At 72.5% G+C, this 54,830-nt stretch carries 55 protein-coding genes and 2 pseudogenes (1 of these 57 running past the window's edge); 29 read left to right on the forward strand and 28 right to left on the reverse strand.

Annotated features, from left to right (window positions below; all coding sequences use genetic code 11):
- On the reverse strand, positions 1 to 1,523 hold a 1,523-nt coding region (locus AB0K34_RS20675; protein ID WP_364550314.1), incomplete at its 3' end, for a DUF222 domain-containing protein.
- Positions 1,524 to 2,308: 785 nt separating this feature from the next.
- Between AB0K34_RS20675 and AB0K34_RS20680 the strand changes: the two genes are divergently transcribed.
- Positions 2,309 to 2,605, forward strand: coding sequence for a DUF1905 domain-containing protein (locus AB0K34_RS20680; RefSeq protein ID WP_205719391.1), 297 nt, complete (start codon positions 2,309 to 2,311; stop codon positions 2,603 to 2,605).
- A gap of 14 nt (positions 2,606 to 2,619) precedes the next feature.
- Here the strand turns inward: AB0K34_RS20680 and AB0K34_RS20685 are convergent, their stop codons facing one another.
- Positions 2,620 to 4,194 (reverse strand): carboxylesterase family protein, encoded by a 1,575-nt coding sequence (locus tag AB0K34_RS20685; RefSeq protein WP_364550316.1) that lies wholly within the window; start codon positions 4,192 to 4,194, stop codon positions 2,620 to 2,622.
- Between the two features lie 151 nt (positions 4,195 to 4,345).
- On the opposite strand from AB0K34_RS20685, the gene AB0K34_RS20690 reads away from it, so the two are divergent.
- Together AB0K34_RS20690 and AB0K34_RS20695 are read left to right on the forward strand one after the other, a co-directional pair.
- Positions 4,346 to 5,656 carry an MFS transporter gene (locus AB0K34_RS20690; protein ID WP_364550318.1) on the forward strand — a complete coding sequence of 437 codons (1,311 nt, stop codon included), beginning with the start codon at positions 4,346 to 4,348 and terminating at the stop codon, positions 5,654 to 5,656.
- Complete coding sequence (locus AB0K34_RS20695) at positions 5,653 to 7,461, forward strand: sugar-binding domain-containing protein (RefSeq protein ID WP_364550320.1); 1,809 nt, start codon at positions 5,653 to 5,655, stop codon at positions 7,459 to 7,461. The genes AB0K34_RS20690 and AB0K34_RS20695 overlap by 4 nt, the downstream gene beginning before the upstream one ends.
- Here AB0K34_RS20695 and AB0K34_RS20700 read toward each other — a convergent pair.
- On the reverse strand, positions 7,424 to 8,407 hold the full coding sequence (locus tag AB0K34_RS20700; RefSeq protein ID WP_364550322.1) for a DUF2804 domain-containing protein: 984 nt from the start codon (positions 8,405 to 8,407) through the stop codon (positions 7,424 to 7,426). The two genes, AB0K34_RS20695 and AB0K34_RS20700, sit on opposite strands and share 38 nt — an antisense overlap.
- 167 nt (positions 8,408 to 8,574) lie before the next feature.
- Between AB0K34_RS20700 and hpnC the strand changes: the two genes are divergently transcribed.
- Genes hpnC through hpnH form a run of 6 tightly spaced genes read left to right on the forward strand, consistent with a single transcriptional unit; the run spans position 8,575 to position 15,783 of the window.
- Entirely contained in the window at positions 8,575 to 9,438 is an 864-nt protein-coding gene (gene hpnC / locus AB0K34_RS20705) for a squalene synthase HpnC (RefSeq protein WP_364550324.1), read from the forward strand.
- Positions 9,435 to 10,352: a squalene/phytoene synthase family protein gene (locus AB0K34_RS20710; protein ID WP_138638358.1), complete on the forward strand. Its 918-nt coding sequence runs from the start codon at positions 9,435 to 9,437 to the stop codon at positions 10,350 to 10,352. Before hpnC ends, AB0K34_RS20710 begins: the two co-directional genes overlap by 4 nt.
- On the forward strand, positions 10,349 to 11,755 hold the full coding sequence (hpnE, locus tag AB0K34_RS20715; protein WP_364550326.1) for a hydroxysqualene dehydroxylase HpnE: 1,407 nt from the start codon (positions 10,349 to 10,351) through the stop codon (positions 11,753 to 11,755). The genes AB0K34_RS20710 and hpnE overlap by 4 nt, the downstream gene beginning before the upstream one ends.
- Positions 11,752 to 12,777, forward strand: coding sequence for a polyprenyl synthetase family protein (locus tag AB0K34_RS20720; protein ID WP_364550328.1), 1,026 nt, complete (start codon positions 11,752 to 11,754; stop codon positions 12,775 to 12,777). The genes hpnE and AB0K34_RS20720 overlap by 4 nt, the downstream gene beginning before the upstream one ends.
- A 22-nt stretch (positions 12,778 to 12,799) precedes the next feature.
- Positions 12,800 to 14,779 (forward strand): squalene--hopene cyclase, encoded by a 1,980-nt coding sequence (shc, locus tag AB0K34_RS20725; protein ID WP_364550330.1) that lies wholly within the window; start codon positions 12,800 to 12,802, stop codon positions 14,777 to 14,779.
- Positions 14,779 to 15,783: an adenosyl-hopene transferase HpnH gene (hpnH, locus tag AB0K34_RS20730; RefSeq protein ID WP_364550332.1), complete on the forward strand. Its 1,005-nt coding sequence runs from the start codon at positions 14,779 to 14,781 to the stop codon at positions 15,781 to 15,783. Before shc ends, hpnH begins: the two co-directional genes overlap by 1 nt.
- 46 nt (positions 15,784 to 15,829) lie before the next feature.
- Here the strand turns inward: hpnH and AB0K34_RS20735 are convergent, their stop codons facing one another.
- Entirely contained in the window at positions 15,830 to 17,818 is a 1,989-nt protein-coding gene (locus AB0K34_RS20735) for a phosphatase PAP2 family protein (RefSeq protein WP_364550334.1), read from the reverse strand.
- A gap of 214 nt (positions 17,819 to 18,032) precedes the next feature.
- Between AB0K34_RS20735 and AB0K34_RS20740 the strand changes: the two genes are divergently transcribed.
- Positions 18,033 to 18,701 (forward strand): PadR family transcriptional regulator, encoded by a 669-nt coding sequence (locus AB0K34_RS20740; protein WP_364550336.1) that lies wholly within the window; start codon positions 18,033 to 18,035, stop codon positions 18,699 to 18,701.
- A gap of 2 nt (positions 18,702 to 18,703) precedes the next feature.
- Positions 18,704 to 19,198 (forward strand): DUF1707 domain-containing protein, encoded by a 495-nt coding sequence (locus tag AB0K34_RS20745; RefSeq protein WP_364550338.1) that lies wholly within the window; start codon positions 18,704 to 18,706, stop codon positions 19,196 to 19,198.
- Between the two features lie 27 nt (positions 19,199 to 19,225).
- On the opposite strand, the gene AB0K34_RS20750 is transcribed toward AB0K34_RS20745, so the two are convergent.
- Positions 19,226 to 20,158 carry a LysR substrate-binding domain-containing protein gene (locus tag AB0K34_RS20750; RefSeq protein WP_364550340.1) on the reverse strand — a complete coding sequence of 311 codons (933 nt, stop codon included), beginning with the start codon at positions 20,156 to 20,158 and terminating at the stop codon, positions 19,226 to 19,228.
- Between the two features lie 73 nt (positions 20,159 to 20,231).
- On the opposite strand from AB0K34_RS20750, the gene AB0K34_RS20755 reads away from it, so the two are divergent.
- Positions 20,232 to 20,396 (forward strand): hypothetical protein, encoded by a 165-nt coding sequence (locus AB0K34_RS20755; protein WP_301174307.1) that lies wholly within the window; start codon positions 20,232 to 20,234, stop codon positions 20,394 to 20,396.
- Here the strand turns inward: AB0K34_RS20755 and AB0K34_RS20760 are convergent.
- Genes AB0K34_RS20760 through edd form a run of 4 tightly spaced genes read right to left on the reverse strand, consistent with a single transcriptional unit; the run spans position 20,393 to position 24,212 of the window.
- Complete coding sequence (locus AB0K34_RS20760; protein ID WP_364550342.1) at positions 20,393 to 20,776, reverse strand: PPOX class F420-dependent oxidoreductase; 384 nt, start codon at positions 20,774 to 20,776, stop codon at positions 20,393 to 20,395. The genes AB0K34_RS20755 and AB0K34_RS20760 overlap by 4 nt on opposite strands.
- Positions 20,777 to 20,812: 36 nt before the next feature.
- Positions 20,813 to 21,433 carry a bifunctional 4-hydroxy-2-oxoglutarate aldolase/2-dehydro-3-deoxy-phosphogluconate aldolase gene (gene eda, locus AB0K34_RS20765; RefSeq protein ID WP_364550344.1) on the reverse strand — a complete coding sequence of 207 codons (621 nt, stop codon included), beginning with the start codon at positions 21,431 to 21,433 and terminating at the stop codon, positions 20,813 to 20,815.
- Positions 21,430 to 22,404, reverse strand: coding sequence for a glucokinase (gene glk / locus AB0K34_RS20770; protein WP_364550346.1), 975 nt, complete (start codon positions 22,402 to 22,404; stop codon positions 21,430 to 21,432). Before glk ends, eda begins: the two co-directional genes overlap by 4 nt.
- Positions 22,401 to 24,212, reverse strand: a complete 1,812-nt coding sequence (edd, locus tag AB0K34_RS20775; protein WP_364550348.1) for a phosphogluconate dehydratase — start codon at positions 24,210 to 24,212, stop codon at positions 22,401 to 22,403. Before edd ends, glk begins: the two co-directional genes overlap by 4 nt.
- Before the next feature lie 148 nt (positions 24,213 to 24,360).
- Between edd and AB0K34_RS20780 the strand changes: the two genes are divergently transcribed.
- The 6 genes from AB0K34_RS20780 (at position 24,361) to AB0K34_RS20805 (ending at position 28,295) form a co-directional block, all read left to right on the forward strand.
- Complete coding sequence (locus AB0K34_RS20780; protein WP_364550350.1) at positions 24,361 to 25,485, forward strand: ROK family transcriptional regulator; 1,125 nt, start codon at positions 24,361 to 24,363, stop codon at positions 25,483 to 25,485.
- A 276-nt stretch (positions 25,486 to 25,761) separates the two neighbouring features.
- On the forward strand, positions 25,762 to 26,343 hold the full coding sequence (locus AB0K34_RS20785; RefSeq protein ID WP_138641714.1) for a YbaB/EbfC family nucleoid-associated protein: 582 nt from the start codon (positions 25,762 to 25,764) through the stop codon (positions 26,341 to 26,343).
- Between the two features lie 18 nt (positions 26,344 to 26,361).
- Complete coding sequence (locus AB0K34_RS20790; protein ID WP_138641715.1) at positions 26,362 to 26,667, forward strand: hypothetical protein; 306 nt, start codon at positions 26,362 to 26,364, stop codon at positions 26,665 to 26,667.
- A 19-nt stretch (positions 26,668 to 26,686) separates the two neighbouring features.
- On the forward strand, positions 26,687 to 27,340 hold the full coding sequence (locus tag AB0K34_RS20795; RefSeq protein WP_138641716.1) for a WXG100 family type VII secretion target: 654 nt from the start codon (positions 26,687 to 26,689) through the stop codon (positions 27,338 to 27,340).
- Positions 27,337 to 27,756, forward strand: a complete 420-nt coding sequence (locus AB0K34_RS20800; RefSeq protein WP_138641717.1) for a YbaB/EbfC family nucleoid-associated protein — start codon at positions 27,337 to 27,339, stop codon at positions 27,754 to 27,756. Before AB0K34_RS20795 ends, AB0K34_RS20800 begins: the two co-directional genes overlap by 4 nt.
- 77 nt (positions 27,757 to 27,833) lie before the next feature.
- Entirely contained in the window at positions 27,834 to 28,295 is a 462-nt protein-coding gene (locus tag AB0K34_RS20805) for a DUF4352 domain-containing protein (protein WP_171069472.1), read from the forward strand.
- A 53-nt stretch (positions 28,296 to 28,348) separates the two neighbouring features.
- Here AB0K34_RS20805 and AB0K34_RS20810 read toward each other — a convergent pair whose 3' ends face one another.
- Positions 28,349 to 29,785, reverse strand: a complete 1,437-nt coding sequence (locus AB0K34_RS20810; protein WP_138641719.1) for a hypothetical protein — start codon at positions 29,783 to 29,785, stop codon at positions 28,349 to 28,351.
- Positions 29,786 to 29,912: 127 nt separating this feature from the next.
- Here AB0K34_RS20810 and AB0K34_RS20815 point away from each other — a divergent pair, with 127 nt between their 5' ends.
- Positions 29,913 to 30,629, forward strand: a complete 717-nt coding sequence (locus AB0K34_RS20815) for a hypothetical protein (protein ID WP_138641720.1) — start codon at positions 29,913 to 29,915, stop codon at positions 30,627 to 30,629.
- Positions 30,630 to 30,632: 3 nt separating this feature from the next.
- Positions 30,633 to 31,496, forward strand: a complete 864-nt coding sequence (locus tag AB0K34_RS20820) for a J domain-containing protein (RefSeq protein WP_301174301.1) — start codon at positions 30,633 to 30,635, stop codon at positions 31,494 to 31,496.
- Positions 31,497 to 31,514: 18 nt separating this feature from the next.
- Here the strand turns inward: AB0K34_RS20820 and AB0K34_RS20825 are convergent, their stop codons facing one another.
- The 6 genes from AB0K34_RS20825 to AB0K34_RS20850 form a co-directional block, all read right to left on the reverse strand.
- Positions 31,515 to 33,797, reverse strand: a complete 2,283-nt coding sequence (locus AB0K34_RS20825; RefSeq protein WP_301174300.1) for a M20/M25/M40 family metallo-hydrolase — start codon at positions 33,795 to 33,797, stop codon at positions 31,515 to 31,517.
- Positions 33,798 to 33,952: 155 nt separating this feature from the next.
- Complete coding sequence (locus AB0K34_RS20830) at positions 33,953 to 34,588, reverse strand: response regulator transcription factor (RefSeq protein WP_301174299.1); 636 nt, start codon at positions 34,586 to 34,588, stop codon at positions 33,953 to 33,955.
- Positions 34,585 to 35,670: a histidine kinase gene (locus AB0K34_RS20835; protein ID WP_138641938.1), complete on the reverse strand. Its 1,086-nt coding sequence runs from the start codon at positions 35,668 to 35,670 to the stop codon at positions 34,585 to 34,587. Before AB0K34_RS20835 ends, AB0K34_RS20830 begins: the two co-directional genes overlap by 4 nt.
- Before the next feature lie 16 nt (positions 35,671 to 35,686).
- A complete protein-coding gene (locus tag AB0K34_RS20840; protein ID WP_364550354.1) occupies positions 35,687 to 36,487 on the reverse strand; it encodes a hypothetical protein in 801 nt (266 codons plus the stop codon).
- A gap of 142 nt (positions 36,488 to 36,629) precedes the next feature.
- Positions 36,630 to 36,830, reverse strand: coding sequence for a DUF397 domain-containing protein (locus tag AB0K34_RS20845; protein ID WP_138641936.1), 201 nt, complete (start codon positions 36,828 to 36,830; stop codon positions 36,630 to 36,632).
- Entirely contained in the window at positions 36,827 to 37,639 is an 813-nt protein-coding gene (locus AB0K34_RS20850; RefSeq protein ID WP_138641935.1) for a helix-turn-helix transcriptional regulator, read from the reverse strand. Before AB0K34_RS20850 ends, AB0K34_RS20845 begins: the two co-directional genes overlap by 4 nt.
- 150 nt (positions 37,640 to 37,789) lie before the next feature.
- On the opposite strand from AB0K34_RS20850, the gene AB0K34_RS20855 reads away from it, so the two are divergent.
- Positions 37,790 to 38,176 carry an ATP-binding protein gene (locus AB0K34_RS20855; RefSeq protein ID WP_171069493.1) on the forward strand — a complete coding sequence of 129 codons (387 nt, stop codon included), beginning with the start codon at positions 37,790 to 37,792 and terminating at the stop codon, positions 38,174 to 38,176.
- Positions 38,177 to 38,387: 211 nt separating this feature from the next.
- Positions 38,388 to 39,014 carry a hypothetical protein gene (locus AB0K34_RS20860; protein ID WP_138641933.1) on the forward strand — a complete coding sequence of 209 codons (627 nt, stop codon included), beginning with the start codon at positions 38,388 to 38,390 and terminating at the stop codon, positions 39,012 to 39,014.
- 20 nt (positions 39,015 to 39,034) lie between these two features.
- On the opposite strand, the gene AB0K34_RS20865 is transcribed toward AB0K34_RS20860, so the two are convergent.
- On the reverse strand, positions 39,035 to 39,538 hold the full coding sequence (locus tag AB0K34_RS20865; RefSeq protein WP_301174297.1) for a hypothetical protein: 504 nt from the start codon (positions 39,536 to 39,538) through the stop codon (positions 39,035 to 39,037).
- Positions 39,539 to 39,672: 134 nt separating this feature from the next.
- Here AB0K34_RS20865 and AB0K34_RS20870 point away from each other — a divergent pair, with 134 nt between their 5' ends.
- On the forward strand, positions 39,673 to 40,551 hold the full coding sequence (locus AB0K34_RS20870; protein WP_301174296.1) for an NAD(P)-binding domain-containing protein: 879 nt from the start codon (positions 39,673 to 39,675) through the stop codon (positions 40,549 to 40,551).
- 2 nt (positions 40,552 to 40,553) lie between these two features.
- Here AB0K34_RS20870 and AB0K34_RS20875 read toward each other — a convergent pair whose 3' ends face one another.
- Both AB0K34_RS20875 and AB0K34_RS20880 read right to left on the reverse strand, forming a co-directional pair.
- Entirely contained in the window at positions 40,554 to 41,516 is a 963-nt protein-coding gene (locus AB0K34_RS20875; protein ID WP_301174295.1) for an alpha/beta hydrolase, read from the reverse strand.
- Between the two features lie 56 nt (positions 41,517 to 41,572).
- Entirely contained in the window at positions 41,573 to 42,136 is a 564-nt protein-coding gene (locus tag AB0K34_RS20880) for a DUF1349 domain-containing protein (RefSeq protein WP_301174294.1), read from the reverse strand.
- Between the two features lie 283 nt (positions 42,137 to 42,419).
- Between AB0K34_RS20880 and AB0K34_RS20885 the strand changes: the two are divergent.
- Together AB0K34_RS20885 and AB0K34_RS20890 are read left to right on the forward strand one after the other, a co-directional pair.
- Positions 42,420 to 42,956 (forward strand): annotated as a pseudogene (locus AB0K34_RS20885) (phosphatase PAP2 family protein); the annotation flags it as partial.
- 49 nt (positions 42,957 to 43,005) lie between these two features.
- Complete coding sequence (locus AB0K34_RS20890) at positions 43,006 to 43,770, forward strand: creatininase family protein (protein ID WP_301174293.1); 765 nt, start codon at positions 43,006 to 43,008, stop codon at positions 43,768 to 43,770.
- A gap of 3 nt (positions 43,771 to 43,773) precedes the next feature.
- On the opposite strand, the pseudogene AB0K34_RS20895 reads toward AB0K34_RS20890, so the two are convergent.
- The 9 genes and pseudogenes from AB0K34_RS20895 to AB0K34_RS20935 all read right to left on the reverse strand — a co-directional run.
- Positions 43,774 to 44,538: pseudogene (locus AB0K34_RS20895) on the reverse strand (lysylphosphatidylglycerol synthase domain-containing protein); the annotation flags it as partial.
- Positions 44,535 to 45,368 carry an SAM-dependent methyltransferase gene (locus AB0K34_RS20900; RefSeq protein WP_301174292.1) on the reverse strand — a complete coding sequence of 278 codons (834 nt, stop codon included), beginning with the start codon at positions 45,366 to 45,368 and terminating at the stop codon, positions 44,535 to 44,537. The pseudogene AB0K34_RS20895 and the gene AB0K34_RS20900, both read right to left, overlap by 4 nt.
- The gene (locus AB0K34_RS20905) at positions 45,361 to 46,440 is read right to left on the reverse strand and encodes a glycosyltransferase family 4 protein (RefSeq protein WP_301174291.1); all 1,080 of its coding nucleotides are present in this window, start codon (positions 46,438 to 46,440) and stop codon (positions 45,361 to 45,363) included. The genes AB0K34_RS20900 and AB0K34_RS20905 overlap by 8 nt, the downstream gene beginning before the upstream one ends.
- A complete protein-coding gene (locus tag AB0K34_RS20910) occupies positions 46,437 to 46,835 on the reverse strand; it encodes a 6-carboxytetrahydropterin synthase (RefSeq protein ID WP_301174290.1) in 399 nt (132 codons plus the stop codon). The genes AB0K34_RS20905 and AB0K34_RS20910 overlap by 4 nt, the downstream gene beginning before the upstream one ends.
- Before the next feature lie 10 nt (positions 46,836 to 46,845).
- On the reverse strand, positions 46,846 to 47,817 hold the full coding sequence (locus AB0K34_RS20915; protein ID WP_138640248.1) for a zinc-binding alcohol dehydrogenase: 972 nt from the start codon (positions 47,815 to 47,817) through the stop codon (positions 46,846 to 46,848).
- The gene (locus tag AB0K34_RS20920; protein WP_301174289.1) at positions 47,774 to 48,637 is read right to left on the reverse strand and encodes a CDP-alcohol phosphatidyltransferase family protein; all 864 of its coding nucleotides are present in this window, start codon (positions 48,635 to 48,637) and stop codon (positions 47,774 to 47,776) included. Before AB0K34_RS20920 ends, AB0K34_RS20915 begins: the two co-directional genes overlap by 44 nt.
- Positions 48,637 to 49,296 carry a GTP cyclohydrolase II gene (gene ribA / locus AB0K34_RS20925; protein ID WP_301174288.1) on the reverse strand — a complete coding sequence of 220 codons (660 nt, stop codon included), beginning with the start codon at positions 49,294 to 49,296 and terminating at the stop codon, positions 48,637 to 48,639. The genes AB0K34_RS20920 and ribA overlap by 1 nt, the downstream gene beginning before the upstream one ends.
- 114 nt (positions 49,297 to 49,410) lie before the next feature.
- Positions 49,411 to 49,734 (reverse strand): hypothetical protein, encoded by a 324-nt coding sequence (locus AB0K34_RS20930; protein ID WP_301174287.1) that lies wholly within the window; start codon positions 49,732 to 49,734, stop codon positions 49,411 to 49,413.
- Positions 49,731 to 50,432 (reverse strand): nucleotidyltransferase domain-containing protein, encoded by a 702-nt coding sequence (locus AB0K34_RS20935; protein WP_240808375.1) that lies wholly within the window; start codon positions 50,430 to 50,432, stop codon positions 49,731 to 49,733. Before AB0K34_RS20935 ends, AB0K34_RS20930 begins: the two co-directional genes overlap by 4 nt.
- Before the next feature lie 206 nt (positions 50,433 to 50,638).
- Here AB0K34_RS20935 and AB0K34_RS20940 point away from each other — a divergent pair, with 206 nt between their 5' ends.
- The 4 genes in view from AB0K34_RS20940 to AB0K34_RS20955 are tightly spaced (at most 52 nt apart) and all read left to right on the forward strand, a layout consistent with a single transcriptional unit that may run on beyond the window.
- Positions 50,639 to 51,949 carry an ABC transporter substrate-binding protein gene (locus tag AB0K34_RS20940; protein ID WP_364550360.1) on the forward strand — a complete coding sequence of 437 codons (1,311 nt, stop codon included), beginning with the start codon at positions 50,639 to 50,641 and terminating at the stop codon, positions 51,947 to 51,949.
- On the forward strand, positions 51,946 to 52,941 hold the full coding sequence (locus AB0K34_RS20945) for a sugar ABC transporter permease (protein WP_301174285.1): 996 nt from the start codon (positions 51,946 to 51,948) through the stop codon (positions 52,939 to 52,941). The genes AB0K34_RS20940 and AB0K34_RS20945 overlap by 4 nt, the downstream gene beginning before the upstream one ends.
- Positions 52,938 to 53,762 (forward strand): carbohydrate ABC transporter permease, encoded by an 825-nt coding sequence (locus AB0K34_RS20950; protein ID WP_301174284.1) that lies wholly within the window; start codon positions 52,938 to 52,940, stop codon positions 53,760 to 53,762. Before AB0K34_RS20945 ends, AB0K34_RS20950 begins: the two co-directional genes overlap by 4 nt.
- Positions 53,763 to 53,814: 52 nt before the next feature.
- A protein-coding gene (locus tag AB0K34_RS20955; protein ID WP_364550362.1) for a glycoside hydrolase family 13 protein crosses the window boundary here: on the forward strand, positions 53,815 to 54,830 show its 5' portion. 610 nt of this gene lie beyond the right edge of the window; only the first 1,016 of its 1,626 coding nucleotides appear in the window; its start codon is at positions 53,815 to 53,817; the stop codon falls past the right edge of the window.

A 54,830-nucleotide genomic window follows, 5' to 3' on the forward strand; every position in this document is an offset into this window, starting at 1 on the left:
GTGGTCCCGGGCCGCCACGGGACCGTGTGGTCGAGGTCGCAGCGGTGGGTTGGCTGGTTGCAGCTCGGGAACACGCAGGTCTCGTGCCGGGCCTCGACCTCCCGGCGCATCGCCGCTGACGGCCGGTAGCCGGGCCGACCGTGCTCCTCCTCGTCCCCTCGGCAGGCCGCCTCCCGGGCTCCGGCAAGTTCATGCCGGATGCGCTGTACCGCTCGTCGCACAGCATCCGGCAGCTCCCGTGAGGGAACGCGGCCGCTCACGTGGGCCAACCGCTGACCGATGACGTCAGCCAGCATCGCAACCTCGGCGTCACCGCCGGAGGACCCGTCCGAGCCCGAGGCTCGACGATCATCGGGCGGCCCGTCGCTTCCACGCTCACGGGACGGGTCACCGCGGCTCCCGACTGGGTCGGGTCCACTGGCCGCATCGGCGATGTCAGCGTGGTCGAGCCGGGCCGGCGTCGGCTGGGGCTCGCCATGTGCCCACGATGCACCGTCCGCCATGGACGCCTCCGCAGAAGGAAAGCCGCCGTCTGCGCTGGCGGAGGCGGGAGGCAAGTCGCGGGTCACCGAGGCACGGCGACTCTGCGCGGACGCCGGGACGCCGACCACGTCAGGCGACGTTGTGGCCGTAGTAGTCCCTTGCGCCGTCACGGTCGCGAGGGCGGGGGCGGGGGCTGGGCGGGGGTCGGTGCAGCTCTGGGTCATGAGTGCGCGGATGGCATCGGGAAGTTCGACCCCTTGCAGGAGTTGGGTGGCCAGGTCGGCACGAATGTTCTGGAGGGGGCGGGGGTCGCCGTCGGTCTTGATGCCGCGCGCGGCGGCGGTGATCTTGTTGTAGATGGCGTGGGCGTCCTCAACGGCAAGGTCGCACAGTGCCAGGTCGGCGGTGCCGGACGGGGTGTCCCACAGTTCCAGGCGCCTTTGCCGGACGGCTTCCCGCTTGCGTTCCTCGACGGCCTCCGGCGCGAGACGCTGGACGATCCTCCTGATGCGGCGGCGGAGTTGCCCGGTGGTCTGGGTGGACGCCTTCTCCAGCGCCGCGTCTTGGACCCGTTGCGCGACCTGCTCGGGAAGGCTGTCGGTCAGGTCGCTGATGACGCGGGCCTTGGCCAGGTCGACCCGTCCGGCCTCCAGTGCGGCACCGGTGTCGGCGAGCGGGCCGGTGAGCTGTTCGGCGAGGTGGACGAGGGTGGCCGAGGCGTTGCTGGTGATCGTGAGGGCGGCGGCGACTTCTTCGGTCACCGAATCGCGGGCCGGCAGGATCCGGTAGTCGGGGTCTTCGTCGGCCTCGGCACGTGCGCGGCGCTGGGTGAGTTCAGCGATGGCGGCCAATTCCCGGGCTTGCGCCCAGGAGGTCTGGCGGCGGGCCGCGGCCGCGACCTGGAGAAGTTCATCGTCGGTCAGATCGGCCAGGCGCTCTTTTCCACCGGACAGGCAGATGGCCAGTTGCGGGCCCGGAGGAAACCACTCCCGGCCTTCCCATTCACACTGAACACCAACCACTACCGAGGGCGCTGACAACGCGGTTCACCTCCAATCCAAATTCACTCCCCAATTGTAACGCAACCCCGTATTGACATTGACGACATTCTGGACATGCCACCTTGCCATCATTCTTCATTTTCTGCCCCCCGAATCGGAAGGACGCTCCTTGCGGTCGGCGCTCATCCAACGGTCGGCCGCAGGCCGAGCACGGCTTTATCGGAGTGAGGGTGGTTGCTGCGGGTGGACGACTGAGGTGCCCCCTGCGGCCTGGCGCCACAGCTCAGGCAGTCACCGGCTGAAGTCACGTTGGTTGCGCTGGTGGGGTTGGTCCGCCCGACAAGGACGTCCTAGCCGCCTGCCCTTCTTTCAGGTGCCGCGCGCAGCGCGGCACGGGACAGCAACCACGCACCAAACAGAACGATGAACACCTCTCCCCCAGCCACCGACAGCAACCAACGTGACAGCAAGCGGCGGCGACCGAAAGGGGAGCGCCCGCCTTCGGAAGGCCACCGCAACCGCCCACCTACAGCAACCACACAAAAACCGGCAAAAAGAAGACCCCGGCCCTGCGCACATCCGGCAGGAAAACGACAGAGGAAAACCGGCAACAGGAGCCTTATCCGCCGCCTCAGCCCCCGCACAAGATCGATAGAGAATCGCTAAGGGAAGCGACAGGGGCGAACTGGCGACATCGGGCGTGACCGCTCCCGCGTCCGGCGAACGTGGCAGCAGGGCTTCGAGCAGCGATGAGTTCCGCCGCCCGGGAAGGTCTCCCCTAGGTAGGAGAGAGCCACAGCTCGAACACCCAGAGGAGACGTCCGATGACCACTGCTCAGCCCAAGAGCATGAAGCTCGACAAGGAGTTCACGGCCCGCCTGCAGAAGAGTCCGGCGGAGGGCGGGTGGACGTACGTCGTCTGGCCCGAGTCGGCGGAGTTCTTCCAGACGCGCGGGCTGGTGAAGGTCAAGGGCACCATCGACGGGCACCCGTTCCGGGGTTCGTTCATGGCCCTCGGTGACGGCAACCACAAGCTGGCCGTGAAGGCGGAGATCCGCCGGGCGCTCGGTAAGGACGTCGGTGACGACGTCACCGTCCACCTCACCGAGCGCCTCGGCTAGTCAGCGGGTCGGAGTCAGAGGGAGTTCCAGAAGGAGCAGTTGCCGTTCTGGGCAGTGTCGGTCGGGTGGATGCCGCCGTTGCCGGGCGCCAGGGACAGGACGTCGTCCGGCGAGCGGTAGCGCGGCCACTGCGGGGCTTGGCGCGCCTGCGGCCTGCCGTCGTGCGCGAAGGACGTCCAGTAGCCGACCATCGCGTCGGAGAGCCCGGCCTGTTCGGGGTTCAGCTCGCCGAACAGACCCGGGAACAGGTACGTCAGCTCGCTGGCGTGCGCGGCGCCCTCCTCGAAGCCGGGGACGTCGAGCAGCGGAGGAGCCGTGCGGTCGGCGAACTGGTACGCGTACACGGGCACGCCGGCGCGCTTGAGCTGCCGGAACGCGTCCTGGTGCGCGCAGGGCGAGAGGATCTCGTTGGAGTCCGTCTGCACCGCGGCCAGCGCGAGCCTGGGGTCGGAGTAGGCCGACGCCGGGTAGCGCGCCAATACCGCGTCGGCGGCGGCGCCGTAGGTGGAGCGGACGATGTCCTCGTACTCCGCGGCGGTGATGGGGTTCGGGTAGCCCAGCGAGACGAACAGGCGCCATTCGTCCAGGGTGTTGCCGTGCATGACGGGCATCCGGTTGAAGCGGCCCTGGGCGATCGCCTGCTCGGGCTGCAGCGGCAGGACGCGGTCGCCGCCCGCGACGGGCCCGACGTTCAGGGCCTTGGCCTCGAAGGTCTCCAGCAGCGTCTTGACATCCGTCGCGCGCAGGCACGCGGCGTCGGCGGCGGGCGAGCCCTTGTCGCAGCCCACGGCCTCCGCGAGCGTCGCCCCCTCGTCCTCGGCCGAGGCTTCGGTGCGCGCGGGCGCGATGCAGGTGTAGCTCTGCGCGATGACCTTGTGGAACAGGCCCGCCGCGGTGGGCGAGGCGAGGTTGGCGCAGGCGTCCTGCGCGCCGGCGGACTCGCCGAACACCGTCACGTTCCGGGGGTCGCCGCCAAAGGCCCCGGCGTTGCGCTGCACCCAGCGCAGGGCCGCCTGCTGGTCGAGCAGGCCGTAGTTGCCGGCCTGGGAGCGGCGGTCGGCGCCGGTCTCCAGGCCCTGGTGCGCGAGCCAGCCGAACGGGCCGAGCCGGTAGTTGACGGTGACCACGACGACGTCGCCGTCCGTGGCGAGCTTGGCGGCGTCGTAGATGCTCCCGGCGCCGGTCACGTTGCCGCCGCCGTGCACCCACACCATGACGGGCAGGCGCCGGTTCTTGCGCGCGCTGTCCGGTGTGGTGACGTTCAGGTAGAGGCAGTCCTCGGCGTAGGACGTCGGGCCGCCGTAGGGCGCGGGGAGTTGCGCGCACTGGTCGCGCGGCGTGGTCGCGTCGTAGACGCCCTGCCACGCGCGCGCCGGCTGCGGCGGCCTCCAGCGCAGGCTCCCGGTCGGCGGCGCGGCGAACGGGATGCCCTGGAAGAGCCGGTACCCGTCCGCTAACTGACCCCGCACCGGTCCGAGGTCGGTGCGGACGACGGCGGACGGATCCCGCCCGCCCTGCTGGGCCGCGGCCGGAACCGCCCCGGTCAGGGCGAGGCCGGCAGCGAGCAGTGGGATGGCGATGAGCCTCAAAGGGTCCCCTTTCAGTGCGGCGTTCGTCGAACGCCCCCGATCCCCCGATCCCGATCTTGTGCTTGAGATCACATGAGAACCCGGTTCGCGGGCGGATGCAAGAGGTCCCGGGCGACGAACGTCCAGTAAGTGAGCCTTGTACTGTTCGGGCGTGACAACGGGTGACAACGCACCGCTCGGGCGGCGGCTCTGGACGATGCTGGTCCTGCTCGGCTTCGTCGGGCAGCTCGCCTGGACCGTCGAGAACATGTACCTCAACGTGTTCGTCTACGACACGATCAGCGGGAACCCCGACGTGATCGCGGCGATGGTGGCGGCGAGCGCGGTGGCGGCCACGGTCGCGACGCTGGCGATCGGCGCGCTGTCGGACCGGCTCGGCCGCAGGCGCGCCTTCATCGCCGCCGGGTACGTGGTGTGGGGGCTGTCCACGGCGGCGTTCGGACTGGTCAGCGTGGACACGGTCGCGGAGGTCGCGCCGTTCGCGGACGCGGTCGTGGTCGCGGTGGTCACCGTCGTCGTCCTCGACTGCGTCATGTCGTTCCTCGGGTCGGGCGCCAACGACGCTAGCTTCCAGGCGTGGGTGACGGACGTGACCCGGACGGAGAACCGGGGCCGCGTCGAGTCCGTCCTGGCCGTGATGCCGCTGATGTCGATGCTGGTGGTCTTCGGCGGGTTCGACTGGATGACGCGGGACGGCCGGTGGTCGCTGTTCTTCCTCGTCATCGGGCTGATGATCGCGGCGGCCGGCGTGCTGGCGTGGGTGTTCGTCCGGGACCGCCCGGTGGAGCGGCAGGAGGGCGGCTACCTCGGCGCGCTCGTGCACGGGCTGCGGCCGTCGGCGATGCGCGCGAACCCCGGGCTGTACCTGGCGCTGTCCGCGTGGTGCGTGTGGGGGATCTCCACGCAGGTGTTCCTGCCCTACCTGATCATCTACCTGGAGCGGTACCTGGACATCGACGGCTACGCGCTGGTGCTCGCCGTCGTGCTGACCGGCGCGTCGGCGGTCAGCGTGCTGGCCGGGCGGTTCATCGACCGGATCGGGAAGGCGCGGTTCCTCGCTCCCGCGGTCGCGGTGTACGCGGCGGGGCTGCTGCTGATGCCGCTCGCGCGCGGCATGGTCCCGGTGATCGGCGCGGGGCTGGTGCTGATGTCGGGGTTCATGCTGGTGCTGGCCCCGGTCGGCGCGCTCGTGCGGGACTACACGCCGCCGGGGCGGGCCGGGCACGTGCAGGGCCTGCGGATGGTGTTCGCCATCCTCATCCCTATGATCATCGGGCCGGCCCTCGGCGCCGCCGTCATCAAGGGCGCGGACGAGCGCTACGAGGACCTGGGCGTGCTCAAGCACGTCCCGACGCCCGCCGTCTTCCTGGCGGCGGCAGCGGTCCTGGTGCTGATCGTCCCGCCGGTGCTGGCGCTGCGCCGCCGGGACGCGCGCACGCCGGACGAGGAGGCCGTGGGATGACGCTGCTCACCAGGTGGGGCAGGACGCTGGATCCGGACGCGGTGCTGCCGGAGTACCCCCGGCCGCAACTCGTCCGAAAGAGCCACCTCAACCTCAACGGGCGCTGGGAGTACTCGTTCGACGACACGTCCCCGGAGGGGCCGGAGGGGCCGGAGGGGCCGGAGGAGTACGACGGCGAGATCCTCGTCCCGTTCTCGCCGGAGTCGCCGCTGTCGGGGGTCGGCCGGCAACTGCTCCCGCACGAGACGCTCTGGTACCGGCGGGACGTCCGGCTGCCGGAGGGGTTCCGGCCCGACGGGCACCGGGTCCTGCTGCACTTCGGCGCCGTCGACCAGACCTGCCGGGTGACGGTCAACGGCCGGGAAGCGGGCCGGCACGAGGGCGGCTACCTCCCGTTCTTCTTCGACATCACCGACCTCCTGGAGGACGGCGCCGGAACCCTCGTGGTGGAGGTCCAGGACCCGTCCGACGCCGGGGACCGGGGCTGGGGCAAGCAGAGCCTCAAGCGGGGCGGCATCTGGTACACGGCCCAATCCGGCATCTGGCAGACGGTGTGGATCGAGTGCGTACCGGAGGTGCACGTCGAGCGGCTGACGCTCGTCCCGCATCTGGACGAGGCGTGCGTCGAGGTCACGGTGCACGCGAGCACCGGCGACACGGCCCGGATCGAGGTCAGCGCGGACGGCGAGGTCGTCGCACGCGCCGAGGCGCCGGCCGGGGAGCCGGTGCGGATCGACATTCCGAACGTCCGCCCCTGGAGCCCCGAAGACCCCTTCCTCTACGACATCACCGTCGAACTCGGCACGGACCGTGTCGAGAGCTATGTCGGGATGCGGTCGTTCGGCGTCGGCCCGGACGAGGCGGGCGTCCCCCGGCTGCTGCTGAACGGGCGCCCGTACTTCCACGCGGGCGTCCTGGACCAGGGCTACTGGCCGGACGGCATGTACACGGCGCCGTCCGACGAGGCGCTGGTGCACGACATCGCGACGATGAAGCGGCTCGGCTTCACCATGCTCCGCAAGCACATCAAGGTGGAGCCGCTGCGCTGGTACTACCACTGCGACCGGCTCGGCATCCTCGTGTGGCAGGACATGGTGAACGGCGGCGGCCCGTACCACCGCGAGGTCGTGACGGCGCCGGCCGTGCTGCCGCTGCGCCTCGACGACCGCAGGCACAAGCGTTTCGGACGCGCCGACGCCGGTTCCCGCGCGCGCTTCCGCGAGGAGACGCGGGAGACGATCGAGCACCTGCGCAATGTGGTGAGCATCGCCGTCTGGGTGCCGTTCAATGAGGGCTGGGGGCAGTTCGACGCGGCGGACGTCGCCGCCGAGGTTCGGGCGCTCGACCCGACGCGGACCATCGACCACGCCAGCGGATGGCACGACCAGGGCGCCGGGGACCTGCGCAGCCTGCACGTGTACTTCCGCAAGTTCCGCGTCCCGCGCCGCAGGGACGCCCGCGTCCTCGTCCTTTCCGAATACGGCGGATACAACCTGCGGGTGGACGGCCACGCCTTCAACGACAAGGACTTCGGCTACAAGCGCTACGACTCGCCCGCCCGGCTCGGCGCCGCGTTCGCGCGGCTGCACGCGCGGCAGATCGCCCCGGCGGTGCCGCGCGGGCTCAGCGCGACCGTCTACACGCAGCTCTCGGACGTGGAGGACGAGCTGAACGGCCTCCTCACCTACGACCGCGAGGTGTGCAAGCTCCCCGAGGACCTGGTGCGCTCGGTGAACGCGCGCCTCACCGGCGTGGCCGGCGCGGCGGTCACCAGCGCTGCCGGGCCTCCTCAGCCCACCCGCTGAGGCCGTCGACGCCGACCCACGCGCCGTCGTCGGCCTGGACGCGCCCGGTGAAGTGCCCGAAGCACTGGTGGGTCTCGGTGCCGACGACGCCGAGCTCGGTGCGCGCGACCTTCTCGTGGAAGGGGCGGAACTCGACCTCGACGCGCCGCCCGTTGATCGTCCACGGGCGCATCCAGTCGGACGTGTCGTAGGTCCAGGTCAGCTCTTCGCCGATCTTGTGGAGCCGGCCGTCCACGAACACGGCGTTCTCCGTCATGCCGGTGCCGTCGGTCCACTTGCCGCCGAACTGCAGCGCGAGGCCGGGGCCGCTCGCCGCGGCCCAGTTCCACGTCATCCGGTACGGCCACTTGCCGCGCCCGTGGTCGAGGACGGCGAACGCGCCCTCGCCGATCTCGTACTCCCCCGACGGCAGCACCAGCCGCCCCCGCACGGGGCGCCCGACGTCCTTCACCGTGTACTGGAAGCGCTTCGGCCCCCACGGGATCACCACGCCGAGCGACTCGTGCCCGTCCGGCAGCGGGACCTCGACGTCGAGATCGACCAGGCCCGGCACCAGCGCCCGCACCCGCGACCCCGACGGGCGCTGCCGGACGCCGACCGCCGCTCCCCCGCCCCGCACGGACGCCTCGCCCTCGCCGCTGCGGTCGGGGAACACGGCGCCGCGCGCGAGCGGCACCACCGCGTCCTTCGCGGTCTCCTCCCCGGTCTCGCGGTCGAGCACCCACACGCCGTGCACCCCGGCGTAGTCGAGCGAGGAGGCCACCAGCCCGATGATGTGCCGGGGCGTGACGATCCCCCAGTACTCCCAGCGCTTCACCCGGCCCCAGCCGCGCAGGTTCGCGCGGTGCAGGGGGCGCCGCGTCCAACCGACCGCCTCCGGGTTCAGCCGGCCGTCCGGCAGGCACAGGTCGACGGGGGCGGTGATCTCGCGCTCGTGGGTCGCCATTCCCCGAGCCTACTGATCACCGGTTCCGGCGCTCACCGGGGAACGTCCTGTTCAATGGCGTCGGCGCCGCGCCCCCTGCAACGGTCCAGGGCACACCGCGCAGCGTTTAAATAAGTCCATACCTTGGCCAGAGTTTCTCTCGTGCCGTCCCGGTCGATCTCTCCAAGGTGATCATTGAACCGCTCTGGAGCGTCGAGGAGCACGATCGCGCGCTGGACCGGCTCGCGGCCCGGGAGAACTTCCCGGTGGCCGCGCGGCTGCTGCCCGCCCGGCACCGGGCCGGCCTGCGGGCCGTCTACGGTTACGCGCGGCTCGTCGACGACATCGGCGACGAGGCGCCGCCCGAGCAGCGGGCCAAGCTCCTCGACCTCGTGGACGACGACCTGGACCGCGTGTTCGCCGGGCGGACGCCGAACCTGCCGCAGTTAAGGCGGCTGGCCGGGGCGGTGCACGCGCACCGGATCCCTGAGGCGCCGTTCCGCGACCTGGTCCGGGCGAACCGGCAGGACCAGGTCGTCCACCGGTACGAGACGTTCGATGAGCTGGCCGGGTACTGCGCGCTGTCGGCCGCGCCGGTGGGCCGCATCGTCCTGCACCTGTTCCGCGCGCACCGGCCCGCGCTGGAGGCGGCGTCCGACGACGTGTGCACCGCGCTGCAGGTCATCGAGCACTGCCAGGACGCCAGCCAGGACTACCGGGACGGGCGGATCTACCTGCCCGCCGCGGACCTGCGCCGGTTCGGCTGCGCCGAGGAGGACCTGGCCCGCGCGGCGACGCCGACGCGGCTGCGCGGCGTGCTGGCGCTCCAGGCGGGCCGCGCGGCCGAACTGCTGGACCGGGGCGCGCCGCCGCTCATGGCGGGCCTGACCGGATGGGGGCGGATCGCGGTCGCGGGCTACATCGCCGGGGGGCGCGCGGCGCTGGCGGCGCTGGCGCGCGGGCGCTACGACGTCCTCGCCCGGCAGCTGCGCCCGCGGCACGCCGCGCTGCCCGCCGGCTGGGCGCGGGTTCTCAGAGGGAGTGTGCGATGACGGTTTCGGAGACGTGCGAGGGTTCCGAGCGGGTGGTGGAGGCGTACCGGCACTGCGAGCGCGTGGTGCGGGAGGAGGCCCGGAACTTCTCCTACGGGATCCGGCTGATGCCCGCGCCGAAGCGGCGCGCGATGAGCGCGATCTACGCGTTCGCGCGCGGCATCGACGACATCGGGGACGGCCCGGAGCCGGCGTGCGTGCGGCTCGACCTGCTGGACCGGTCGCGGCGGCGGCTGCTGACCGTCGAGGAGGTGGTGCGGCGCCGCGCGGACGTCCGGGCGCTGGAGGGGCATCCGGTGCTGACCGCGCTGGCGGACGCGGCGGGCCGCTACCCGATCCCGCTCGCCGCGTTCGACGAGCTGATCGACGGCTGCGAGAACGACGTGCGCGGCGCCGACTACGACACCTTCGACGACCTGCTGCGGTACTGCCAGCGGGTCGCGGGGACGGTCGGGCGGCTGTCGCTCGGGGTGTTCGGGTCGGACGGCCGGCAGCGGGCGGAGGGCCTCGCCGACTCGCTCGGCGTCGCGCTCCAGCTCACCAACATCCTGCGCGACCTGCGCGAGGACCGGCTGGCCGGGCGCACCTACATCCCGCGGGAGGACCTGGTCCGGTTCGGCTGCACGCTGGAGCTGGACGAGTCGGGCGCCTTCATCGACCCGCCGTGGCGGCTGAACAAGCTGGTCGGCTTCCAGGCGGAGCGGGCGCGGGCCTGGTACGCGGAGGGGCTGCGGCTGCTGCCGCTGCTGGACCGGCGCAGCGCCGCGTGCACGGCGGCGATGGCCGGCATCTACCGGCGGCTGCTGGAGAGCATCGCGGCGCGCCCGGCGATCGCACTGGACAGACGGGTCTCGCTGCCGACTTGGCAGAAGGCCGTCGTGGCGGCGCGCGCGCTATCGGGGGTGGAGCGGTGAGCGTGGTCATCGTGGGCGGCGGACTCGCAGGCATCAGCGCCGCCATAGCGCTCCAGGAGTCGGGCGTGCCGGTCACGCTCGTGGAGTCCCGGCCGTGGCTGGGCGGCGCGACACACTCGTTCGCGCGCGGGGAGCTGAGCGTCGACAACGGGCAGCACGTGTTCCTGCGGTGCTGCACGGCGTACCAGGGGCTGCTGCGCAGGCTGCGCGCCGACCACCTGGTGGAGGTGCAGGAGCGCTTCGACGTCCCCGTCCTGCGGCCGGGCGCGAAGGCGGCGCGGCTGCGGCGGGCGAACCTGCCGAGCCCGCTGCACCTGCTGCCCGCGCTGGCCCGGTACTCGCCGCTGGCGCCCGCCGACCGGGCGCGTGCGGTGCGCGCCGCGCTGGCGCTCGGCCGGCTGGACCCCGCCGACCCGGCGCTCGACACGATGGCGGCCGGAACGTGGCTGGCCGAGCACGGGCAGCGGACCTGGGCGCGCAACGCCCTGTGGGGGCTGTTCATCACCGCCGCGCTCAACGCCGAGGTGGACGAGGCGGCGCTCGGCCTGTCGGCGATGGTGTGCAAGCGGGCGCTGCTGAGCCGCGCCGACGCCGCCGACATCGGGGTGCCGCTCGTCCCGCTGGAGGAGCTGCACGGCGGGCCGGCGCTGCGGCGCATCGCGGAGATGGGCGGCACCGTCCGGCTGAAGGCGAAGGTCGAGGCCGTCACCACCGACCCGAAGGTGGTGGTGGACGGCGTGCCGATCGCCGCCGACGCGGTGATCATGGCGGTGCCGCACGAGGCGGCGGCGCGGCTGCTGCCCGCGCAGGCGCTGCCGGACCCGCTGCGCTGGCCCGAGCTGGACGCCAGCCCCATCGTGAACGTGCACGTCGTCTACGACCGGAAGGTCATGGACGCGCCGTTCGCCGCCGCCGTCGCCTCGCCCGTCCAGTGGGTGTTCGACCGGACGGCGGTCAGCGGGCTGCGCCGCGGCCAGTACCTGGCGGTGTCGCTGTCGGCCGCCGACCGCTGGGTCGACCTGCCGACCGCCGAGCTGCGCGCCCGGTTCGTCCCCGAGCTGCGGCGGCTGCTGTCGGCCGCGCGCGGCGCCGCCGTCCGGGAGCTGTTCGTGACGCGGGAGCGGCGGGCGACGTTCCGGCAGCGCCCCGGCACCGCGGCGGCCCGGCCGGGCGCGGTCACGCGCACGCCGGGGTTGTTCCTCGCCGGCGCGTGGACCGACACGGGCTGGCCCGACACGATGGAGGGCGCGGTCCGCAGCGGCCTGACCGCCGCGCGGCTGGTCCGCCGCCACCTGGCCGGAATGCCGGAGCGGGCGGAGGCGCCGGACCGGGCGGCGCGCACGCCCGCCGACCTCCAGCCGATCCCGATCCGTCGCCACCTGGAGGAGGTGAGGGGCCGGTGACCGCTGTTCCGGTCTCGATGACCGATGTACGCGAGCTGGTCGACGGGGCGCTGCGCGCCGCCGTCGGCCGGCTCGATCCGCGCACCTACCGCGTCGCGGCCTACCACCTGGGCTGGACGGACGAGGAGGGGCATCCGCGCAAGGCGCCCGCCGGCAAGGCGCTGCGCCCGGCGCTCGCGCTGCTGTCGGCGCGCGCCGCGGTGGCGCCGCCGGAGAGCGCCCTGCCGGGCGCCGTCGCGGTGGAGCTGACCCACGCGTTCTCACTGCTGCACGACGACATCATGGACGGCGACCGCACGCGCAGGCACCGCCCGGCGGCGTGGACGGTGTTCGGCGAGGCGTCCGCGATCCTCACCGGTGACGCGCTCCTCGCCCTCGCCGGCGAGGTGCTGCTGGAGGCGCCGGGGCAGGGCTCGGCGCGGGCGGCGCGCGCGCTGTCCACCGCCACCCGCCGCCTCATCGCCGGCCAGTCGCTCGACATGGACTTCGAGAGCCGCCGCCAGGTCGGCGTGGACGAGTGCGTCGCCATGGCGTCCGACAAGACCGCCGCGCTGCTGGCGTGCTCCTGCTCGATCGGCGCCGTCCTCGACGACGCGCCCAGGCCGCTCACGGAGGCGCTGGAGGCGTTCGGCACCGACCTCGGCATCGCGTTCCAGCTCGCCGACGACCTGCTCGGCATCTGGGGCGACCCCGCGACCACCGGGAAGCCGGCCATGTCGGATCTGCGGTCCCGCAAGATGTCGCTGCCGGTCGTGGCCGCGCTGAACTCCGGCACGCCGGAGGGCGCGAAGCTCGCCGAGCTGTACGCGCGGCCCGGGCCGCGTGCGGCGGAGCCGGCGGAGTCCGAACTGGCGGAGGCCGCCGCGCTGGTCGAGGCGGCGGGCGGGCGCGCGTGGGCCGAGCTCGAGGCCGAGAGCCGCGTCCAGCGGGCCGCCGAGCACCTGCTGGCGGCCCGGATGCCGGACTCCGCCCGCACCGAGTTCCTCCGCATCGCCGACTTCGTCACCCGCCGGGACCACTGAGAGATCCGGGATCAGATCACCGATGACAACGCTGGAAACGCCGGAGACCCCGGAGGCCGCCGGAACCCGGACCGCCGCCGAGGCGCTGGACGCCGCCCGCGACCACCTGCTGCTGCTCCAGTCCCCGGAGGGCTGGTGGAAGGGCGAGCTGCAGACCAACGTCACGATGGACGCCGAGGACCTGCTGCTGCGCGAGTTCCTCGGCGTCCGCACCGACGAGGACACCTTCGAGGCGGCCCGCTGGATCCGCTCGCAGCAGGCCCCCGACGGGACGTGGGCGAACTTCCACGACGGCCCACCCGACCTGTCCACGACCGTCGAGGCGTACGTGGCGCTGCGGCTCGCCGGAGACCCGCCGGACGCGGGCCACATGATCCGCGCCGCCGCCTACGTCCGCGGCGAGGGCGGCCTCCCGGCGACGCGCGTGTTCACCCGGTTCTGGCTCGCGATGTTCGGCCGCTGGTCCTGGGACGAGCTGCCCGTGGTCCCGCCGGAGATGCTGTTCCTGCCGCGCTGGTTCCCGCTGAACGTGTACGACTTCGCGTGCTGGGCGCGGCAGACGATCGTCCCGCTGACGGTGGTGGGGGCGCTGCGTCCCGTCCGGCCGCTGCCGTTCGGGCTGGACGAACTCGTCCCCGACTACGACGTCCCGGGGCCGAGGCGGCGCCGCCTGCCCGGCTGGGGCGAGGCGTTCGGCGCGCTCGACAAGGCCCTGCACATCTACCAGCGGCACGTCTACCAGCGGCACGTCCACCAGCGGCACGCCCACCGGCGGCGCCCGCTGAAGGGCGTGCGGGAGGCGGCGCTGCGCCGCGCCGCGGAGTGGATCATCGCGCGGCAGGAGCGGGACGGCTCGTGGGGCGGCATCCAGCCGCCGTGGGTGTACTCGCTGATCGCGCTGCACCTGCTCGGCTACGGCGTCGACCACCCGGTCGTGCGGCGCGGCCTGGACGGCCTCGAACGGTTCACGATCCGGGACGAGCGGGGACGCCGCCTTGAGGCGTGCCAGTCCCCCGTCTGGGACACCGTCCTCGCGATGAACGCGCTCGCCGACGCGGGCCTGCCCGCCGGGCACCCGGCGCTGGAGCGGGCCGCCGAGTGGGTGCTCGGCGAGGAGGTGCGGGGACCGGGCGACTGGTCGGTGCGGCGCCCCGGACTGCCGCCGGGCGGCTGGGCGTTCGAGTTCGACAACGACGTCTACCCCGACGTGGACGACACCGCCGAGGCCGTGATCGCGCTGAACCGCGTCCGGCACCCGGCGGCCGAGCCGGCGATCGAGCGGGGCGTCCGATGGATGGCCGGGATGGTCTCGCGGGACGGCGGGTTCGGCGCGTTCGACGCCGACAACACCCGGACGCTGTGCCGCAGGCTGCCGTTCTGCGACTTCGGCGAGGTCATCGACCCGCCGTCCGCCGACGTCACCGCGCACGTCCTGGAGGCGCTCGCGCACCGCGGCATGGCCGACTCGCTGCTCGCCAAGCGGGCCGTCGTGTGGCTGCTGAAGGCGCAGGAGCCCGACGGGTCGTGGTTCGGCCGGTGGGGCGCCAACCACGTGTACGGGACGGGCGCCGTCGTCCCGGCGCTGGTCGCGGCGGGCGTCCGGCCGGAGAAGCCGGCGATCCGGGACGCGGTCGGCTGGCTGGAGCGCCACCAGCGCGACGACGGCGGCTGGGGCGAGGACCTGCGCTCCTACCGGGACCGGTCCTGGGTCGGACACGGGGCGTCGACCCCGTCGCAGACGGCGTGGGCGCTGCTGGCACTGCTGGCCGCCGGCGAGCGCGGCCCGGCCGTCGAGGGCGGCGTCCGCTGGCTCTCTGAGCACCAGCGCCCGGACGGGACGTGGGACGAGGACCACTTCACCGGCACCGGGTTCCCCGGCGACTTCTACATCAACTACCACCTGTACCGGCTGGTGTTCCCGCTGTCCGCGCTGGGCCGGTACCTGGGTGCCGGCGCCGCCGCGCCCGGCGGGCCCGGCGGCGGGTCGAAGGAGGCGTTCTGATGGCGATGCCACTGCGGCAGAGCCTGCGCGTCGGCGGGTACGTCCTGCGCAACAAGCTGGCCGGGCGGGAGAAGTACCCGCTGATCATGGAGCTGGAGCCGCTGTACGCGTGCAACCTGGCCTGCGCGGGCTGCGGGAAGATCCAGCATCCGGCGGACGTGCTGAAGCAGCGGATGCCCGTCGAGCAGGCGCTCGCGGCCGTCCGCGAGTGCGGGGCGCCGATGGTGTCGATCGCGGGCGGCGAGCCGCTGATGCACCCGAAGATCGGCGAGCTGGTCGCCGAGCTGGTCAAGATGCGGCGGTACGTGTTCCTGTGCACGAACGCGGCGCTGATCCCGAAGAAGATCGACCAGTTCCGTCCGTCGCGGTACTTCGCGTGGGCGGTGCACATCGACGGGCTGCGCGAGCGGCACGACGCGTCCGTCTGCAAGGAGGGCGTGTTCGACCAGGCGGTCGAGGCGGTCCGGATGTGCCAGGAGCGCGGGTTCCGGGTCACGACGAACACGACCGTGTTCAACACCGACACCCCGCAGACGGTCATCGACGTCCTCGACTACCTGAACGACGACCTGCGCGTCGACCAGATGATGATCTCGCCGGCGTACGCCTACGAGAAGGCGCCCGACCAGGAGCACTTCCTCGGCGTCCAGGAGACCCGGAGCCTGTTCGCGAAGGCGTTCGCGGACGGCCGCCGGCGGCGCTGGCGGTTCAACCACTCGCCGCTGTTCCTGGACTTCCTGGAGGGCAGGGCCGACTTCCGCTGCACGGCGTGGGCGATCCCGTCGTACTCGCTCAAGGGGTGGCAGCGGCCCTGCTACCTGATGGACGACGGCTACTGCGACACCTACCAGGAGCTGCTCGACACCACCGACTGGGACGCCTACGGCCGGGGCCGCGACGACCGGTGCGCGAACTGCATGGCGCACTGCGGCTACGAGCCGACGGCGGTGTTCGCGACGATGGGCTCGCTGAAGGAGTCGCTGCGCGCGATGCGCAGCGTGTGACGCGGGCGGCCGCCGTCACTGCGGATCCCGTCACTCCGAATCGGCGTCATTCCGGGCCGTCGCGCAGCTCCTCGATGACGTCGCGGACGGCGTCCATCAGGGCGTCGGCGTCGTCCGCCAGGCCGGGGTCGACGGAGAGGCCGAAGCACAACTCGCGGTCGACGCCGAGCGCGGCGATCGCGAGCGGCGCGCCCGGCGCCAGCGGGACGATCGGGTACACGGCGGTGAGCGGGGCGCCCGCCAGCCGCAGCGCCTTGTCGGGGCCGGGGAGGCTCGACACGGTCCCCTGCAGGAAGCGCCCGCTGTAGGACATCCGGGCGAACCGGCCGTGCAGCGGCGCCGGCATGACGCGGCCCGCCTGCCACATCACGAACCAGGCGGCCTGCGCGCGGGTGCCGGAGCGCAGCACGCGGCTGCGCTCGGCGATCAGGGCGAGCCGGTCGGGCTCGGCCATCTTCCCGACCGGCAGGTCGACCATGACGGCCGTGGTGTGGTTGCCGACCATCGCGCTGCCGGGCGGCCGCATCATGAGCGGCACGGCGACGCGGCAGGTGTCGGGGCGCCCGTCCTCCTCGCTGACGACCCGGTTCAGCGCGCCCGCGACCGCGCACAGCACCACGTCGGTCACGCGCGCGTCGTAGCGGCGGCCGACGTCCCGGACCTGGGCGAGCGGGAGCGACATGCTGCCGAAGCGGCGCTCGGACGTCCCGGCGGCGGGCAGCGGCTCCGGCCTGGTCACGGCGGAGGCGAGCTGCCCGAGCCCCGCCACGGTGGCGAGCGCCTTCCGCAGCGGCTTGCGCGGGAACCGCGCGCCGAGGTTGTCGGGCGGCGGCTCCATCAGGTACATCGCCTGCGCGACGATCCCGACGCCGTCGGCGACGACGTGGTGCATCAGGTACACGACGGCGGTGCGGCCGGGCTCGGCGCCCTTCATCACGACCATCCGCCACGGCGGCCGGTCGAGCGGCAGCAGCTCCGCCTGGAGCTCGGCGACGGCGGCGCGCAGGCCCGCCATGCCGTCGACCTCCCGCTCGGCGACGTGCCACTCCCAGTCGACCGGGTCGTGGTCGCGCCAGACGGGGCGGCGCCACCGGCCGCGGCGGACGAGCCGCTGCCGGAAGCGGGGCAGCCCGTCCAGCCGCTCCCGGATGACCCGGACGAGATCCTCGCGCCCGACCTCGCCCTTCGAGGTGTCGAGCATGATGACGCCGCCGGCCTGCTGCGGCGCGGCGGGCGTCTCCACGGCGAGGAAGAAGGCGTCCGGCCCCTGGATGCGGGCGGACGGCCGGTGCGGGTGGGCGATGCGCTCGGCGATGTACACGGAGACCACCACGAAGGGGACGGCGGCCACCGCGTCCACGATGAAGTGGTTCGCGGTCGCCAGGATGACGTAGAGCGTAAGGAGGATGTGACCGAGGTTCAACCACTGCACCCACCGCTTCGCCTTCACGCGGGCGAGCTCGACGCCGACCCACAGCGTCCAGCCCATGTGCAGGGACGGGACGGCGGCGAGCTGGTCGGCGTGGCGCACCATCGGCGAGCCCCACGACCCCCAGGTGCGGCCCTCGGAGACGGTGTCGATGAACCCGAGGTCGGGCATCAGCCGCGGCGGCATCACCGGATAGAGGGCGAAGCACGCCAGGGCCGCGAGGTTGAGCAGGACGAAGGCGTTGCGGGCCGTCCGGTAGCGGTCGGGGTGGCGCAGGAATAACCAGACGAGCAGCGCCAGCGCGCTCCCGATGTAGGTGATCGCGTACTCGTAGTTGGCGAGCAGGCGCAGCGCCGACTGGTCGGCCAGCCAGCCGTTGAGGGCGGGTTCGATGTCGAGGTGCAGAGCCCGCTCAAGCCGGAAGAGCATCTCCCCGTGGGCGCGGGCCGGGCCCGTCCTGGCCGGCTCCGGGAGCATCGTGACCAGCGAGTACACGGTGAAGAGCGCCAGGCCGAGCAGCAGCTCGTTCCTGGCGCGGGGGCGGGGTGCCGCGACGTCCGGTGTGCCGACCGCGCCGGGCGCGGTCACCGCCTCGTGTGTGCCCATCGTCCCCCTCGGCCGGGTGGTACCCAAGATTCGCGGAATCAGACGGCAGTGGCCGGTATCGGGGATCATGCCCGGTTCGCCGTCGGCGAAAGCGTGTCCGCCCCGCGGAATGTCCGGGAACACTCTGGCTCAGCGAAACGTCTTCGATATATCGTTGTCGTATCGCGAGGGATCAGAGAGTGATCTCAGAAGGTGGTGTCAGAACATGGGACACATGCACGGACACGGCCCGTGGGGGCGCGGTGAGTTCCCGAACTTCGGCGCGCTGTTCGGCGGCGCCCCGTGGGGGCCCGGGCCGTTCGGCGGCCACGGCCCCGGCCCGCGCCCGCCGTGGGCGCGCGGGCGCGGCGGCCCGTGGGGCCGGGGCGGCAAGGCGCGCAAGGGGAACGTCCGCGCGGCGATCCTCGTGCTGCTGGCCGAGGAGCCGCGCAACGGCTACCAGATCATCCAGGAGATCAACGAGCGCAGCGGCGGCGCGTGGAAGCCGAGCCCCGGCGCGGTCTACCCGGCGCTGCAGCAGCTCGCCGACGAGGGCCTGATCGCCGGGGACGAGAGCGGCGGCCGCCGCACCTTCCGCCTCACCGACGAGGGACGCGCCTACACCGAGGAGAACGCCGACCGGCTCGCCGAGCCGTGGGCGGAGATGACGCCCGACTTCGGCGAGGGCGTCCCCGAGCTGTTCAAGCAGGCCGCGCAGACGGGGGCCGCGGTGATGCAGATCGTCCACTCCGGGTCGTCCGCCCAGGTCGCCCAGGCCACGGAGGTGCTCGCGGACGCGCGCCGCGGCCTGTACCGCATCCTGGCCGACGACCTCGACACGCGGGACGACGCCGACGACGCCAACGACGACGACCCGGGGCCGACGGCCGCGGGCGGGGAGTAGCCATGGCACGCCACGACGAGATCCGCGTCGGCGACGCCGAGCGCGACGCGGTCATGGTCGCCCTGCACGACCACTTCGCCGCCGGCCGGCTGGACCGCGGCGAGCTGGACGAGCGGCTGGACACCGCGCTGACCGCCAAGACGCGCGGCGACCTGCGCACCCTGGTCGAGGACCTGCCGGCGCCGACCGGCCTCCCGGAACCCGAGAAGGCCGCGGGCCCCGGCGCGCCGCTCGCCTTCCCCGGCCCGTTCATCGGCGGGCCGGGGCACCCCGCATGGCAGCGCCATCACCGGCACCTGGCCGCCCGCCACCGGCACGGGCCCCGCTTCCCGGCGTTCCCGCTGCTGCTCGCGGTGTTCCTGGTGCTCGCCTTCACCGCCGGGCCGGGCACGGGGGTCCTGGTCGTCCTGCAGATCGCGCTGGCGGTCTGGCTGATCCGCGCGGCGCTGCTGGCCTTCGGGGTGCGCCGCCCCCGCCACCGGCCGCCGCACGCCTGAGGCACCGGCCCCGCTCCCGCCGGCCGTTCAGGCGGCGGCGGGCGGGGCGCAGCGGCCGGGGACGGAGTCGCGGAGGGCGCGCAGGCCGCGCGCGATCAGCGGGTGGTCGCGGCTGCCGCGGCGCACGCAGGTCAGCACCCGCCGCCTCGGGACGCCGTCGCCGCCCAGCGGGACCCGGACGACCGGCTGGTCGGACGGCCCGTCCGCCAGCCGCGGCACCAGCGACACCCCGAGGCCGTGCGCGACGAGCGACCAGATCACCGACCAGGTGGTGGCGTGGTGCGCGAACCGGGGCGTGAAGCCGGCCGCGGCGCAGTACGTCAGGACCTGCTGGTGGTGGGCGCAGACCTCGGGCTCGACGCTGATCCACGTCTCGCCCGCCGCGTCCTCCAGGCGGGTGAGGCCCGCCCGGAGTGCGAGCGGGTGGGCGGCCGGGACGATGAGGTCGAGCGCCTCCTCCAGCAGCAGCTCGCGGTCGAAGCGCGGGTCGCCGGGCGGCGGCGCGTCCGGCGTGGGCTCGATGACCGCGATGTCGGTCTCCCCGGCGGCGAGCAGGCCGAGGGCCTCGGCGGTGTCGCACTCCCGGACCTCGACCGCGAGGTCCGGGTCGTCCCGCCTGAGGGCGCCGGCGGCGGGGGCGATGAGCCCGCCCACCGCCGTCGTGAACCCGCACATGCGCAGCGGCCCGGTGGCGCCGGCGCGGTGCGACTCCAGCTCGGCGAGGGCCTCCTCCCACCTGGCCAGCAGGCCGTCCGCGTGCGCGATGAGCAGGTGCGCGGCCGGGGTCAGCCTGACCTTGCGGCCCTGCGGCTCCAGCAGCGGCACCTTCAGCTCCCGCGCCAGCTCGCGCAGCTGGTGGGACACCGCCGACGGGGTGAGGTGCAGCGCCTCCGCCGCGGACGTGACCGTCCCGTACTGGTGGACGAGCCGGAGCATGTGCAGCCGCCGCAGATCAATCATGAAAACATATTGCACGATCCACTGAGGAAATCTGAAATGGACGGCAACATTCGGCCGGTTGCAGACTGCTGTCATGACTCAGCACAGCACCCTCGTGTCCCGCCACCTCACCAGTGAAGGCGTCGTCCTCTGGACCCGCTGCGCCTGCGGCCGGCTGCGCATGGACCTCGTCCCGCACGGGGACGCGCCGCGGCTGACCGCGGGCCCCTGCCCGCACGCCGCCGGCGGCCGCCGCTAGCCGAGGGTCACCTCGTAGTGGAGCGTCCGGTAGTGCTTCACCCGGTGGAAGAACGGCACCGCGAACCCCTGCAGGAAGGGGTGCTTGCGGGCCAGCAGCCGCCGGATCGGCTGCGACTCCTCCTCGCTGAGCAGCCGGACGCGGCCGTGCACGGCCGGGCCCGTGACCTTGCCCCGGAAGGTGCTCGGCTCGATCTCCACCTCGGGGTTGCGCGCCAGCCGCTTCGTCTTGACGGCCTTGTCGTAGGTGCGGAAGTAGGCGTGCTCGCCGAGCACGACGACGTTGACGGGCGTCCCGACCGGCGTCCCGTCCTTGCGGTAGGACGTCAGCAGGACGGTCCGCTGCTTTTTCAGGCTCTCAAGCGTCTCTGTGGTGTTCATATCCCTGAGACGGGACTACCCGTCTCAATCGTGACATCACCGCAGGGCGGCCGCCTCTTCGGCGAGTCCGCGGACGCGGTCCCAGTCGCCGTCGCGGACGGCGTCCGCCGGGGTCAGCCAGGAGCCGCCGACGCAGCCGACGTTCTTCAGCGCCAGGTACTCGGCGGCGTTCCCCGGGCCGATCCCGCCGGTCGGGCAGAACCGGATCCGCGGCAGCGGCCCGGCGAGCGACTTCAGGTAGGCGGTGCCGCCCGCGGCCTCGGCGGGGAAGAACTTCATCGCCGTGATCCCGCCCTCCAGCAGCGCGATCGCCTCCGACGCGGTCGCGACGCCCGGCAGGAACGGCAGGCCCGTCGCGACCATCGCCGCCTGGAGGCGGGGCGTGCAGCCGGGGCTGACCAGGAACCGCGCCCCGGCGGCGGCCGAGCGCTCGGCGTCCTCGGGCCGGACGACGGTGCCGGCGCCGACCACGGCGTCCGGCACCTCGGCGGCGATCCGGGTGATCGCCTCCAGCGCGGCCGGGGTGCGCAGCGTCACCTCGATCACCGGGAGCCCGCCCTCGACCAGGGCGCGGGCGAGCGGGACGGCGGCCCCGGCGTCCTCCAGCACCACGACCGGGATCACGGGGGCGAGGTCGAGCAGGTCTTCGGCGATCATGCGGGCTCCATGTCGGGCAGGCTCTGCGCGAGCCGGACGGCGGCGCCGACCAGCGCCGGGCCGGGGTGGACGATGAGGGCGGTCGGGATGGCGCGCACGTAGTCCTCGACGGGGGGCTTCCCCTCGAAGCGGGCGCGGAACGCGCTGCCGTGCAGGACGTCCACGATGCGCGGCAGGATCCCGCCGCCGAGGTAGACGCCGCCGCGGGCGCCGAGGGTCAGCGCGGCGTTCCCCGCGAGCGAGCCGAGCAGCGCGCAGAACATCTCCAGCGCCTCCATACAGCGCGGGTCGTCGCGGCGCTCGGTGATCTGCCGCGCGGTGAGGTCCGCGGCGGGCACGCCGTCGAGCACCGACAGGTACCGGTGAATGCGGGCGAGCCCGGCCCCGGACAGCAGGTACTCGGCGGTCGCCGCGCCCTTCTCGGCACGCAGCAGCCGGGCCACCTCGATCTCCCGGTCGGTCGCGGCCGGGACCTCGACCTGCCCGCCCTCGCCGGGCACCGGCACCCAGCCGTGCGGCGTCGGGACGAGCCCGGCGACGCCGAGCCCCGTGCCGGGCCCGACCACCGCGAGCGCCGCCGCACCCGTGGCCGGGGCGGGGGTCCGCCCGCCGACGGCGACCAGGTCGTCCGGGCCGAGGCGCGGCAGGGACAGGGCGAGCGCCTCGAAGTCGTTGATGACGTCGAGGTGCGGCACGCCGAGGTGGGCGCGCACCTGCTCCACGCTGCCGCGCGGCCAGCCCGCGTTGGTCAGGTGGTACGTCCCGCCGGCGACGGGCCCCGCCACCGCCAGGCACGCGGCGGCCGGCCGCACCCCGACCGCGCCGAGGTACGCGGCGGCCGCCTCGGCGAGCCCCGGGTAGTCGGCGGTGGGCAGCGACCTCACCTCGGACGGGACGCCGTCCGGCCCGTCCAGCAGCGCGAACCGCGCATTCGTCCCCCCGACGTCCGCGACCAGCCACACGCCGCTCATGCGAACACTCCCGCGCCGCGCTCAGCGGGCCCCACCGCATCGCGGAACGCCTGGAACAGCTCGCGTCCCGTGCCGTAGGTCTGGCCGGACGCCGCGGCGGCGGGCTCGCGGGCGGCGAACTCCTCCTCCGGGACCAGGACCTCCAGCACGCCGCCGTCCGCGTCGAGCCGGACGATGTCGCCGTCGCGGACGCGGGCGAGCGGGCCGCCCGCGGCCGCCTCCGGCGACACGTGGATCGCGGCGGGCACCGCCCCAGAGGCGCCCGACATACGACCGTCCGTGACGAGGGCGACCATGTGGCCGCGGTCCTGCAGGACCGACAGCGGCGGGGTCAGCCGGTGCAGTTCCGGCATCCCGTTCGCGCGCGGGCCCTGGTTGCGGACGACGGCGACCACGTCCCGGTCGAGCTCCCCGGCGGCGAACGCCTCCTGGAGCTGCTCCTGCGAGTCGAACACGCGCGCGGGCGCCTCGATCGTCCGGTGCTCCGGCTTCACGGCCGACACCTTGATGACCGCCCGCCCCAGGTTGCCGCGCACGGTGTGCAGGCCGCCGTGGGTGTCGAACGGGTCCGCGACCGGCCGCAGCACGTTCGTGTCGCCCGACTCGGTGACGGTGCTCCGCCACTCGGCCTTGCCCGCCGCGTACTCGGGAACGTTCCGGTACGCGGCGAGGGTGGCCCCGCCGACCGTCCGCGCGTCCTCGTGCAGGAGCCCGGCGTCGATCAGCTCGCCGATGAGGAACGCGGTGCCGCCCGCCGCGTGGAAGTGGTTCACGTCGGCGGTGCCGTTCGGGTAGAGGCGGGTGAGCAGCGGCGTCACCGCGGACAGCTCGTCGAAGTCGTCCCAGGTCAGCTCGATGCCCGCCGCCGCGGCCATCGCGACCAGGTGCAGCGTGTGGTTGGTGGAGCCGCCCGTGGCGAGCAGCGCGACGACGCCGTTGACGAACGCGCGCTCGTCCAGCAGCTCGCCGATCGGCGTGTACTCCCCGGCCAGGTCCGTCAGCTTCAGGATGCGGCGCCCGGCCGCCTCGGTCAGCGCGTCCCGCAGCTTCGTGCCCGGCGGGACGAAGCTCGCCCCCGGCAGGTGCAGGCCCATGACCTCCATGAGCAGCTGGTTGGAGTTCGCCGTCCCGTAGAAGGTGCAGGTGCCGGGCGAGTGGTAGGACGCGGCCTCCGCGGCGAGGAGCTGCTCGCGGCCGATCTCCCCCGCCGCGTACCGCTTGCGGACCTTCGCCTTCTCCCCGTTCGGCAGCCCCGACGCCATCGGCCCGGCCGGCACCAGGATCACCGGCAGGTGCCCGAACGACAGCGCGCCGATCACCAGCCCCGGCACGATCTTGTCGCAGACGCCGAGCAGCAGCGCGCCGTCGAACATGTCGTGCGACAGCGCCACCGCCGTCGCCATCGCCACCACGTCCCGGCTGAACAGCGACAGCTCCATGCCGGCGCGGCCCTGCGTGATGCCGTCGCACATCGCGGGCACGCCGCCGGCGAACTGCGCCGTCCCGCCCGCCGCGCGGATCGCGCCCTTCAGGATGTCCGGGTAGTCCTGGAGCGGCTGGTGCGCCGACAGCATGTCGTTGTACGCCGACACGATCGCGATGTTCGGCGTGACGTCGCCGCGGAGCCACAGCTTGTCCTGGACGCCGCACGCCGCGAAGCCGTGCGCGAGGTTCGCGCAGCCCATGCCGCTGCGGACCGGACCCTCCGTCCGGGCGTCGCGGATCCGGCTCAGGTACGCGCCGCGCGTGCCGGCGCTCCGTTCGACGACGCGCCGGGTCACTGCCTCCAGCACGGGATGTACGGGCATAGGACGCTCCAGACCAGGGGGAACTCTAGATCGCCAAGCTATCGGGACATAGGTCATCCCTTCAACCCCACTTATGAACTTCAGATGACAAAAGTCTGTATCTTGCGCCAACTGGACGCACTGAACGCCCGCGTGCTTGACTGACCGGATGCCCCGCCCCGTCTCCCGTCCCTCCACGGCCGGCGACATGCTGAGCCTGATCCGCGAGGACGGCGTCGCCACCCGCGCCGACCTGGGCCGCATCACCGGGCTGTCGCGTCCCGCCGTGGCGTCCCGCGTCGCCGCCCTCATCTCGCGCGGCCTCGTGATGGAGCGCACCACCGGGCCGTCCACCGGCGGCCGCCCCCCGGCCCGGCTGGAGTTCAACGCCGCCGGCGGGGCCGTCCTCGTCGCCAACCTCGGCCAGTCGCGCGGCCAGCTCGCCGTCTGCGACCTCGCCGGGACGATCCTCGCCCGCGCCGACGGTCCGCCGGCGGAGACGTCCCCCGGCAAGACCCTCCCCCGCCTCCTGGAGGAGTGGACGTCCCTCCTCGCCTCCTCCGGCGTGGCGGAGGCGTCGATCCGGGGCGTCGGCCTCGGCGTCCCCGACGCCGTCGAGCACGCCGCCGGCCGCTGGGACGCCGTCGAGATCGGGGCGCCGATCTCCGCCCGCTTCGGCGTCCCCGCCTACCTCGACAACGAGGTCAACGCCGCCGCGCTCGGCGAGCACCAGGCCCACCCCGGCGTCGACGACCTGCTGTTCGTCAAGGTCTCCACCGGCATCGGCGCGGGCGTCATCGCGGGCGGCCGCATCCAGCGCGGCGCCCTCGGCGCGGCGGGCGAGATCGGGCACGTCCCCGTCCCGTCGCCCCTCGACGCCCCCTGCCGCTGCGGCAACGTCAACTGCGTCGAGGCCATCGCCGGCGGCACCGCCCTGCTGGCCCGCTCCCCCGCCGACGACCTCCCCGCCCTCGCCGCGCTGGCCCGCTCCGGCGACCCCGCCACCGTCGCCCTCCTCCGCGACGCCGGCCGCCGCATCGGCGAGGTCGTCGCGACCGCCGTCAACCTCCTGAACCCGGCCGTGGTCGTCCTCGGCGGCGACCTGGTCGGCGCCGACGAACCCCTGATCGCGGGCCTCCGCGAAACCGTCTACCAGCGCTCCACGGCCCTCGCGACCCGCACCCTTCGCATAGAGCCGAGCCGCCTGGGCGAGCAGGCGGGCCTGAAGGGCTGCGCGGCGATGGTCCTGGACAACATCCTCTCCCCCGAAGCCATCGACACCGCCCTCCAGTAGAAGCACTCCTTCTGCGCGGCGGCAATTTGCCCGATATATCGCCAGCGATCTGCCCCCATGACACCCGCGGGCAGGAAGCGGACACTGAAAGCCGTTCCCGTTCAGGCAGGTCAATGCCTTCTCAGAGCCACCGGCCCTGACACTTCGGCGCGAACTGTTCACAAACGGGGAGACACCTCGGTACGGTAAGTGGCACGACAGCATCAACTCACCGCCAACTGTTCAGTAGAAACCGCTGTCACACAGGATCCACGGGCAGACCTGAGGTGCGTGCCAATGCCTGACGAACCCAGTCGGCTTGATCGTCTCTTGAACAAGGAGACGCCGTTCCGTCCCGGCTCTGCCGAAGAAGCACAGGCACGGTTGGCCGAATTCGGCGCAGCCTCGCCCACTCCTCCCACGTCCACCGAGGACGAAGCGGGCACGCCCGCGACCTCAGGGTTCACTTGGACTCCACTCGAGACCGACGAACCAACACCGGGGACCGACGCCGCGGGCACGGGGACGCACGAGCAGGCCCAGGAGGCCGCGCTGGCACGATTCCTCGAAGCCGCGGACGAACTGAGGTCCGCCTCCGAGCGCATGCAGGCCATCACAGGACGGGCGTCCTCGCCGGACGGAATGATCAAAGTGACCGTGAATCCGCACGGACACCTGACCGAACTCCGACTCGATGCCACCATCCGCAGGCACTACACCGCCGAGCAGATCGGACCCGCGATCACAGCGGCCGTCCAGCAGGCCGAGCGATCTCGCACGGAGCAGCAAGCGGCATCATGGTCTGACATTTATCCCGATGCCGCTCCCTATCCGACGGAGGACTCGCCCGCATCCGAATCGGAACCAGGCCGACCCTGAGCAGTCCCTGGAGGGGCAATGAGCTATCCGGAACTCGCCGCCGACACCGCAGCACTGCACCGGACCGGCAAGGCGTTCACCGAAATGACCGGCGAGGGCAGTTCGCTCAACAAGGCCCAACAGAGCCTGAACGAGGCGGAGATTCCAGACCTGGCTTTCGGGAAGCTTCCGATGAGCCGCACCCTGCGAGAGAGTTACGAGGCGGCGCTGAACAGCCACAAACACAATCTGGAGATTGCGAAGAAGTACCTTTCGGAGAGCGGGACGGCCCTCCAGAAAGTATCCGCCAACATCCGCAAGGCCGAAGAAGACAGCACACTCTGAAGATCGGAGAAGCCGAGCAATGGACACATTCGGCCGGGTGGTCGCCACGGCGATTCTCGCACCGATCATCCCGATCGGCATCCCACTCCTAGGCGTTATCGAATTAGCGGACGGAGACTCGGCCAAGCTCCGCGAAGCAGCTCTGAAATGGGATCAGGCGAAAGGGCAGCTCGCCCAGGTGATCACAGAGCTCGAAGGTGAACTCAAGCGCCTGCCATTGGAACGGACATGGCGCGGCGAATCTTACCACGAATTCAACAAGAGCGTGACCGAGTTCAAACAGGCACTGAGCCAACTACCCGACATGTACAACGACGTGAAGACGCAGCTCAATGAGGCAGCCGACACGCTCGCGGATGCTTGGATCGGGATCATCGCCATCTGTATCGCCATTGTCGCCTTCGTCCTGGCGGCGCTCGCCCTCGCGGTGCCCAGCGCCGGCTCCTCACTTGCCGGAATCCCCGCCAGCATGTCCGCGGCCGTCGCCTCCGCGAGCGCCATCGTCGGCGGTCTCTCCACCCTCTTCGGCGTATTCGGTGGAAACCTCAAGGACTGGAGCGGGACCAAACCCTTCCAATCCGTCAAGAGCCCGCAGGCCAAGGGCAATGTGGAGACGCATAAAGTCAAGGTCGATCTGAAGAATCCGGGCCTGTGGGTGGACAATCAGAAATGAACGAGCCGAAAGCGATACCCGACCCGGGGGTACCCACGGAGTTGCAGGGCCTGCTGAAGGGAGCACAGGAACTGCAGCGGCGTCTACCGGAACTGTCGCGGCGTCTGGCAGAGGTCACCGGGGTTGGCAGGTCCTCCGATGGGCTGGTGACCGTGGTGACCGACTCACGCGGCAGTGTCCGCTCGGTCGAGGTGAGCCCGCGCAGGTACGCCGAAAAGGCGGCGGAGTCCCTCGCATCCGATGTGATCGCGGCGGCCGCCGCCGCCCGGGGCGATGCCGAGCGGAGGGTCGCGGAGATCTGCGGGGCAGATCCGACCGGAACGCTCGCCGATGCCCTGAAGGGTGAATTCAGGGTGCCCAAGGTCGCGGAAGACGCTCTTGCGCGGATTTATTCCCGGCTTTCTTCTCAAGGTTGAAGTTCGGTTCCATGGCGGCTACCACTCACCGTTCGCCGAGCCTTGGGGGGCGGCGGCTTCTTCTGCTCAGGCTGGGTGTGTTCCTCATCATCGTCGGCAGTCTGTCCCTGCTCGTCTGGGCGATCTTCTTCGCCGCGGACGACGGGCCGGACCTGCCGCATGAGGGAAAGGTCGGGCAAGAGGTCACGGACGGCACTCTCATATACCGGGTGACGAGCGTACGCTGCGGGCTCGCGTCGCCGCCGAGCGGCCCCGAGGAGAAGTCGGAGAATGGACAGTTCTGCGAACTCACTCTAGAAGTCCGCAACCCCGACGACTCGCAGGCGTCGTGGAACGCCGCCCTGACCGCCGGTAACGGGACCTACACCCCGGAGTGGTACCTCGAAAAGTACAGTCGGCAGGCACTTACCGGCCGCATCGAAGCCGGCGAGCATCGTACGGGGTGGCTGATCTTCGACATAAACCGGTCCGCGGATCCGGTGACATTGAAGCTGGGGATCGATGTGTCGAGCGACGCCGCAGCCCGTATCACGCTATGACCGGCGCGCTCATCGCGAGGCCGTCACCGGGCTGCGCTTGGTGGATGAGACGGTCAGGGTTCGCCGTTCTTGTAGGACTTCGGCCTCTTTGATTTGCCGGGGAAGATGACCAGGAGGTGCTTCTCGGCGGGCATGTCCGGGAAGAACGCCTCGGGCTCGTCGCGGCCGCGGACGTACACGCGGAGACGGTACGGCCCCGGACCGGCGGCGGTGACGGGCGGGAAGTCGCTCGGGCCGCCCATCGAGCCGACCGTGGAGCGTCCGTCCGGGCTGTCGAACCCGACCTCGGCGACCTGGTCCCAGCCCTTGAGGTCGAGCGGCGGCGCCTGCCGGTAGGCGCGGACGGTCAAGCACAGCTTTCCCTGCGTCCCGGTGATCACCGTGACGGAGCGACCGTCGCTCCCGACCAGCCCGTTCTTGAGCGCCGCGTCGAAGGAGGCGCCCTCGGTCCCGACGAAATAGCTGCCGCTCTCGCCACCCGACATGGCATCCGTTGCCTCGGTGACGGATTTCGGACCCTTCGGCGCGGTGCGCCTGCAATATGCCGTTACTTGGGCTTTCTCTCGCTCATACTGGGCCTGCATCGCCGCCAGGTTCCGTTCCAGCTCGCGCAATTGCGTCGTCGCCCGTCTGGGACACAGATAGGCCATTTCGACGACCGAAGGCCAGTGCGCGCCATGGCGTCCGAGGTCCGTCTCCGGCGTCGACTTCTCACCGAGGCAGGCGCGTCTTCCCATATCGAGCAGGGCGGCGTCGGACAACGGGTCCTCCGGGGCCGGGCGGCGCCAGGACGGGAACTGGGGATGGCCCCGGACGGAGCACAGATAGGCGAGATACCTCTCCCTTTCCGACATGCTCTTGACAGTCGGCACCAGCGTTTCCGAGCGCTGCGAGGGCTGGAATAGCGCCTTGGGGCAGTCTCGCGGGCCGGCCATTATCGGCTGCGGTGTTCTCTGGTCGCCGGCGGCGCCGAGTACGAGCCCGGCCACCAGGACTCCGGACACCGCGCGCACCATCCGGCGTCCCGGACGGTAGACCGCCGCCAGCAGGAGGGTGACGAGCACGAGGCGGCACGTCCACCATGCGATCTGCAGACCGGGCCAGGGCGTGAGCCACAGGTCCGTGCACTGCCGCCCCCATCGGGCCAGGTCATACCCGAACATCAGCGGATGGACGAGAAACACCGGCACCAGAATGGCCAGGGCCGCCCATCCCGCGGCCCGCCGCTTTGTCACCAGCCATATCAGGAACGCCGGAACAACGACCAGATAGGGCTTGGCACTGACTATCAGAAACCCCGGAGCCTGCACCACGTCCGTTTGATGGAACCAGGCGGTGCACTGGCCGGGGGAAAGGACGACTCCAAAGCCGTACCCCCTCCACTGCCGCCCGAGCAGCGCGAACACGGCGTCGAGGACGAGAGGGACCGCGCTCAGCGCGGCCGCGGCCGCCCACAGAATCGATTCCGCCCGCCCGCCCCATCGCAACATGATCGAGAACCATAGCGACGGCCGCGCCCGCGGGCGGCACCGTAAGGTAACGATCAACGACACGCCACCGCCCGGCCGCCGCTAAACTGACCCGGGATCGTCAATTGAATGGCCGAGGGGTGCGCGCATGGGGTCGATCGTCCCGTACGGTTCCAGCAGTCCCGAGGTCCGGCGGGACGCCGGGGCGGTCGCGCCGCGCACCGCTCCCGTCCACAGTCCGGGCGAGATGGGGCTGAGCGGCGGACGGCTCCGCGAGGAATGCTGGCCGACGGTCGGGGAGCGCACCCGGCGGCGCCTCGCCGAACTGTCCGGCAACCCCATCGACTGGTTCGCCCGGGAGGACGCGTCGAGCGGCGACGGACGCTGCTACGCCGTGACGCTGGGCGAGGCGGGGCTGTCCATCGCCGAGCCTCGGGTGAACACCGAGCACCGCCCGGTCTACGCGATCACCTCGTTCCAGTTCGCGCCCGGCTCGCTCCGGCACGTCCAGGTGGACCACCGCCCGCCGCCGTACCGGGGCGGCGCGCCGCAGTCCGGCCACGCCGCGGCGCCGCCCGACATCGGCCTCGGCCCGGCGGCCAAGGGCGTCCTCGGCAACCTCCCGCCGCAGGCGCAGGAGCTGCTGCAGGCGCCGTTCACCGCCGAGCGCAAGGTGCTCCGCGAGAACTGGTACTACGAGGGCTTCGACCACCGGCTCGACGCGTTCGTGCTCTACCTCGCCGGCGCGAAGGACGTGACGTTCGCGACCGGCACCAAGATCGTCCCGGCCGGGCACACCGACGCCACCGCGCACTGGTCCCTCACCTGCTACCGCGCCTCGGTCGCCCGCCGGATCGGCCGCTGATCCTTGCGGGCCGGCTTCAACGAACTGGACGGCAACGACGCCTACGAGCTCCTGGGCGTCCGGCCGGACGCCTCACCGGACCAGATCCAGCGGGCCTGGCGCGGCCTGGCGACGGCCCACCACCCCGACCGGGTCACCGACCCGGCCGCGAAGGCCGAGGCGGAGGAGCGCCTCCGCCTCCTCAACGCGGCCCGCGACGTCCTCCTGAACCACCGTGCGAGCTACGACGACGCCCGCCGGCCCCCGGAGCCGGCCCAAGAGGAGATCATCGAAGACCCCTCGGACATCGAGGACCCCTGGGACATGGCCACGGCGGGCGCGCGCCGTCCCGGCCCCCGGACGACCACCGTCCCCGGGCCTCCTCCCCCGGCCCGGGTCAGGCACATCCACCACTACCACCCCTCCGTCCCGCGCCGCGGGGGCGGCTCCAAAGCCGGCATCGGCTGCGTCCTTGTCGTCCTCACGGGCTTGGCTTTGCTCCTGGGCATCGCCGCGCTCGTGGCGATGCAACCCGACGAACCGGCCTCCGAGACGGTCGTGCCGCGCGACCTGGCGGGCACGTGGACGGGCAACGTCAAGGACCACTACGGCGGCCGCGCGACATGGGCCGTCGAGCTGACCCTCAAGGCGGGTAAGAAGTCCGGCGAAGTGCGGTACCTGCACGGCAAATGCATCGGGACGGCCGTGCCCGTCTCCTATTCCGGGAACTCCCTGGTGCTCCGGACGAACTTCACCGCCGGGCTGTCCGGGTGCGACGTCGGCGACATCACCCTGACCAGGCGCAAGGACGGCAGGGCCGACATCGTGTACTACGCCGCCGACCACCGGACCAAGAAGACGACCGGCGTCCTCCGCCACCGCGACTAGACACCCCGCCGCGGTACCTCATCGCAAGGTGTAGGTGCGGGTGACCGCGGTCAGGTTGCCGTCCTCGCGAGTGGAGGGCACCAGGCCGGGGGGAGGTGACACGAAGCCGGGTGCGGCCGTGAGACCGTCCGTCTCCGCGATGGCGGTGAGCCGTCCGCCGCCCGGAACGCGCACGGTGATCGAAGCGCCGTCCGCGGGCAGGCCGCGGAAGCGGACCTCGCCCGGCCAGGTCTTCCGCCGTACCCCGCTGACCGTGACCCGTGCGGGGGCGTGGCCGCGGACCGTCGCCGACGCCTCGGTGACCGGGTGGTCGAAGCGCAGCGTCACCGAACGGGCGCCACGGCCGGCGGTGACTCGCAGCCGGAAGGCGTCGCCGTCACGGGAGACGACCCGTACCTCGGGCTCGGCCGCCCGCGTCGGGTGGGCGGGGCCCGTCCACCGCAGGTTGCGCGCGTATCCGGGCGGGAGCCCGCCCAGGTCCCGGCCGGTCGCGTACCGCCGGGTCCAGGGACCGGGATCGGTGTCACCGCTGACCCAGTGCGCGATGCCGCTGTCGGCGTCGATCACGTAGGCCAGGTGGGTGCGGTGAGGGCGCGACCGGTCGACGGTGTCGGCGGCGAGGCCGGTCACCGCCAGCGCGACGGAGAGTGCGAGGACCGACGCCACGACGAGCACGGTGCGGCGCTCGGGCAGGGCGAGCTCGGCCAGGGGAAGCAGCGTCAAACCGAACAGAGCCAGCGCGAGCGCGGGCACGCCCGCGAGCGCGAGTCCCATCCCGTCGAAGACCGCGTGCGCCCAGGCGGGCAGCAGGAGCGTGGGGGCCAGCATCCCGAGCATGAGCGCCCCGAACCGTCCGCGCGGCAGCAGGACGGCCCCGAGACCGCCGAGCGCGCACGTCAGGGCGGGCAGCGCGCACAGGAACGCGGCACCGGGCGCGGCCCACGTGAGCAGGACGCCGAGACCCGTCGGCCAGGCGAGCGCGCCGACCGCCAGCGCGGCGGGGCCGAGCCTGCGTCGCAACGGCGCGTACCACAGGAGCAGGGCCAGCACGGTCAGCGCGGCGACGGCCGCCCGGTAGGGCACCGGCCGGTGCAGCAGGCCGCCCATCGTGTCGTACTCGGGACGTACGCCCGCCAGGACACTCCACAGCACCTGTGCCAGCACGGCCGCCAGCAGGAGCGGCAGCACCGCGGACACCGCGGCGACCATCATGCGCGGCAGGCTCGCCAGCCGCCGCTTCCTTACGGTGACGACCAGCGCGCCGAACACCGCGACCGACAGCACGGTGAGCAGCGGAACGAGCGCGCCCGGGTAGGTCACCATCATTCCGGGCAGCCGGAAGTAGGTGGCGTCGCCCCCGTCGTCCAGATCAGCCAGATCGGCAGCGCCGAGCGTGCGGGCGAGGGCGAGCATGGTGGCGCCGTGATGCTGGAGGCTGCCGCGGTCGAGGTTGGCGATCGAGTCCGTGGCCGTGTGGTAGTGCGAGCCGCGCTCGACCCAGGCGAAGTTCATGCCGCGGAACCCGGCTTCGGACAGCGGGGTGAAATCGGTGTTGTTCGGGAGCATCCGGTAGATCTCCACCATGGAGGAGTCGCCGTGCGGTCTCGGCGCCGCGTCCGCGAACGCGCCGACCAGCCCGGCATTGCGCCGGGTCGTCTCGAACATCAGCGCGGGCCCGCCCGCCCCGCGCGCCTCGAAGTTGAGCAGCACGCCCCCGGCCCGTCCGAGCGGGTGCTCCCGGACGAACGCCTCGGCGCCGAGGACGCCGTCCTCCTCCCCGTCCGACAGCAGCAGGACGAGGTCGTTGCGCAGCGGGCCCTGCTGCCGGAGCGCGCGGGCCGTCTCCAGAATCGCGGCCACCGCCGCACCGTCGTCGGACGCGCCGGGCCCCATCGCCGCGGAGTCGTAGTGGGCGGCCAGCATGACCGTCCCGGTGGAGTCGCTGCCGGGGAGTGTCGCGACCACGTTCTCCACCAGCCCGAACGTCGCGAGCCCCGTACTGGACGACGCCCCGACCGCACGCTGCACCTGGACGCCGAACCCTTCGGCGCGCAGGCGTCCGACGAGGTAGTCGCGCGTCCGCTTGCTCGCCGCGCTGCCGATCGGCCGCGGCTCGGTGGCGAACCGGTCGAGATGGCCGAGGGCTCGCGCGGCACTGAACTCACCCGCCGGAGCGTCCGCCGGCAGCGGGCGCGGCGGGCCGTCCGTCACGGCGGCGGCGAACACGATCGCACCGAGGGCCAGCAGTCCGAGAACACCGGCGAGCGCGCGGCGCGGCATGTCGATCAACTTCTCCTTCACGCGGCCCGACGCTAGACCCGCGGGCGCGGCCCGGGGATGGTGTCCGCCACCCGGTCATCCTGCGGTTGTCCGCACCCGCGCCCTGTTGACCACCTCAATCGCGGCGGTCTCGCTGCACGGTGATCCGGTGTTGAGGCGACGGTACGGCGGGCCGTTCAGGCGGGGCGGACCAGGCGGTGGTCGTAGGCCCAGATGACCGCTTGGACGCGGTCGCGGACGCCGAGCTTGGTGAGGATCCGGCCGACGTGGGTCTTGACGGTGCCCTCGGCCAGGTGGAGGCGGGCGGCGATCTCGGCGTTGGACAGGCCCCGGGCGATGTGGAGGAGGACGTCGCATTCGCGGTCGGTGAGGGGGTCGGGGCCGGCGGGGCCGGGGAGGCCGGGGGCCACGTGATCCAGGAGGCGGCGGGTCGTGGAGGGGGCGATGACGGCGTCGCCCCGATGGACGGTCCGGATCGCGGTGAGCATCTCCTCGGCGGGGGCGTCCTTGAGAAGGAAGCCGGAGGCTCCGGCTCTGAGGGCGGCGAACGCGTACTCGTCCAGGTCGAAGGTCGTCAGGGCGAGGACGCGGGGCCCGGCGTCCCGGCAGATCCTGCGGGTGGCCTCGACCCCGTCCATGCCCGGCATGCGGATGTCCATGAGCACGACGTCGGCGGCGGGGGCCAGGCGGACGGCTTCGGCTCCGTCGGCGGCCTGCCCGACGACGCGCAGGTCGGGCTGGGAATCGACGACCAGGACGGTACCGGTGCGGACGAGGTCCTGGTCGTCGACGACCAGGACCCTGATGGTCACGGCGTCTCCGGGTACGGAAGGCGGCCGCGCAGCGCGAAGCCGTCCCGGGCCGGGCCGGTGGTGAGGGAGCCGCCCAGCGCGTGCAGCCGGTCGCGCATCCCGCTCAGGCCCATGCCGGGTGCGGACGGAGCCGCCGCGCCGTCGTCCCGGACGGTGATGGTCAGCGCGTCGACGCCCCAGTCGAGGTCGACGGCCGCTCGGACGGTGGTTCCCGCGTGTTTCACGGTGTTGGTCAGCCCTTCCTGGACCAGGCGGTAGGCGGCCAGCTCCGCGGCGGGGCTGAGCGGACGCGGTGTGCCCTGGTCGGTGCGGTCGATCTCGAGGCCGGTGGTGCGGACCCGGTCCAGCAGCGCCGGCAGGTCGCGCAGCGTCGGCTGGGGGCTCTGGTCGGGGCGCAGGACGGACAGCAGGCCGCGCACGTCGGTGAGCGCCGCCCGCCCGGTGTCCTCGATGGCGGACAGCGCGCCGGCCGCGTGGTCCGGGGCGTAGCGGCCGGCCTTGGCCTGTGTGACGATGACGGCGAGGGAGTGGGCGATGACGTCGTGCATCTCGCGGGCGATGCGCGTCCGCTCCTCATGCCGGGCCTTCTCCGCCGTCATCTCGGCGTAGGCGAGTTGGGTGCGGCGGACCAGGCCCATGCTCCACGCCGCCGCGACGATCGCCAGCAGCAGCGCGAGCAGCAGCCACGGCTCCGGTCCCAGGTCCGCGGAGCGGACGCTGTCGTCGGCGGCGAAGCGGGCGGCGACCGCGCAGGAGCCGATGACACCGGTGGCCAGGGCGAGGGTGCGGCTGCCGTAGGCCGTCACCGCGTACACGGACATGGGGAAGACCAGGACCGATGGAAGCACCAGAAACAGCCCGGTGACCGCGGTCTGCACGGCGAACGCGGCGCAGACCACGGCGTGCGAGCCGGTCGGGCGGGTGCGGCGTCCGATGAGGGCCAGGTGCGCGGCGACCGCCGCGATCAGGAGGACCGCCGCGCGCGCCCCCGGGACCGAGAGCGCGGCGACGAGCGCCGACAGGCTCGCCAGGGGCATGCCGGTGACGAACGCCAACGTCACGTCCGCACGGTTCGCACGCATGGGGTGAAAGCGTAGGTCAGCGGGTGAGCCGCTGGTAGGTCAGGGTGGCGCCGCCCAGCGCCAGGCCGAACAGCAGCCACGACCCGTAGACCGCGCCGACCATCGCGACGGTCAGCGGTTCGCCGAAGTCGACCGGTCCGTCGCTCAGCCCGACGGCTTGGGCGACGGTACCGAAACCGGCGAGCGCCCCCATGCTGACCAGCGCGCCGGTCGCCGCCCACGCGGGCACCAGCAGCGGCAGGCGGGGCAGGTGCCGCCCCCAGGGCTGGACCAGGGCCAGCGCCAGCGCCGCTCCGCCGAGGAGCATGACCGACTCCATGTACGGGAAGCCCTCGGTGTACGGCTCCGGACGGGCGGCACTGCCGCCGAACGACCAGTACAACTTCAGCAGCGGGTAGGGGAACGCCAGCGTGAACGCGGTGTATCCGAGCCACGGTCGTTCCCGCCAGGGGCCCTGGGCCCGGCGGGCGAGCGCGAGCACCAGCAGGGCCGAGGTCAGCAGGCTGGCGCCACGGACCGCCGCACCGGCCCAGTTGACCTGCGCGAAGTCGCCCGCCGGGATGCCGGTCGCCCAGAAGAAGGCGCGGAAGCCGTCCAGGACGACTCCGCCGCCCGCCCACAGCAGGAGCACCGCAGCGATCCGTCCGGCCCAGGCGCGTTCCGTCCACGCGAACAGCAGAGCGAGCGCGACGCCCGCCAGCGTCACCCAGCCGGGCGCGAAGCCCCGGTCGTAGGTCGGTTGGTGCGGTGCCAGCACGGCGGCGGTGGCGGCGGCCGCCGCCGCGGCCACCGCACGGGTGTCGGTGAGAACGCTCATGGCCGCAACGCTGCCGTCACGCGGCGGCCCTGGGCGTCTACCCGTGGTCGTCCGAATCGGTGACCTTCGGGGTATTGACAGGCGCCGCGACATCGCCGTCGCCCAGCTCTGTCACCGCCGACTCACCGGATGAGAAGGCGTCTCAGTCGCCCGCGAGCAGAGTGAGCCCACCGCGCTTGATGCGCGCGACCAGCTGAGAGAACTCCCGGCGGCTGAGCCCGAGGTGACCCGCATCGGGGTTCTTCGAGTCGCGCACGCCCACGGTGCCGCCAAGCCTGGCCAGCTCGACGCAGGCATTATCGTTGACGCCACCACTCCGGGAACTCTTGCGCCATTCGCTCACAGATACCTCTCCCGCACCTTTCCGATCAGCTTTCGCGAATCATCGCGAGATAGGGCCAATGCCCCAAGTTGATCGAACTGTATCGCGAGAGCGGCGACCTCGTCACCAGCTTCAATGAAGCGCCCCGCCAACTGCGCACCGGCATAAGAGACCTGCCGTCCTCCCAGGTCGAGGAGCTGAAAGGCGCCGTCCAGCCCGGGGTGGGCGCCCACCGACCTCAAGATGACACGTACCGACACATGCGGCAGTTCATCGACTTCGAGCAGGTGGTCGAGCTGCTCCCTCATGATCTGCGGCCCCCCGATCGGACGGTCCAGAACGTCTTCGTCGAGGATGATCCACACGTACGGCGGGTCCGCCCTGGCGAGGATCTCCTGGCGCTTGCGACGGGCTTCCACCTCTCGATCGCTTTGCTGCGCCTGCCCTCCGGTGAGCAAGAGCGCACGCGCATACTCCGGCGTCTGCACGGGGACCGGCACGGATTTCCCGTGGTAGATCTTGATTACCCGGGCATCCGATTCGTACTGCATGTACTGCTTGAACCAGTCCGGGTCGTGTCCGGTGATCGCATAGTGGCGGAGCCGCTGGAAATGGCCGCCGGTGTCCCACGCCTTGTCCAGGAGAACCATGTACTGCTCCCCTGGGCGAAGCCTGCCCGCCTCCCAGTTGGATACAGTGCCGCGCGCCACCCGGACGATCTGGGCGGTTTGCGCCAATGAGAGACCGCGCCGAGTGCGGTGAAACCACAGGTCGAACGCCAGCCAGGCCCAAAGTGACGAGTCCGGGTCGATGGTCTCGCGAACACTCACTCCCACCTCCAGTGTATTCCGTGGATTCCAATCCATCACAGGGTAAACGCCTCTCACGCATCCTGGGCAAGAAATCAACGGAAGACCAGGACGGCGGATATGGACGATCAAGTACCGGTATTCGAAATGCCGGAATCGAGGGAAATTCGGATGACTCTGCTCGGAGTGGACTGTTCGGTCTCGCTCGCGCGTGAACTCGTCCGGTATGCCCTGCTCAATTGGGGCTGCGACCGTGAGCTGATCGACGACTCCGTGGTCGTCATGAGCGAAATCGTGACGAATGCGGTCGAGGCGGCGCGCGGGCGTCTGCTCAGGATCCGGGTCGCGCTGAGCAACGGCGCCCCGGTGCTGGAGTGCTGGGACCCCTCCCCCGAGCTTCCGTGCGCCTCGGTCGCCGGGCTGGACGCGCTCAGCGGGCGCGGTCTCGCGATCATCGCGGCCTACGCCAAGGACACCGGCGTCCGCCCGTCCGCCACGGGCGAGGGCAAGATCGTCTGGGCGCTCATGCCCGTCCCCGAGAGGGCCCTGGGTCAGTAGGCGATTCGCAGGGACGTGGGCGACCACCGTTCAGGGGCACACCCTCCCCGTCCAAGGCTGTGCCTGTGCTCGTTGAGGCTCAGTCTCGGACCGCTGTGCGGGGGCCGTCTCGGTCGAATGGTCGATAAACCCCACGGGGGTACTGTATGTTCGCCTGGAGGCGTGCGTGCCACCCCTACCGTTCCGACAGCGACCGGGAAAGGACGCAGCAATGCTGTTCATCGAGCTCCTCGTCCCCAAGGAAGCGTTCACCGAAGCCGAATGCCGCGCCCTGGCCTCCTCCCTCACGGCCGAACGGCTCCTCTCCGATGGCGAAGGCGTTCACCACACGGATCCGGGAGTGCTCGCGTGGTTCGGCTCTCTCACCCATGTCACCGTCCGCCGGCCGGACATCTGGATCACCGGTGCCGGAGCGCCGGGTGAGGAGGCCCCGCCGTGCTGCGTGGTGAGGATCCAGGTGGGAGCGTGGGCGAAGGAGATGAGCGAGCACCTCATCGCGAGGGCCACGCAGGAATTGGTGAGCACGGCGTCGGGATTCGACGGAAAGTCACGTGAGCCGCAAGTGCTGGTGCAGGTGGCCGGCGTCCCCGAAGGCGGTTACGGCCTGGACGGGCGGGTGCGCCGCACCGCCGACCTCCAGGAGATGATGGAGCGCGCGAAAACAGGAACGACGGCCGAAGAGGTGCCCGCAGGAATGGCCGTCGATCCCACGTGCGGCGCGATCATCCCGATGGACGATGCCGTCACGGTGGAGCTGGACGGCGAGGTCTTCAGGTTCTGCTGCACGCACTGCCGGGGCAGCTTCGTCAAGCAACGGCGCGCGGCCACCAATTCCTGAGGGCCGGACGGCCAGTTCCGTTAGCGGGCGTCGCGGCGGGCTTGGCGGCGGGCGCCCTTGGCTCGGGTGGCGGCGTGGCGGCGGTTCAGGGCCGGGTCGTTGCTCGTCGGCCTGCGGCGGCGGGTCGTCTGGGCCGTCATCGACTCCGGGGCCGGGGCGCCGGGCTGGGGCGGGGGCGTGCGGGACGGGTTGGCGGCGGCGAGGCGCTCGGCCTTTAGCTCGGCGGCGCTGCGGCGGGCGGCCCTGGACAGGTACCAGCTCACGCGGGCCAGGGCGTCCTCGAACACCTCGGCCTTCTGGGCGTTGCGCTGGTTCTTCGGGCGGGCCTTGCCGCGGCCGCCGTACTCCTCGACGCGCGCGCTCGCGGTGCGCCGGTACTGCTTGCTGTACTTGTCGCGGGCCCGGCGGATCCGCGTGTGCAGGTCCGCGAGGTCGTCCTCGTCCAGGCGGGTGAGTTCGGCGGTCCCGGTCTCCCGGACGAGGGCCATCTCGGGCTCGTTCAGCGAGTTCAGCAGCGCCTTCATCGGCCCTCCATGCGGTCGGTGCGCGCTTTCGAGCGTCGCACGGACCCCGCTAAGGGCGGGGACGCGAAGCACCCAAAAACGGCAAAGCGTGCAGGGGTTGACCTCAAGTTCCGTTGAGGTTTTAGCGTGGCCGCATGATCGACGAGAAGAGTGGAGTGCGGGTCGCGGTGCTCGGGCTCGGTGAGATGGGGTCCGCGCTGGCGGGGGCGCTGGTGGACGGCGGGCATCCGACGACCGTCTGGAACCGCACGGCGGGGAAGGACGAGGCGCTGGTCGCCAAGGGCGCGGCTCGTGGGGCGAGCGTCCGGGATGTCGTTCAAGCGGCGGACGTCGTCGTGGTCAATGTGAAGGGGGCGGCCGCTGCCCGGGAGGTGCTGGAGGCGGGCGGAGACGCGCTCGCCGGGCGCGCCGTCGTCAATCTCAGCGACGGGACGTCCGAGGAGGTCAGGGCGGTCGCCGCATGGGTCGCCGGGCGGGGTGCGGAGTACCTGCACGGGCAGATCATGACGATCGCGCCGGGCGTCGGGCATCCGGACGCGACGGTCTTCTACGGCGGCGCGGCGGACGTGCATGAGCGGTATCGGGCGGTGCTCGGGCTGCTCAGCGGGCATGCGCCGCTGGTGTCGGAGGATCCCGGTGTCGCCGTCCTCTACGGGATGGCCGTGCACGGGACGATGTGGGGGCTGCTCAACGGGTTCCTGCACGCCGCTGCCGCGCTGGGGGACGCCGGTGTCGAGCTCAAGCAGTTCCTTGAGCATGCCGACGCTCCGATGGCGGCGCTCTGGGGGTTCCTGCCGTCGATCGCCGAGGAGGTCGACCAGGCGCGCTACGCGACTCCGTTCGGGGCGCTCCGGCATCATCTGCCGTCGGTCGAGGACCTCGTCCGGGAGAGCCGGGATCGCGGGGTCGACGCCGAGCTGCCCGAGTACACGCTCGCGCTCGTCCGGAAGGCCGTGGAGCAGGGGCATGGGAGTGACAGCTACTCGCGGCTGGTCGAGCACTTCCGGGGGTGAGGTCAGGCCGCCCGGGCCTCGGCGGTGGTGGCGCGGCGGGCGAAGGCGCCGATCTCCTTGATGGCGGCCAGGCCCTCGCGGGAGATGTCGGCGAAGACCTGGAAGACGTGGACCTGCCCCTCCCAGATCTGGAGCGTGCACGGGACGTCGGCGGCGCCGAGGCGTTCGGCCATCAGTTCGGCGTCGGCGAGGAGGACCTCGATCGCGCCCGCCTGGATGAGGACGGGCGGCAGGCCGCTGAGGTCGGCGTGCACCGGGGAGAGCCATGGGTCGGTCGGCTCGGCGCCGGGGAAGCACATGCGGACCATGTCCCACAGGCGGTGCGCCGGGATGAAGGGGTCGAGCGCCGCGTTGGCGTGCGCGATCTTCGGGGCGATGTCCAGGTCGGCGAAGGGCGACAGGGCGGCGATCCCGGCGGGGCGGGGCAGGCCCGCGCACAGGGCGTGGAGCGGCGCCATGAAGGCGAGGTAGCCGCCCGCGGAGTCGCCCGCGACGACGATGTCGCCGGGGTCGCGGGTCTTCAGGAGCAGCCGGTAGGCGTCGACGCAGTCGTCGATGGACGTCTGGATCGGGACGCGCGGCTGCATCCGGTAGGCGACCGACAGGACGGGCATGCCGGCGGCCTGGGAGATGCGGGCGATCATGCGGCGGTGGGTGCGCAGGCCGCAGGCGACGAAGCCGCCGCCGTGGAAGTAGAGGATCGCCTGCCGCGAGTTCATGGACACGCCGGGTCCGCGGACCCATTCGGCTCCGCAGCCGAGACCCCGCACCCTGGTGACCTTCGTGCCGCGCGGCGGCAGCAGGAGGGCCGCGCCGAGGTCGAGGAGCGGGGCGAAGCGGAGGGTGCGCGGCGTCCACGGGAGGCGTTCGACGAGCGGGCGCATGAACCTGTGCATGAACCGGGCGGCCAGCCGCGCGCCCCGGCCGCATCCCGCGCGTTCCTCGATGACCGGTGCGACCGCCATGTCCCGTTCCTCCCGTCGCGTCGGACGGGAAGCCTACCAAGTAAGTGCTTGGGTGCCTACGGGTGGAGGGCAGCGTCCGGCGGACCCGTGGTCACGCCGGTGAAGCGCACGGTCAGGCCCTCGCGTTCGGGGGCGCAGCAGTAGGGGCCCGCCGTCGCCGCCACGCCCGGCGGGAACGGGGCGAGCCGGATCATCTGCCAGGGGTCCTCCCCCGCGCGCGCCCGGATGGTCACGGCGTCGCCCGAGCGGCTGGCCCGGAGCGTCACCTCGCGGCCGTGCCACGGGACGGGCGCCGACGACCAGTCGGAGACCTTGTGCGTGACGACGGCGCCCAACTGCAGGGCGCCGTCGCAGTACTCCACGCCCGCCTTGATCCAGGTCTCCTCGTCCAGGCGCACGAGCAGGCCCGCCTGGTCGAACTGCCGGTCGTAGTCGGCGACGAACGACACCTCGATCGCCGCCTCGGTGCCGAACGGCGTCAGCAGGGCGTGGCCGCCGTCGCGGTCGTAGCCGTAGGACGTCGTCCGCCAGAAGTCGCCGCCCTTCGCCGCGGTGACGAGCAGCGCGCCGCCGTCCTCGACGGCGGCCGGGGGCGGGTTGAGCCATTCGCCGGTGATCACGCCCCGAAACCTACGGGAGGGGTGGGGTTAACTCCACCCCCCGCCCTGGACCTTTCCTCCGGTTTTCATGGTGCTGGGCCCAGTGCCCGCCGAAGTGTCCGACGCGAAGGTTGTGATGGGCGCAAAAGACCGGCACGGGGAGGGCAACATGGCGGGCACGGCGGCGCTAGGGGCGATGCGGGGGAAGGCACGTCCGCTGCTCACCGAGGCCGGGCTCCTGGTGATCCTGTTCGCGTTCTACAAGTGGGGCCGGACGCTCATAGAGCAGGGCCCCGGCGAGGCGATGTCGAACGCGGAGTGGCTGTGGCGGTTCGAGCGGTCGTGGCTGCCGAGCGAGGTGGACGTCCAGCAGTGGGCGCTCGGCTGGGACCACACAGCGTTCCTCGCCAACGTCTACTACGTCAGCGTGCATTTCCCTGGGACGGCGCTACTGCTGATCTGGCTTTTCGTACGGCACCGGACGTCCTATGCGAGGGTGCGCAACGAGCTGGTGGTGCTGACGGCGGCGGGGCTCGCGGTGCACATGCTCTTCCCGCTGGCCCCGCCCCGGCTGGCGGGCATCGGGGCGGTCGACACGATGCTGACCGTGGGGCCGTCCGCCTACCCGGCGGCGGCGGACGGGATCGCCAACCAGTACGCGGCGATGCCCTCGCTGCACATCGGATGGGCGCTGCTCGTGGCGGTCGCGGTGGTCCGCGCGTCGCGGAGCCCCTGGCGGTGGGTGGTCGCGCTGCACGCGCCGGCCACGGTGTTCGTCGTGGTCGTGACCGCGAACCACTACTGGACGGACGGGATCGTCGCCGCCCTCCTGCTCGCCGGCGCCATGGCGCTGGTTTCGGTCGCGGGGCGGGTGCGGCAGGGTGGGGTGCATGCTGCTGCCGACGCATACGAGTACCGAGGTGCCGGACGTCCCCGTGGCCCTGTTGCCGGTGGGGAGCTTCGAGCAGCACGGCCCGTTCCTCCCGCTGGCGACGGACACGGTGATCGCGTGCACGCTGGCGGCGGAGATCGCGACGACCCATCCGGTGCGGACGCTCCCGCCCGTGACGATCTCGTGCTCGCATGAGCACGCCGGCTGGCCCGGGACGGTGAGCATCTCGGCGGCGACCCTCCACGCGGTGGTGAGGGACGTCGCCGAGTCGCTGCGCCGGGCCGGGGTGCCGAAGCTCGTGCTGGTCAGCGGGCACGGCGGCAACTACGTCCTGGGCAACGTCGTGCAGGAGGCGCACGGCGACATGGCGCTGTTCCCCGGGTTCGACGACTGGGAGGACGCGCGGCGCGCGGCGGGCGTCGAGACGTCCGGGGACAGCGACATGCACGCCGGGGAGCTGGAGACGTCGATCCTGCTGCACGCCCATCCGGAGCTGCTCAGGGACGGGTACGGCACCGCCGATCACCTGGCCGACGACCGGCGGCACCTCCTGACGGCCGGGATGGCCGCCTACACCGAGTCCGGCGTCATCGGGCGGCCCTCACTGGCCCGCGCCGGCAAGGGCCGGGACGCGCTGCGGAGCCTTGTCGCGGCGTTCGGGGACGTCCTCGCGGTGCTTCAGCAGCAGGGCGGCGGCGCCGGGCAGGCACGCGACGAAGCTCAGCACCCCGTAGACGACGGAGACGGTCAGGCCCTGCGCTGAGCCGAGCCCGGCGGCGCCGAACGCCAGGGCGAGGGCGGCCTCGCGCGGCCCCCAGCCGCCGACGTTGATCGGCAGCACCATCACCAGCAGCGCCAGCAGCAGGAGCGGGAGCAGCTGGACGAGCGGTGCCGTCGCGCCGACCAGGCGGGCCGCGACGACGAACAGCGCCAGGTGTCCCGCGAGTGCCGCGACCGACAGCGCGACGATGCCGGGCCAAGCGCGCGCGGCGGCGCGCAGGTCGGCGAACGTGGATACCAGGGCCGGGTGCTTCCAGCGTCCCAGGACAAGGAGCAGAACAAGGACGACCCCAATCGGGATGAGGGCCGGGGCCATCGCCGACAGCAAGGACGGGTGGACGAACAGGGCCGCGACACCCGCGACGATGGCGACGCCCTGACCGGCGGTCCGTTCGAGGAAAACGGCCCGCACTCCACGGGCGACGTCACCCGAGCGGTGGCCGTGGCTCACCGCCCTGTGGACGTCCCCCAGAACACCGGCAGGCAGCACCGCATTGAGGAACTGGGCCCGGTAGTAGTCCGTGATGGCACCGGCCATGGGCAGGTGCAGGCCGACACGTCGAGCGACCAGCCACCAGCGGGCCGCGCTGAGCGTCGTGGTCAGCAGACCGATGGCGAGGGCCACGGCCACGGAGGTGGCGTCGATGGCTTGGAGTGCCGCCACGAAGGCGTCCGTGCTGTGCCACCACAGCAGCGCGCCCAGGATGCCCAGCCCGATGACCAGGCGGCCCCACGGCCACAGCCTCTTCACGACGGTCCTCCGGGGAGGGCGAGCAGGTCCAGGTGCTGGACCTCGACGGTGAGCCGGCCGTCGGCGCAGGCGGCGAGGCGGCGGCTCAGGTAGTCGTCCGCGAACGGGGCCAGGTCCGGGTTCTGCTCGACGGCGGCGCCGACCCAGCCGCGCAGCCATTCGGCGATCAGCTCCGCCTGGCCGGGACCGAGCCGCCACGGGCTCGGACGCGTCGTGACCGTGGCGCCGCGCCGCCCGAACGCCCTGGTCGCGGCGGTGACGGCGTCGGGCCCGAGCAGCCCGCCGCGCCGCTGGTGCGCGTCGAACGCGGCGGCGTACTCGGCGTCGAGCGGCTCGGACGGGGTGAGCCGGACGCGGCCGACGACCGACAGGGTGAGCAGCGCCGGGCAGCCGGCCGCCGCCGCGATCGCCTCGACGTCGGCGGCGGTGAGCACGTCCAGCAGCGCGGACGCGACGACGAGCGACGCGCCGACCAGGTCGGACGCGCGCAGCTCGGCGATGCCGCCGGCGCGCGTCTCGACCGTCGCGGGCAGCCCGTCGGCGGTGACGTAGGCATTGGCGCGGGCGAGGTCGAGCAGCGCGGGGTCGCGGTCGTGCAGGATCCAGTGCTGCGGGCCGCGCAGCCGCCCCGACAGCCAGCGGCCGACGGAGCCGGTACCGCAGCCGAGGTCCCAGATGACGAGCGGCCCGTCCGCCGGGAGCGCCGCCCGGAGCGGGACCAGCAGCTCCCCCGCCCGCGCGGCGGCGTCGGCCTCCTCCCGCAGCGCCAGCCACGACGGCGCGTACCCGCTCGACGATCTCGTGTCGATGCCTTCGGTTCCCTCAATCATGGCGCGCCTCCCTGCGCATCCGGGATAGGACGGTGGCCATGCGGCGGGCGGTGTCGTCCCAGCCCGGCAGCATGGTGCGGCGCAGCCGGGCGGCGGCGCGCAGCCGGCCCCGCAGGTCGGGGTCGACGAGCCAGCGGCGCAGCGCCGTGGCGAGTGCGGTGGGGTCGCCGGGCGGGACGAGCAGGCCGGGGACGGCCCCGGTCGGGTCCCAGCCGAGCGCGTCGGGGACGCCGTCCGCCGACGTCGCGATGACGGGCACACCGCGCGCGAGCGCCTCGGTCACCACCATCCCGAACGTCTCGGCGCGGGACGCGAGGACGAGCGCGTCGGCGGCGGCGTAGGCGTCGTCCAGCCGCTTGCCGGTGAGGGGCCCGGCGAGCTCGACCCGGTCGCCGAGCCGGTGCCGGCCGATCAGGCGGCGCAGCCGCGTCACATGGCCGGGGTCGCGGTCCAGCGGGCCGGCGCATTCGCAGTGCCACGGCAGGTGCGCGAGGGTGGCGAGGGCCTCCACCAGCACGTCGTGGCCCTTGCGCGGGGTCACCGACGCCACGCACAGCAGGCGGGTCGCGCCGTCGGTGCCGGAGGCGAGGGGCGCGGGGTCGGTGCCCGGCGGGACGGCGTGGACGCGGGACGGGTCGAGGCCGTGGTGGGCGATGAGGTGGTCCTTCGCCCACGGGCTGGTCGCGATGACGGCGGCCGCCGCTTCCAGGACCTTGCGTTCGCCCGCGTTGAGGTCTTCTTGTCCGGGTTCGTCCGCGAGGGGCAGGTGCACCAGGACCGCCACCCGCAGCCGTCCCGCCTCGGGGACGACGATGTCCGGCACGCCGCACGCGACCAGGCCGTCCAGCAGCACGACACTCCGGTCCGGGATCGCGGCGAGGGAGCGGCCGAGCGCGGTCCGCGCCGGCTCGCCGGGGCGCGGCCACGACCCCGGCACCGGCAGCATCCGGACGGGCCGCCCCGACGCCGCCAGCTCCTCCGCCACCCGCCGGTCGTACCGGTCGCCGCCGCTCGGGGCGGCGTCGCCGCCGACGCCGCCCGGCACGACGAACGGGATCTCCGGCGCGGTCATAGCTCCCGCTCGTAACTGGCCCAGGCGACGTGCGACTCGTGCAGCGCCACCGCGATGCCGGACAGCCCGCGCGCGTTCTCGCCGAGCGCCCCCGCGTGGACGCGGTCGGCGAGCCGGTCGGCGATGACCTTGGCGAGGAACTCGGTCGAGGTGTTCACCCCGGCGAAGTCCGGCTCGTCGTCCAGGTTGCGGTAGTTCAGCCCGCCCAGGACCTCGCCGAGCGCGCGGGTGGCGAGCCCGATGTCGACGACGAGCCCGTCGGAGTCCAGGTCGGCCCGGCGGAACGTCGCGTCCACCACGTAGGTCGCGCCGTGCAGCCGCTGCGCGGGCCCGAACACCTCGCCGCGGAAGCTGTGCGCGATCATCATGTGGTCGCGGACGGTGATACCGAACAAGAAGCCCTCCTCAGTAGACGATCCGATGGCACAGGGCGGGCAGCCTCCCAGCCGCCAGCGCGGGCATGATCCGCGGCAGCTCCGCGAAGGTGCTCTCCCCCGTGACCAGCGCGTCGAACGCCGGATCCGCCAGCAGCCGCAGCGCGAGCGCCAGCCGGTCGGCGAAGCTCCGGCTCGCCCGCCGCGCCGGCGGCACCGCGCCGACCTGGCTGCCCCGGACGGTCAGCCGCCGCGAGTGGAAGAACTCGCCGAGCGGCACGCTGACCTTCCGGTCGCCGTACCAGCTCAGCTCGACGACCTGCCCGTCCGGGGCGAGCAGCTCCAGCGACCGGGCCAGCCCCGCCTCGGTCGCGCTCGCGTGGACGACGAGGTCGCAGCCGCCCGCCGCCCCTTCGGGCGTCGCGAACTCCACGCCGAGCGCCTCCGCGACGGCGAAGCGCGACGGGTCGGTGTCGACCAGCTGGACGCGGCACCCGGGGAACCCGGCGAGGACCCCGGCGACCGAGCAGCCGACCATCCCCGCGCCGACCACGGCGATCCGGTCGCCGACCAGCGGGGCCGCGTCCCACAGCGCGTTCACGGCGGTCTCGACCGTCCCCGCCAGGACCGCCCGCTCCGGCGGCACCTCGTCCGGGACGACGGTGACCGCGCCCGCCGGGACGACGTACCGGGTCTGGTGCGGGTAGAGGCAGAACACGGTCCGGCCGGTGAGCTCGGCGGGGCCCTCCTCGACCACGCCGACGTTGAGGTACCCGTACTTGACCGGGCCGGGGAACGTCCCGTCCTGGAACGGCGCCCGCATGATGGCGTGCTGGTTCGGCGGGACGCCGCCGCGGAACACGATCGCCTCCGTGCCCCGGCTCACCCCGGAGAACAGCGTCCGGACCAGCACCTCCCCCGGCCCCGGCTCCGGGAGGACGGCATCGCGGATCTCCCCCTTACCGGGCGACAGGATCCAGAAGGCGCGCGCGTCGCGCTCCATCCCCGCTCCTCCCCCGAGTCGCACCCACCGCTTCCACCGCTTCCACCATTTCCGCCGCTGCCACCGCTTCCACCGGGCCCGCCGCCCGCCGGTCGCGCCGCGCGAACAGCCACCGCACGTCCCGCCCGAACGACCACACCAGCAGCGCCAGCGCCGCCGCCACGAGCAGCCCCGCGTGCGGGACGGCGCCCGCCGCGGCCACCACCAGCACCACGCCCTGCACCACGGCGACGGCCTTGCGCGCGACGCTCGGCCGCAGGTCGGCGCGCAGCCACGGCGCCGCCCAGGCCGCCGCGCCGAACGCGTACCGCATCGCGCCGATCGCGAGCACCCACGGCCCCGCCGACCAGGCGACCTCGACGCTCAGCACCAGCACCAGGAGGGCGTCGGTCTCCATGTCGAACCGCGCGCCGAGCCGGGACGCCGTGCCGGTGCGCCGGGCGACCTGCCCGTCCACCCCGTCCAGGACGAGCGCCGCCGACGCCGCCGCGACCAGCGCCCAGGTGTGCCCGCCACCGGTCAGATGCCCCGCGACCAGGGCCGCCACACTCCCGGTCAGCACGACCCTGACCAGCGTCACGTGGTCGGCCGGCCCGAGCGCGCGCCCCCGGAACGCCCGCGCGAGCACCACCCACGCGGCCAGCGCGTATCCGCCGCCCACGGCCAGGCCCGCGTGGCCGGGGCGGAGCACCGCCAGCAGCGCCAGCTGCGCCGCCGCCGCGAGCGCCAGCTCCGGTCCCCGGGTCAGCCGGTACCGGCGCGGCGGCGCGAACGGCACCCGCACGGGCGCCGGGCGCGTCAACGTCATCGGCCGCGTCATCAGCGCACCTCGCTGACCGGGGCCTCGTCCAGGACGGCGGGGGCTTCCAGCTGCGGCAGGTCGTGCCCGAGCCGGTCGCGCTTGGCGGTGAGGTAGCGGACGTTGTCGTCGCTGACGGGGACGAGCAGCGGCACCCGCGCCGCGACGGCGACGCCGTAGGACTCCAGCGCGCTGACCTTGTCCGGGTTGTTCGACATCAGCCGCACCGACCGGACGCCGAGGTGCCGCAGGATCCGCGCGGCGGGGCCGTAGTCGCGGACGTCCACCGGCAGCCCGATGGCGGTGGCGGAGTCGACGGTGTCCAGGCCCTGGTCGTCCTGCAGGATGTGGGTGCGGACCTTCGCGACGAGCCCGATCCCGCGCCCCTCGTGCCCGCGCAGGTAGACCAGGACGCCCGCGCCCTCCCGGACGATGGCGTCCAGCGCCGAGCCGAGTTGGTCCCCGCACTCGCAGCGGGTCGCGCCGAAGATGTCGCCCGTCATGCACTCGGAGTGCATCCGGACCAGCACGTCCGTGCGCCCCCGGACGTCGCCCCGCACCAGCGCCATGTGCTCGTGCCCGTCGACGGGGTCCCGGAAGGCGACGGCGCGGAACACGCCCCGCCGGGTCCTGAGGTCCGCCTCCGCGATGTCCTTCTCGTCGATGCCCTGCTCGCGCATCGCTCCCCTTCCTCGGCTCCGCAATCACCTCTGGTACGTGGCGACCGCACCCGGTGGTTGCGTTCCCAAAACGGTCCGTACAACCGGTGGCACGCAGGGGAGGCTCCGCAGGGTTCAGCCTAGGCGCGCCCGGACCACCAACTCATGAAGCCCTCGGCGGTTCGCCGGCGCTTCCGGCAGGCGGGTGACGCTGCGCTCGTCCTCCAGCCGGGCGGTGAGCGCGGCGACGTCGCCCCGGAGCCGGGACGGTGTGGGCGCGTCCTCCGGCAGCGCGCCGTGCTCGGCGGAGCGCTTGGCCTCGACCAGCTCCGGCAGGTAGGCGGGCCCGTCCCCGGCGAGACGGGTCAGGTCGGCCTCGACCTCACCCGTCCGCAGGAACGCGCGGGGGTAGGGGTGCTCGGCGGCCAGGCGGGCGAGCATGCCCTCGGGGAGTCTCACCAGGTCACGCTCCTGCGGCGGATGGAGATCAGCAGGTTCTCGACCGCGGTGCGGTCGGGTTCGGGCGGGAGGGGGGTGCGGGCCATGGCGGTGTCGATCTCGGCGGTGAGGGCGGCGCGCCACTCCTCGACCTCGGCCCAGGCGACCTCGCCGCGGCGGACGGCGAGGAGGCGGTCGCGCAGGTCGCCGACGTCCACCCGGGGCTCGCCGTGGCGGACGAGGTGCAGGCCGCTCGCCAGCAGCCGCAGCATGTGCATGACGTGCTTCCATCGCGGCGCGCCGCCGTTGCGCAAGTCGCCTTCCAACTTGCGGAACTGGGCGTCGGCGTAGCGGAGGAACGTGCGGTGCGCGTGCCGCGACAGGAAGGCCGGCCGGACGGCCAGCAGCTCCTCGCCGACCGGTGTGACGCGTTCCACGATCGGCGACCAGAGGCACTCCAGGACGGTCGGGTTCGCGCCGAGCGCCAGCACGCAGAAACGCTCCAGTTCCCAGGAGAACTGCTCGGGCAGCGGGCCGTCCAGGTGGGTCGGCGGCTTGGTGAAACCCCAGAACAGCGGGGCCGGGGCCGCGTAGACGCCGCGCCGGTCGACGTCACTGGCACTCGTCGCCAGGCCGTAGGCTCGCGAGCCGGTCACCACGGACAGGATCGTGTGGTCGCGGACCAGGTCCAGCGCCGCGCCGGGGTCGTGGTTCGTCACGGAGGCAGCCTGGCGCAGGCCCGCGCGGGTGTCGAGCGGATTCTCCGGCCGCTGTAAACGGTTACAGATCGGCCACGGACTTGCTGAAAGTTTCTGCAAGAGGTTTACGTCCCTGCAACACGTTGCTAACGTCCCGGTCCAGCCCCCATCTCTTGACCTGCGGGACGACGGCCCGGCGCGGCACGTCCCCCGCGAAGGAGGACACCATGCGGCGCACCCCCCGGATCGGCGGCGCCCCCCTGGCGGGCGCTCTCGTCTGCGCCGGCCTCGCGCTCTCGCTGACCGCCTGCGGCGGCGACGACGGCGCGCAGGGCGGCACGAGCGAGGCGAGTCTGCAGGGCCGCGGCCCCATCACCTTCGTGACCGGCAAGGACCGCTCGGGCTACCTGCAGAAGCAGGTGGACGGCTGGAACGCCGAGCACCCGAAGGAGCAGGTCCGGATCATCGAGCTGCCGGACGAGCCGAACGACCAGCGGCAGCAGATGATCCAGAACGCCACCACCAAGTCGGACGCCTACGCGGTGCTCAACCTCGACGTGGTGTGGACCGCCGAGTTCGCCGCCAACCGCTGGCTCACCGAGATCCCGAAGAGCCAGGTCGACCTGTCCAAGATGCTGCCCGCGACGATCAGCACCGGGCAGTACCGGGACCGGCTCTACGCGGTGCCATCCACGTCCGACGCCGGGATGCTCTACTACCGCGAGGACCTGCTGAAGAAGGCCGGGGTCTCCGCGCCGCCGAAGACCTACGCCGAGATGTGGGACGCGTGCGCCAAGGTCGAGAAGCTCCCCGAGGCCAAGGGCATCGACTGCTTCTTCACCGAGGTCAACAAGACCGAGAGCCTGACGATCAGCGCGGTCGAGGCGATCGGCAGCGCCGGCGGCGCGATCATCGGCCCGGACGGCAAGCCGACGCTCAGCACTCCGCAGGCCAAGCAGGGCGTCGAGTTCCTCGTGAACGCCAAGAAGGAGCACATGCCGAAGGAGGCCGTCACCCTCGACACCGAGGGCGGGCGCCGCTACTTCCAGTCCGGCAAGCTCGTCTTCCAGCGCCAGTGGCCGTACCAGTACGCGCTGGCCGACCAGAAGGACGGCTCGTCCAAGGTCGCGGGCAAGTTCGCTGTCGCGCCGCTGCCCGGCCCGAACGGGCCCGGCGTCGCCAACCTCGGCGGCCACAACCTCGCGATCTCCGCGTTCGCCGATAACAAGGCGTCCGCCCTCGACTTCATCCGGTACCTGACCGGTGAGCAGTCGCAGCGCGCCAACCTGCTCGCCACCTCGCAGGCCCCGACGGTCGCCGCGCTGTACGACGACCCCGAGATGGTGAAGAAGTTCCCGTACCTGCCCGTGCTGAAGCAGGCCATCGCGAACGCCAAGCCGCGCCCGGTCGCGGTGAAGTACGGCGACGTGACCGCCGCGATCCAGGGCGAGATGTACGACGCGGTGACCGGCAAGAAGCCCGTCGACCAGGCCCTGGCCGACCTGCAGGCCAAGCTCCAGCCGCTGACCGCGCAGTGAACACGGCCGCCACCGAGACGCCGCCCGCCGCGGGAACCCCCGCGGCGGGCGCCGCCCGCCGCCGCGGGCGCGACGTGCAGGGGACGAGGCGCCTCGCCGCGCTGCTGCTGTCCCCGACGCTGCTGGTACTCGCGCTGGTCATCGGCTACCCCGTCCTCGCGGGGTTCCGCGAGTCGCTGTACGCGCGCGGCGAGGGCCTGGACGCGCAGGGGTTCGTCGTCGAGGGCGACCGGTTCGTCGGCCTCGACAACTACACCGCGATCTTCCAGGGCGACCGGGCCGACGCGTTCTGGAACGCCTTCTCCAACACCACGTTCTTCACCCTGACGACGGTGGTCCTGGAGACGCTGATCGGCGTCGCGATGGCGCTGATCATGCACCAGGCGTTCAAGGGGCGGGCCGTCGTGCGCGCCAGCATCCTCGTCCCGTGGGCGATCCCCACCGCGATCTCCGGGCTGCTGTGGCGCTGGATCTTCCAGGCGGACGGCGCGGCGAACGCGCTGCTGCGCCAGCAGATCCTGTGGACCGCCGACGGGTTCCCCGCGAAGGCGGCCGTCGTCATCGCCGAGGTGTGGAAGACCTCCCCGTTCATCGGACTGCTCGTCCTCGCCGGGCTGCAGATGATCCCCCGGGACGTCTACGAGGCGGCGCGGGTGGACGGCGCCGGGCCCGTCCAGCAGTTCCTCCGCATCACGCTTCCGCTGGTGAAGCCCGCTCTGCTGGTCGCCGTGCTGTTCCGCATGCTGGACGTGCTGCGCATGTTCGACCTGCCCGCCGTGCTGATCGGCGTCAACCAGAAGTCGGTGGAGACGCTGACGATGATCGCCTGGTTCGAGGCGTCCAACCTGCGCTACGGATCGGCGGCGGCGTACGCGACGATCCTGTTCCTCTACATCGCGCTGATCGCCTACCTGTTCGTCAAGCTGCTCGGCGCCGACATCATCGGCGAGGCCCGGCGGCAGACCAAGCGGGAGCGGAGGAAGGCGGCATGACCCAGGCCAAGCGGCTGCTGTCCTATCTCGGGTTCGCGGCGGTGGCGGTGTACTGCCTCGCCCCCTTCTACTGGATGACGATCTCGGCGTTCCGCCGCCCGCAGGACCAGTTCGACAACTCGATCGTGCCGTCCCGGTGGTCGTGGGAGAACTTCTCCGCGGTCTTCTCCGGCGGCAACGGGTTCGGCCGGGCGCTGCTGAACAGCCTCGTCGTGGCCGGCCTCACCACCGTGCTGACCCTGCTGATCGGCACGTTCACCGCCTACGCGCTGGCCAGGCTCGACTTCCGGTTCAAGAACGCGGTGCTCGGGCTGATCGTCGCGACCACGATGTTCCCGGGAATCTCGCAGCTGGTCCCCCTGCTGAAGCTCTTCACGGACATCAAGTGGATCAACACCTACCAGGCCATGGTGCTGCCCAGCCTCGGGTTCGCGCTGCCGCTGTCGGTGTGGCTGCTCACGGCGTTCTTCCGGCAGCTGCCGTTCGAGCTGGAGCAGGCCGCGATGGTGGACGGCTGCACCCGCGGCCAGGCGTTCCGCAAGATCATCGTCCCGCTGGCGGCGCCCGGGGTGTTCACCACGGCGATCCTGACGTTCATCGCCGCGTGGAACGAGTTCCTCATCGCGCTGTCCATGGTCAACAAGAAGGAGATGCAGACCGCCACGGTCGCGATCTCCAAGTTCACCGGCGTCTCCGGGTTCGACCAGCCGTTCGGCACCCAGATGGCGGCCGGGGTGATCGTGACCGTCCCGCTCATCGCGGTGGTGCTGGTCTTCCAGCGCCGGATCGTCGCCGGTCTCACCGCCGGCGGCGTCAAGTGACGCATCCCCTTCCGCACCCGCACCTCGCAGGCTCCCGATTCGAAGGATGTTCATGACCCAGGACACCCTGCTCGTCCACGCCTCCCACCCGGAGGAGGGCACCCGCTGGTGGCGCGACGCCGTCATCTACCAGGTGTACGTGCGCAGCTTCGCCGACTCCGACGGCGACGGCGTCGGCGACCTGCCCGGCGTCCGGTCCCGGCTCCCCTACCTCGCCGACCTCGGCGTGGACGCGCTGTGGCTGACCCCGTTCTACGTCTCGCCGATGGCCGACTTCGGCTACGACGTGGCCGACTACCGCGACGTCGACCCGCTGTTCGGCACCCTCGCCGACGCCCACGGGCTGATCGCCGACGCGCACGCGCACGGCCTGCGCATCATCGTGGACGTCGTGCCCAACCACACCTCCGACCGGCACGCCTGGTTCCGGGCGGCGGTCGCCGCGCCCCCGGGCTCCCCCGAGCGCGCCCGCTACATCTTCCGGGACGGGCGCGGCCCGGACGGCGCCGAGCCCCCCAACGACTGGGAGTCGGTGTTCGGCGGCCCCGCCTGGACCCGGCTGCCGGACGGCCAGTGGTACCTGCACCTGTTCGCGCCCGAGCAGCCCGACCTGGACTGGGAGAACCCCGAGGTCCGCGCCGAGTTCGCGGACATCCTGACGTTCTGGCTCGACCTCGGCGTGGACGGCTTCCGTGTGGACGTCGCCCACGGCATGGCCAAGGCCCCCGGCCTGCCGGACGTCGGCCACCCGAACCAGGTCGAGATGCTCGGCACGGCCGTCCTGCCGTACTTCGACCAGGACGCGGTGCACGACATCCACCGCGAGTGGCGGCGCCTGCTCGACTCCTACGGCGGCGAGCGGATCGCCGTCGCCGAGGCGTGGGCCCCCACCCCGCAGCGGCTCGCCCACTACACCCGCCCGGACGAACTGCACCAGGCGTTCAACTTCCACTACCTGACCGCGCCATGGGACGCGGCCCCGCTGCGCGAGGTGATCGAGGAGTCGATCCGCACCGCCTCGGAGGTCGGCGCGCCCGCGACCTGGGTGCTGTCCAACCACGACGTGAA

Source organism: Actinomadura sp. NPDC049382, assembly GCF_040677125.1.
In the GTDB taxonomy this organism is placed as follows: domain Bacteria; phylum Actinomycetota; class Actinomycetes; order Streptosporangiales; family Streptosporangiaceae; genus Spirillospora; species Spirillospora geliboluensis.

What these genes read in the sequence shown, in the direction of transcription:
- AB0K34_RS20680 (WP_205719391.1), top strand. Translation starts at nt 2,309, where the DNA reads ATGACCACTGCTCAGCCCAAGAGCATGAAGCTCGACAAGGAGTTCACG.
- AB0K34_RS20695 (WP_364550320.1), top strand. Translation starts at nt 5,653, where the DNA reads ATGACGCTGCTCACCAGGTGGGGCAGGACGCTGGATCCGGACGCGGTG.
- AB0K34_RS20700 (WP_364550322.1), bottom strand. Translation starts at nt 8,407, where the DNA reads ATGGCGACCCACGAGCGCGAGATCACCGCCCCCGTCGACCTGTGCCTG.
- AB0K34_RS20710 (WP_138638358.1), top strand. Translation starts at nt 9,435, where the DNA reads ATGACGGTTTCGGAGACGTGCGAGGGTTCCGAGCGGGTGGTGGAGGCG.
- shc (WP_364550330.1), top strand. Translation starts at nt 12,800, where the DNA reads ATGACAACGCTGGAAACGCCGGAGACCCCGGAGGCCGCCGGAACCCGG.
- hpnH (WP_364550332.1), top strand. Translation starts at nt 14,779, where the DNA reads ATGGCGATGCCACTGCGGCAGAGCCTGCGCGTCGGCGGGTACGTCCTG.
- AB0K34_RS20735 (WP_364550334.1), bottom strand. Translation starts at nt 17,818, where the DNA reads ATGGGCACACACGAGGCGGTGACCGCGCCCGGCGCGGTCGGCACACCG.
- AB0K34_RS20740 (WP_364550336.1), top strand. Translation starts at nt 18,033, where the DNA reads ATGCACGGACACGGCCCGTGGGGGCGCGGTGAGTTCCCGAACTTCGGC.
- AB0K34_RS20745 (WP_364550338.1), top strand. Translation starts at nt 18,704, where the DNA reads ATGGCACGCCACGACGAGATCCGCGTCGGCGACGCCGAGCGCGACGCG.
- AB0K34_RS20750 (WP_364550340.1), bottom strand. Translation starts at nt 20,158, where the DNA reads ATGATTGATCTGCGGCGGCTGCACATGCTCCGGCTCGTCCACCAGTAC.
- AB0K34_RS20755 (WP_301174307.1), top strand. Translation starts at nt 20,232, where the DNA reads ATGACTCAGCACAGCACCCTCGTGTCCCGCCACCTCACCAGTGAAGGC.
- AB0K34_RS20760 (WP_364550342.1), bottom strand. Translation starts at nt 20,776, where the DNA reads ATGAACACCACAGAGACGCTTGAGAGCCTGAAAAAGCAGCGGACCGTC.
- eda (WP_364550344.1), bottom strand. Translation starts at nt 21,433, where the DNA reads ATGATCGCCGAAGACCTGCTCGACCTCGCCCCCGTGATCCCGGTCGTG.
- glk (WP_364550346.1), bottom strand. Translation starts at nt 22,404, where the DNA reads ATGAGCGGCGTGTGGCTGGTCGCGGACGTCGGGGGGACGAATGCGCGG.
- edd (WP_364550348.1), bottom strand. Translation starts at nt 24,212, where the DNA reads ATGCCCGTACATCCCGTGCTGGAGGCAGTGACCCGGCGCGTCGTCGAA.
- AB0K34_RS20780 (WP_364550350.1), top strand. Translation starts at nt 24,361, where the DNA reads ATGCCCCGCCCCGTCTCCCGTCCCTCCACGGCCGGCGACATGCTGAGC.
- AB0K34_RS20785 (WP_138641714.1), top strand. Translation starts at nt 25,762, where the DNA reads ATGCCTGACGAACCCAGTCGGCTTGATCGTCTCTTGAACAAGGAGACG.
- AB0K34_RS20790 (WP_138641715.1), top strand. Translation starts at nt 26,362, where the DNA reads ATGAGCTATCCGGAACTCGCCGCCGACACCGCAGCACTGCACCGGACC.
- AB0K34_RS20795 (WP_138641716.1), top strand. Translation starts at nt 26,687, where the DNA reads ATGGACACATTCGGCCGGGTGGTCGCCACGGCGATTCTCGCACCGATC.
- AB0K34_RS20800 (WP_138641717.1), top strand. Translation starts at nt 27,337, where the DNA reads ATGAACGAGCCGAAAGCGATACCCGACCCGGGGGTACCCACGGAGTTG.
- AB0K34_RS20810 (WP_138641719.1), bottom strand. Translation starts at nt 29,785, where the DNA reads ATGTTGCGATGGGGCGGGCGGGCGGAATCGATTCTGTGGGCGGCCGCG.
- AB0K34_RS20815 (WP_138641720.1), top strand. Translation starts at nt 29,913, where the DNA reads ATGGGGTCGATCGTCCCGTACGGTTCCAGCAGTCCCGAGGTCCGGCGG.
- AB0K34_RS20835 (WP_138641938.1), bottom strand. Translation starts at nt 35,670, where the DNA reads ATGCGTGCGAACCGTGCGGACGTGACGTTGGCGTTCGTCACCGGCATG.
- AB0K34_RS20840 (WP_364550354.1), bottom strand. Translation starts at nt 36,487, where the DNA reads ATGAGCGTTCTCACCGACACCCGTGCGGTGGCCGCGGCGGCGGCCGCC.
- AB0K34_RS20855 (WP_171069493.1), top strand. Translation starts at nt 37,790, where the DNA reads ATGACTCTGCTCGGAGTGGACTGTTCGGTCTCGCTCGCGCGTGAACTC.
- AB0K34_RS20860 (WP_138641933.1), top strand. Translation starts at nt 38,388, where the DNA reads ATGCTGTTCATCGAGCTCCTCGTCCCCAAGGAAGCGTTCACCGAAGCC.
- AB0K34_RS20865 (WP_301174297.1), bottom strand. Translation starts at nt 39,538, where the DNA reads ATGAAGGCGCTGCTGAACTCGCTGAACGAGCCCGAGATGGCCCTCGTC.
- AB0K34_RS20870 (WP_301174296.1), top strand. Translation starts at nt 39,673, where the DNA reads ATGATCGACGAGAAGAGTGGAGTGCGGGTCGCGGTGCTCGGGCTCGGT.
- AB0K34_RS20875 (WP_301174295.1), bottom strand. Translation starts at nt 41,516, where the DNA reads ATGGCGGTCGCACCGGTCATCGAGGAACGCGCGGGATGCGGCCGGGGC.
- AB0K34_RS20890 (WP_301174293.1), top strand. Translation starts at nt 43,006, where the DNA reads ATGCTGCTGCCGACGCATACGAGTACCGAGGTGCCGGACGTCCCCGTG.
- AB0K34_RS20900 (WP_301174292.1), bottom strand. Translation starts at nt 45,368, where the DNA reads ATGATTGAGGGAACCGAAGGCATCGACACGAGATCGTCGAGCGGGTAC.
- AB0K34_RS20905 (WP_301174291.1), bottom strand. Translation starts at nt 46,440, where the DNA reads ATGACCGCGCCGGAGATCCCGTTCGTCGTGCCGGGCGGCGTCGGCGGC.
- AB0K34_RS20915 (WP_138640248.1), bottom strand. Translation starts at nt 47,817, where the DNA reads ATGGAGCGCGACGCGCGCGCCTTCTGGATCCTGTCGCCCGGTAAGGGG.
- AB0K34_RS20920 (WP_301174289.1), bottom strand. Translation starts at nt 48,637, where the DNA reads ATGACGCGGCCGATGACGTTGACGCGCCCGGCGCCCGTGCGGGTGCCG.
- ribA (WP_301174288.1), bottom strand. Translation starts at nt 49,296, where the DNA reads ATGCGCGAGCAGGGCATCGACGAGAAGGACATCGCGGAGGCGGACCTC.
- AB0K34_RS20940 (WP_364550360.1), top strand. Translation starts at nt 50,639, where the DNA reads ATGCGGCGCACCCCCCGGATCGGCGGCGCCCCCCTGGCGGGCGCTCTC.
- AB0K34_RS20950 (WP_301174284.1), top strand. Translation starts at nt 52,938, where the DNA reads ATGACCCAGGCCAAGCGGCTGCTGTCCTATCTCGGGTTCGCGGCGGTG.